The 56768-nt window shown below is 60.8% G+C and carries 55 protein-coding genes (2 of these 55 only partly in view); 30 read left to right on the forward strand and 25 right to left on the reverse strand.

The window, feature by feature from the left end:
• Window positions 1-509, reverse strand: the 5' portion of a protein-coding gene (locus CUJ84_RS15860) for a GNAT family N-acetyltransferase (protein ID WP_105008207.1). Its footprint begins 55 nt before the window's first position; the window shows 509 of its 564 coding nt (coding positions 1-509); it begins with the start codon at window positions 507-509; its stop codon lies beyond the left edge, outside the window.
• Between the two features lie 194 nt (window positions 510-703).
• Here CUJ84_RS15860 and CUJ84_RS15865 point away from each other — a divergent pair, with 194 nt between their 5' ends.
• A complete protein-coding gene (locus tag CUJ84_RS15865; protein ID WP_105006911.1) occupies window positions 704-1690 on the forward strand; it encodes a glutathione S-transferase family protein in 987 nt (328 codons plus the stop codon).
• 6 nt (window positions 1691-1696) lie between these two features.
• On the opposite strand, the gene CUJ84_RS15870 is transcribed toward CUJ84_RS15865, so the two are convergent.
• Window positions 1697-2173 carry an NUDIX domain-containing protein gene (locus CUJ84_RS15870; RefSeq protein WP_105006912.1) on the reverse strand — a complete coding sequence of 159 codons (477 nt, stop codon included), beginning with the start codon at window positions 2171-2173 and terminating at the stop codon, window positions 1697-1699.
• A gap of 73 nt (window positions 2174-2246) precedes the next feature.
• On the opposite strand from CUJ84_RS15870, the gene CUJ84_RS15875 reads away from it, so the two are divergent.
• The 4 genes from CUJ84_RS15875 (at window position 2247) to CUJ84_RS15890 (ending at window position 5419) form a co-directional block, all read left to right on the forward strand.
• On the forward strand, window positions 2247-3155 hold the full coding sequence (locus tag CUJ84_RS15875; RefSeq protein ID WP_105006913.1) for a metallophosphoesterase family protein: 909 nt from the start codon (window positions 2247-2249) through the stop codon (window positions 3153-3155).
• 159 nt (window positions 3156-3314) lie between these two features.
• Window positions 3315-3875 (forward strand): tetratricopeptide repeat protein, encoded by a 561-nt coding sequence (locus CUJ84_RS15880; RefSeq protein WP_105006914.1) that lies wholly within the window; start codon window positions 3315-3317, stop codon window positions 3873-3875.
• 186 nt (window positions 3876-4061) lie between these two features.
• A complete protein-coding gene (locus CUJ84_RS15885) occupies window positions 4062-4571 on the forward strand; it encodes an RNA polymerase sigma factor (protein WP_003561380.1) in 510 nt (169 codons plus the stop codon).
• 2 nt (window positions 4572-4573) lie between these two features.
• On the forward strand, window positions 4574-5419 hold the full coding sequence (locus tag CUJ84_RS15890; RefSeq protein WP_105006915.1) for an anti-sigma factor family protein: 846 nt from the start codon (window positions 4574-4576) through the stop codon (window positions 5417-5419).
• Between the two features lie 56 nt (window positions 5420-5475).
• Here the strand turns inward: CUJ84_RS15890 and CUJ84_RS15895 are convergent, their stop codons facing one another.
• Window positions 5476-6456: a quinone oxidoreductase family protein gene (locus CUJ84_RS15895; protein WP_105006916.1), complete on the reverse strand. Its 981-nt coding sequence runs from the start codon at window positions 6454-6456 to the stop codon at window positions 5476-5478.
• Window positions 6457-6461: 5 nt separating this feature from the next.
• Between CUJ84_RS15895 and CUJ84_RS15900 the strand changes: the two genes are divergently transcribed.
• Complete coding sequence (locus CUJ84_RS15900) at window positions 6462-6971, forward strand: winged helix-turn-helix transcriptional regulator (protein ID WP_199788716.1); 510 nt, start codon at window positions 6462-6464, stop codon at window positions 6969-6971.
• 91 nt (window positions 6972-7062) lie between these two features.
• On the opposite strand, the gene leuA is transcribed toward CUJ84_RS15900, so the two are convergent.
• The 3 genes from leuA to CUJ84_RS15920 form a co-directional block, all read right to left on the reverse strand.
• Entirely contained in the window at window positions 7063-8832 is a 1770-nt protein-coding gene (gene leuA / locus CUJ84_RS15905; protein ID WP_105006918.1) for a 2-isopropylmalate synthase, read from the reverse strand.
• Window positions 8833-9261: 429 nt separating this feature from the next.
• On the reverse strand, window positions 9262-10491 hold the full coding sequence (locus tag CUJ84_RS15915; RefSeq protein ID WP_105006920.1) for a benzoate/H(+) symporter BenE family transporter: 1230 nt from the start codon (window positions 10489-10491) through the stop codon (window positions 9262-9264).
• 161 nt (window positions 10492-10652) lie between these two features.
• Window positions 10653-11237: an ATP-dependent Clp protease proteolytic subunit gene (locus CUJ84_RS15920; RefSeq protein ID WP_003561390.1), complete on the reverse strand. Its 585-nt coding sequence runs from the start codon at window positions 11235-11237 to the stop codon at window positions 10653-10655.
• A 328-nt stretch (window positions 11238-11565) separates the two neighbouring features.
• Here CUJ84_RS15920 and CUJ84_RS15925 point away from each other — a divergent pair, with 328 nt between their 5' ends.
• A complete protein-coding gene (locus CUJ84_RS15925; protein ID WP_105006921.1) occupies window positions 11566-12327 on the forward strand; it encodes a DUF2076 domain-containing protein in 762 nt (253 codons plus the stop codon).
• Between the two features lie 124 nt (window positions 12328-12451).
• Here the strand turns inward: CUJ84_RS15925 and queF are convergent, their stop codons facing one another.
• The 6 genes from queF to CUJ84_RS15960 form a co-directional block, all read right to left on the reverse strand.
• Window positions 12452-12916 carry a preQ(1) synthase gene (gene queF, locus CUJ84_RS15930; RefSeq protein ID WP_105006922.1) on the reverse strand — a complete coding sequence of 155 codons (465 nt, stop codon included), beginning with the start codon at window positions 12914-12916 and terminating at the stop codon, window positions 12452-12454.
• Window positions 12916-13830 carry a CDF family cation efflux transporter EmfA gene (gene emfA / locus CUJ84_RS15935; protein WP_105006923.1) on the reverse strand — a complete coding sequence of 305 codons (915 nt, stop codon included), beginning with the start codon at window positions 13828-13830 and terminating at the stop codon, window positions 12916-12918. Before emfA ends, queF begins: the two co-directional genes overlap by 1 nt.
• A gap of 216 nt (window positions 13831-14046) precedes the next feature.
• The gene (locus CUJ84_RS15945) at window positions 14047-14718 is read right to left on the reverse strand and encodes a DUF2161 domain-containing phosphodiesterase (RefSeq protein ID WP_105006925.1); all 672 of its coding nucleotides are present in this window, start codon (window positions 14716-14718) and stop codon (window positions 14047-14049) included.
• 15 nt (window positions 14719-14733) lie between these two features.
• Entirely contained in the window at window positions 14734-14973 is a 240-nt protein-coding gene (locus CUJ84_RS15950; RefSeq protein ID WP_003561395.1) for a hypothetical protein, read from the reverse strand.
• A 120-nt stretch (window positions 14974-15093) separates the two neighbouring features.
• A complete protein-coding gene (locus tag CUJ84_RS15955) occupies window positions 15094-17283 on the reverse strand; it encodes an anthranilate synthase (RefSeq protein WP_105006926.1) in 2190 nt (729 codons plus the stop codon).
• 266 nt (window positions 17284-17549) lie between these two features.
• Entirely contained in the window at window positions 17550-19805 is a 2256-nt protein-coding gene (locus tag CUJ84_RS15960) for a TonB-dependent hemoglobin/transferrin/lactoferrin family receptor (RefSeq protein ID WP_105006927.1), read from the reverse strand.
• Between the two features lie 270 nt (window positions 19806-20075).
• Between CUJ84_RS15960 and CUJ84_RS15965 the strand changes: the two genes are divergently transcribed.
• A complete protein-coding gene (locus CUJ84_RS15965) occupies window positions 20076-21029 on the forward strand; it encodes an extensin family protein (RefSeq protein WP_105006928.1) in 954 nt (317 codons plus the stop codon).
• 24 nt (window positions 21030-21053) lie between these two features.
• Here the strand turns inward: CUJ84_RS15965 and CUJ84_RS15970 are convergent, their stop codons facing one another.
• Window positions 21054-22733: a formate--tetrahydrofolate ligase gene (locus CUJ84_RS15970; protein ID WP_027683543.1), complete on the reverse strand. Its 1680-nt coding sequence runs from the start codon at window positions 22731-22733 to the stop codon at window positions 21054-21056.
• A 258-nt stretch (window positions 22734-22991) separates the two neighbouring features.
• Between CUJ84_RS15970 and CUJ84_RS15975 the strand changes: the two genes are divergently transcribed.
• On the forward strand, window positions 22992-23522 hold the full coding sequence (locus CUJ84_RS15975; RefSeq protein ID WP_080686023.1) for a TIGR00645 family protein: 531 nt from the start codon (window positions 22992-22994) through the stop codon (window positions 23520-23522).
• Window positions 23523-23617: 95 nt separating this feature from the next.
• Here CUJ84_RS15975 and CUJ84_RS15980 read toward each other — a convergent pair whose 3' ends face one another.
• Entirely contained in the window at window positions 23618-25165 is a 1548-nt protein-coding gene (locus CUJ84_RS15980; RefSeq protein WP_245457483.1) for a hypothetical protein, read from the reverse strand.
• Here CUJ84_RS15980 and CUJ84_RS38800 point away from each other — a divergent pair.
• The 3 genes from CUJ84_RS38800 to CUJ84_RS15990 all read left to right on the forward strand — a co-directional run bounded on the left by CUJ84_RS38800 (window position 25155) and on the right by CUJ84_RS15990 (window position 26996).
• The gene (locus CUJ84_RS38800; protein ID WP_245457484.1) at window positions 25155-25322 is read left to right on the forward strand and encodes a hypothetical protein; all 168 of its coding nucleotides are present in this window, start codon (window positions 25155-25157) and stop codon (window positions 25320-25322) included. The genes CUJ84_RS15980 and CUJ84_RS38800 overlap by 11 nt on opposite strands.
• A gap of 440 nt (window positions 25323-25762) precedes the next feature.
• Entirely contained in the window at window positions 25763-26488 is a 726-nt protein-coding gene (locus CUJ84_RS15985; protein WP_105006930.1) for a helix-turn-helix transcriptional regulator, read from the forward strand.
• Between the two features lie 46 nt (window positions 26489-26534).
• Window positions 26535-26996, forward strand: coding sequence for a PAS domain-containing protein (locus tag CUJ84_RS15990; RefSeq protein WP_027683539.1), 462 nt, complete (start codon window positions 26535-26537; stop codon window positions 26994-26996).
• Window positions 26997-27188: 192 nt separating this feature from the next.
• On the opposite strand, the gene CUJ84_RS15995 is transcribed toward CUJ84_RS15990, so the two are convergent.
• The 3 genes from CUJ84_RS15995 to CUJ84_RS16010 all read right to left on the reverse strand — a co-directional run bounded on the left by CUJ84_RS15995 (window position 27189) and on the right by CUJ84_RS16010 (window position 30290).
• On the reverse strand, window positions 27189-28319 hold the full coding sequence (locus CUJ84_RS15995) for a DUF2333 family protein (protein WP_105006931.1): 1131 nt from the start codon (window positions 28317-28319) through the stop codon (window positions 27189-27191).
• Between the two features lie 149 nt (window positions 28320-28468).
• The gene (locus CUJ84_RS16000) at window positions 28469-29542 is read right to left on the reverse strand and encodes a hypothetical protein (protein WP_105008208.1); all 1074 of its coding nucleotides are present in this window, start codon (window positions 29540-29542) and stop codon (window positions 28469-28471) included.
• Between the two features lie 145 nt (window positions 29543-29687).
• Window positions 29688-30290, reverse strand: coding sequence for a thymidine kinase (locus CUJ84_RS16010; protein WP_018243095.1), 603 nt, complete (start codon window positions 30288-30290; stop codon window positions 29688-29690).
• 236 nt (window positions 30291-30526) lie between these two features.
• Between CUJ84_RS16010 and CUJ84_RS16015 the strand changes: the two genes are divergently transcribed.
• The 6 genes from CUJ84_RS16015 to CUJ84_RS16040 all read left to right on the forward strand — a co-directional run bounded on the left by CUJ84_RS16015 (window position 30527) and on the right by CUJ84_RS16040 (window position 36347).
• On the forward strand, window positions 30527-31483 hold the full coding sequence (locus CUJ84_RS16015; protein ID WP_027683535.1) for a choline ABC transporter substrate-binding protein: 957 nt from the start codon (window positions 30527-30529) through the stop codon (window positions 31481-31483).
• Between the two features lie 72 nt (window positions 31484-31555).
• A complete protein-coding gene (choW, locus tag CUJ84_RS16020) occupies window positions 31556-32401 on the forward strand; it encodes a choline ABC transporter permease subunit (protein ID WP_026237187.1) in 846 nt (281 codons plus the stop codon).
• Window positions 32398-33450, forward strand: coding sequence for a choline ABC transporter ATP-binding protein (choV, locus tag CUJ84_RS16025; protein ID WP_105006932.1), 1053 nt, complete (start codon window positions 32398-32400; stop codon window positions 33448-33450). The genes choW and choV overlap by 4 nt, the downstream gene beginning before the upstream one ends.
• Before the next feature lie 31 nt (window positions 33451-33481).
• Window positions 33482-34231, forward strand: coding sequence for a HugZ family protein (locus CUJ84_RS16030; RefSeq protein ID WP_105008209.1), 750 nt, complete (start codon window positions 33482-33484; stop codon window positions 34229-34231).
• A gap of 115 nt (window positions 34232-34346) precedes the next feature.
• A complete protein-coding gene (locus tag CUJ84_RS16035) occupies window positions 34347-34664 on the forward strand; it encodes an ArsR/SmtB family transcription factor (protein WP_003561417.1) in 318 nt (105 codons plus the stop codon).
• A 357-nt stretch (window positions 34665-35021) separates the two neighbouring features.
• A complete protein-coding gene (locus CUJ84_RS16040) occupies window positions 35022-36347 on the forward strand; it encodes an aspartate aminotransferase family protein (RefSeq protein ID WP_018243099.1) in 1326 nt (441 codons plus the stop codon).
• A 126-nt stretch (window positions 36348-36473) separates the two neighbouring features.
• On the opposite strand, the gene CUJ84_RS16045 is transcribed toward CUJ84_RS16040, so the two are convergent.
• Complete coding sequence (locus CUJ84_RS16045; protein WP_105006933.1) at window positions 36474-37385, reverse strand: HD-GYP domain-containing protein; 912 nt, start codon at window positions 37383-37385, stop codon at window positions 36474-36476.
• A 101-nt stretch (window positions 37386-37486) separates the two neighbouring features.
• The gene (locus tag CUJ84_RS38345) at window positions 37487-37837 is read right to left on the reverse strand and encodes a hypothetical protein (RefSeq protein ID WP_199788830.1); all 351 of its coding nucleotides are present in this window, start codon (window positions 37835-37837) and stop codon (window positions 37487-37489) included.
• 35 nt (window positions 37838-37872) lie between these two features.
• On the opposite strand from CUJ84_RS38345, the gene CUJ84_RS16050 reads away from it, so the two are divergent.
• Window positions 37873-38976 (forward strand): branched-chain amino acid ABC transporter substrate-binding protein, encoded by a 1104-nt coding sequence (locus CUJ84_RS16050; RefSeq protein WP_105006934.1) that lies wholly within the window; start codon window positions 37873-37875, stop codon window positions 38974-38976.
• 73 nt (window positions 38977-39049) lie between these two features.
• On the opposite strand, the gene CUJ84_RS37980 is transcribed toward CUJ84_RS16050, so the two are convergent.
• Window positions 39050-39445, reverse strand: coding sequence for a hypothetical protein (locus CUJ84_RS37980; RefSeq protein WP_158686938.1), 396 nt, complete (start codon window positions 39443-39445; stop codon window positions 39050-39052).
• Between the two features lie 44 nt (window positions 39446-39489).
• On the opposite strand from CUJ84_RS37980, the gene ade reads away from it, so the two are divergent.
• The gene (gene ade, locus CUJ84_RS16055; RefSeq protein ID WP_105006935.1) at window positions 39490-41187 is read left to right on the forward strand and encodes an adenine deaminase; all 1698 of its coding nucleotides are present in this window, start codon (window positions 39490-39492) and stop codon (window positions 41185-41187) included.
• 72 nt (window positions 41188-41259) lie between these two features.
• Here ade and CUJ84_RS16060 read toward each other — a convergent pair whose 3' ends face one another.
• Complete coding sequence (locus tag CUJ84_RS16060; protein ID WP_105006936.1) at window positions 41260-42906, reverse strand: alpha-glucosidase family protein; 1647 nt, start codon at window positions 42904-42906, stop codon at window positions 41260-41262.
• Between the two features lie 285 nt (window positions 42907-43191).
• On the opposite strand from CUJ84_RS16060, the gene CUJ84_RS16065 reads away from it, so the two are divergent.
• The 7 genes from CUJ84_RS16065 (at window position 43192) to CUJ84_RS16095 (ending at window position 50244) form a co-directional block, all read left to right on the forward strand.
• A complete protein-coding gene (locus CUJ84_RS16065) occupies window positions 43192-44772 on the forward strand; it encodes a peptide ABC transporter substrate-binding protein (RefSeq protein ID WP_011653015.1) in 1581 nt (526 codons plus the stop codon).
• A gap of 48 nt (window positions 44773-44820) precedes the next feature.
• On the forward strand, window positions 44821-45744 hold the full coding sequence (locus tag CUJ84_RS16070) for an ABC transporter permease subunit (RefSeq protein ID WP_003561444.1): 924 nt from the start codon (window positions 44821-44823) through the stop codon (window positions 45742-45744).
• A complete protein-coding gene (locus tag CUJ84_RS16075) occupies window positions 45741-46658 on the forward strand; it encodes an ABC transporter permease (protein ID WP_105006937.1) in 918 nt (305 codons plus the stop codon). Before CUJ84_RS16070 ends, CUJ84_RS16075 begins: the two co-directional genes overlap by 4 nt.
• Window positions 46659-47651 carry an ABC transporter ATP-binding protein gene (locus CUJ84_RS16080; RefSeq protein WP_003561451.1) on the forward strand — a complete coding sequence of 331 codons (993 nt, stop codon included), beginning with the start codon at window positions 46659-46661 and terminating at the stop codon, window positions 47649-47651.
• Complete coding sequence (locus CUJ84_RS16085; protein ID WP_027683526.1) at window positions 47644-48630, forward strand: ABC transporter ATP-binding protein; 987 nt, start codon at window positions 47644-47646, stop codon at window positions 48628-48630. Before CUJ84_RS16080 ends, CUJ84_RS16085 begins: the two co-directional genes overlap by 8 nt.
• Window positions 48631-48797: 167 nt before the next feature.
• Window positions 48798-49139, forward strand: coding sequence for a hypothetical protein (locus CUJ84_RS16090; RefSeq protein WP_027683525.1), 342 nt, complete (start codon window positions 48798-48800; stop codon window positions 49137-49139).
• Window positions 49140-49323: 184 nt separating this feature from the next.
• A complete protein-coding gene (locus CUJ84_RS16095) occupies window positions 49324-50244 on the forward strand; it encodes a sugar kinase (protein ID WP_105006938.1) in 921 nt (306 codons plus the stop codon).
• A gap of 159 nt (window positions 50245-50403) precedes the next feature.
• Here CUJ84_RS16095 and gstI read toward each other — a convergent pair whose 3' ends face one another.
• Entirely contained in the window at window positions 50404-50595 is a 192-nt protein-coding gene (gene gstI, locus CUJ84_RS16100) for a glutamine synthetase translation inhibitor GstI (RefSeq protein WP_018243111.1), read from the reverse strand.
• Between the two features lie 432 nt (window positions 50596-51027).
• On the opposite strand from gstI, the gene CUJ84_RS16105 reads away from it, so the two are divergent.
• Both CUJ84_RS16105 and CUJ84_RS16110 read left to right on the forward strand, forming a co-directional pair.
• The gene (locus tag CUJ84_RS16105; protein WP_027683523.1) at window positions 51028-52068 is read left to right on the forward strand and encodes a glutamine synthetase beta-grasp domain-containing protein; all 1041 of its coding nucleotides are present in this window, start codon (window positions 51028-51030) and stop codon (window positions 52066-52068) included.
• A 239-nt stretch (window positions 52069-52307) separates the two neighbouring features.
• Window positions 52308-53489, forward strand: coding sequence for a glycosyltransferase family 4 protein (locus CUJ84_RS16110; protein ID WP_105006939.1), 1182 nt, complete (start codon window positions 52308-52310; stop codon window positions 53487-53489).
• A gap of 6 nt (window positions 53490-53495) precedes the next feature.
• On the opposite strand, the gene CUJ84_RS16115 is transcribed toward CUJ84_RS16110, so the two are convergent.
• Complete coding sequence (locus tag CUJ84_RS16115) at window positions 53496-54509, reverse strand: alpha/beta hydrolase (RefSeq protein WP_105006940.1); 1014 nt, start codon at window positions 54507-54509, stop codon at window positions 53496-53498.
• 162 nt (window positions 54510-54671) lie between these two features.
• Between CUJ84_RS16115 and CUJ84_RS16120 the strand changes: the two genes are divergently transcribed.
• Entirely contained in the window at window positions 54672-55109 is a 438-nt protein-coding gene (locus CUJ84_RS16120; RefSeq protein ID WP_105008210.1) for a MarR family winged helix-turn-helix transcriptional regulator, read from the forward strand.
• A gap of 112 nt (window positions 55110-55221) precedes the next feature.
• Here CUJ84_RS16120 and der read toward each other — a convergent pair whose 3' ends face one another.
• Window positions 55222-56646, reverse strand: coding sequence for a ribosome biogenesis GTPase Der (der, locus tag CUJ84_RS16125; RefSeq protein ID WP_105006941.1), 1425 nt, complete (start codon window positions 56644-56646; stop codon window positions 55222-55224).
• An 18-nt stretch (window positions 56647-56664) separates the two neighbouring features.
• On the reverse strand, window positions 56665-56768 hold the end of the coding sequence (locus tag CUJ84_RS16130; RefSeq protein ID WP_028732950.1) for a tetratricopeptide repeat protein. 580 nt of this gene lie beyond the right edge of the window; only the last 104 of its 684 coding nucleotides appear in the window; its start codon lies off the right edge, out of view; the stop codon is at window positions 56665-56667.

Below are 56768 nucleotides of genomic sequence, written 5' to 3' on the forward strand. Positions count from 1 at the left end.
GGAACGACGAGCACACGGCGGGGATCCACCGGGCCTGGAAAAGAAAGCGCGTTGTGGGCGACCTTCTCGAAGCCGAGCGGTCCGTAATAGGGCGGGTCGCCGACGAGGATGACAGCTTCCGAGCCCTTGCGTCTTGCAGCCTCCACCGCGATCCGCACCAGTTCCCGGCCGATGCCCTTGTTCTTGTGAGAGGGGCGGACGGCGAGCGGGCCGAGCAGATGGCCCTTCACTGTACCGGCCAGTACCGGCGTCATGCGCACGGAGGCGATCGTCTCGCCGTTATCGGTGCAGATGAAGGAAAGCGACAGGTCATGCGGTCCCTGCTCACGGATGCGCGCGGCAGCGCGCGTGAAGCGACCCGGACCGAAGGCTTCTTCGTTGATGTGTTCGATGGCGGCGTCGTGGGACGCGTCTTCAGTGAGGTAGACGAGATCGTGCTTGTACATGATGACAGAAACCGGATGGACAGATTGATGGGTCTCGAACACGCCTTGGGCGTTCGGGAGCATCAGCGTCGTCGCGGGTTTCTGGAAATGAACATCAGGTAGGGGTCCGAAAATCGTGAAAAGGCCGATAGCAGGAAAAATTTCCGCCGTCCAACGCAAAATGCGCGACGTGACGCACTGTTCAATCTTTGCTGCCTGTAAAGCCCTGCCATCTGCGATATCTTCCGTTCCAACACGCAATCAAGGAAATGAAGACCATGGGAATGCTGGTGGACGGCGTCTGGCATGACGTCTGGTACGACACGAAGGAGAGCAAGGGCCATTTCAAGCGGCAACCCTCGCAATTCCGCAATTGGGTGACATCAGACGGTGAGGCCGGCCCTTCCGGCAACGGCGGCTTCAAGGCCGAGGCCGGGCGTTATCATCTGTATGTCTCGCTCGCCTGCCCCTGGGCGCACCGCACGTTGATTTTCCGCAAGCTGAAGAAGCTGGAAGAGCTGATTTCCGTCTCGGTCGTTGATCCGCTGATGGTCGAGAACGGCTGGGAGTTTAAGCTCGGCGACGGCGCCACCGGCGATCACCTCTTCGGCGCAGCCACGCTCTGGCAGATCTACGTCAGGGCCGATCCGCACTATTCCGGCCGCGTCACCGTTCCCGTCCTCTGGGACAAGAAAACCGGCACGATCGTCAGCAACGAATCCGCCGAGATCATCCGCATGTTCAACAGCGCCTTCGACGGGCTGACCGGCTCGACGACCGATTACTATCCCGAGAACCTTCGCTCCGAAATCGATGCACTGAACGCCACCATCTACGACACCGTCAACAACGGCGTCTACAAGGCCGGCTTTGCCACCACCCAGCAAGCCTATGAAGAAAATGTCGGCAAGCTGTTCGAAACGCTCGACATGCTCGATGAACGCCTCGGCAAGGGCCGCTACCTCTTCGGCAGCAGGCAGACCGAGGCTGACTGGCGCCTGTTCACCACGCTGGTACGCTTCGACGCCGTCTATGTCGGCCATTTCAAGTGCAACATCCGCCGCACCGCCGACTATCCTAACCTGCACAACTATCTCAGTGATCTCTACCAGACGGCGGGCGTTTCGGAGACGGTGAACCTGAAGCACATCAAGGAACACTATTACCGCAGCCACAAGACGATCAATCCGACCGGCGTCGTTCCCGTCGGCCCGGCGCTCGATCTCGATAGTCCGCATGGCCGCGCCAGGCTAAATGCCGCCTGATGCTTCTTACCAGCGGTGATCGGGCTCCTGCTCGCCGCGAAGCTCGGCGAGGCGGCGATGCGTCGCCTTGGTCGTGCCCTCGGGCAAGCTGTCGAGGGAAAAGAAGCCGCAGTCGGAGATCTCCCAGTCCGGCGGCCGCGGCGCCGTCTGCTCGACGATCGCCCGGTAGAAGACGACATGGTCGCGCCTTGTGGTCGTGGTATTGAAATAGACCTGGATCAGCTGCGGCTTGCCGATGATCCTGAGGTTGCCCTCCTCGCGCAGTTCCTTGACAAGCGCTTCCTCGACCGTCTCGTTGCGCTCCAGCCCGCCGCCCGGCATATGCCAGCCGCCGATATAGCTGTGGCGCACGAGAAAGATGCGTCCGTCTGCATCGAAACAGGCAGCCCGCACGCCCACGGTCATGCTGCGGACGAAACTGAAATAGACATGCAGCAGGCGCAACGCCAGTCTCGTGTAGAGGGGCCTGTTCTCTTTATCCACTATCGCTCCGTTTCAGCTCTTCATCGCGCCCGATGTGTTTGATTTGTCAATAAGCTGGTCTATGTCTCGTAACATGTTCAAGCTCGCGCATATCTCCGACGTCCACCTTGGGCCGTTGCCCAGTCTTTCCATTCAGGAGCTGTTTTCAAAACGCATAACCGGCTTTGTGAACTGGCATCGAAATCGACGCAAGCACCTTTTCGGCAGCACCTTGGATCTGCTGCTCGACGACATCCGCGCCCAGCAGGCCGATCACGTGGCCGTCACCGGCGACCTCGTCAATCTGGCGAGCGGTATTGAGATTCGCGCCGCCGCTGCATGGCTGCGCGCGCTCGGCGATCCTGCGGACACGTCAGTCGTTCCCGGCAATCATGACGCCTATGTGCCAGGCGCCTATGAGAAGTCGATGCGCGCCTGGTACGATTATGTCCGCGGCGATCTGGGCCCGCCGCAATGGCAGGACGACCGCCATATCTTCCCCTATCTGCGCGTCCGCGGCAAAGTCGCGATTGTCGGCTGTTCGACGGCGGTCGCCACCCCTCCCTTCGCCGCCTCTGGCTTTTTCGGCGCGCGACAGGCCCGCGATACTGTCAACATACTGCGTGCGGCTGGCGAAGCCGGTCTCTTCCGCGTCGTCATGATCCATCACCCGCCGATCCGCGGTGCCACGGCCTTCTACAAACGGATGATCGGCATCCGCCGCTTCGCTGCCGTGATTTCGACGGGCGGCGCCGAACTCGTCTTGCACGGCCATACGCACCTGAACACGCTGCATTGGCTGCGCGGCCAGGTGCAGCCAGTGCCGGTCGTCGGCATCGCGTCAGCCTCGCAGGGACCGGGCAGCATCAAGCCGCCCGCCGCCTACAACCTCTTCTCCATCGACGGCTCTCCCGGCGCCTGGGAGCTCAGCGGCGAGCGCTTCAGCCTTAACAGGGCCGGCGATGCGGTGATGCCGGAAAGCGCCGATATTTTCGCGCCTTAGCGCCGGCTCCTGACTCTTTTTGTATAGCACTTGAATCGATCTGCGAGGAGATTGGCCCACCGTCGCAACATTTGCCATGGAGGTTGCTTACCCTCTTGGTATTTTTAGTGGTAAGCGTACAATTCGAGCAACTGCATTGCCTGAGAACGGAGCGCGCCGATGACTTCTTCTTTCTGTCACCTGTCCAGACTTTCGCTCGCCGCCGGCTTTGCCTTCGGCATCGCCACGGCCGCTTTCGCGGTCGGCGACAACAACGATGACACCAATCCGCCGCCGAAGACCCAGACGACCAAGACCTGCACCGGCGGCAAGGTCTGGGACAAGGCCAAGAAGGAATGTGTCAACCCGAAGAAGAGCAGCTTCAACGACGACGATCTCTACAAATTCGCCCGCGAGTTTGCCTATGCCGGCCAGTATGACAATGCCATCACCGTGCTCAATCTTGCCCGCAACCAGAACGACCCGCGCATCCTGAACTATCTCGGCTACGCCAACCGCAAGGCCGGCCGCATGGAACTCGGCATGTCCTATTACCGCAAGGCGCTGCAGGCGGATGAGAATTACATCCTCGCCCGCTCCTACATGGGCATGGCGCTGGTGGAGCAGGGAGACATCCAGGGCGCCCGCGTCCAGCTTGTCGAAATCCGTGATCGCGGCGGCGAAGGCACCTGGGCCTATCGCGCTCTGCTGCAAAGCTTGAACGGCTACAAGACATATTGACGCAAGCTTTGCGGGCCACAATACGAAAATCCCTTGGGAAAGAGGGATGAAGACGACCGGATGCTTGCGAAGTGCAGGAGACTTGTTTCATAAAGCACATGTATCGCCGGCGCCAACCATGTCGGCTTCGCGCCGAGGGCGAACCCTTCGTCCGCGAAACCATTGTGAATGCTTCTTGGATAGACAATGCGTCAGCCCGCAACGACCATCGATCTCCGGCGTGATCTCGTCGGCCTCCTGCCCCGCCTTCGCCGCTTCGCGATCACGCTCGCGGGTGAGGTTGCTGTGGCCGATGAACTCGTTCAGGCCGTCTGTCAGCGCGCCATCGCCAAGGGTCATCAATGGAGCGGCGAGGGCCGGCTGGAAAGCTGGATCTACACGCTTGCCCGCCAGCAATGGACCGACGACAACCGCAAGCGCAAGCCGAAGGCTTCCGTCCGCGGCAACGTCACCGATATTCGCGAGGCCGCGCGCGAACGTTCGGCAGCGGTCGATCCCGACACCATCCATCACATGATTTCCGATATGCCGGATGGCGTTTCCAGCATGTTCCTGCTTGTCGACGTCGAAGGCCACAGCTATCAGCAGGCGGCCGATATCATGGGCATTCCGGTGGCAAACGTCGTCTCGCAGCTCGCCACCGCAAGACTGCAATTCGCCGGGCTTGCCGGCACCCACCCGATCCACAGGTTCTGAATTTGCTCGATCTTAGGAAATTGCCGCTCGAAGCCCAGCTTACCGCCCTTCTCGACGGCGAAGTCTCGCCCGAACAGAGGCACGAACTGGAGCAGCGTCTGGCAAGCGACGAGAATGCGCGCCGGCTGCATGAGCAGCTGCGCCACGGGGCTGATTTCGGCCGCCGCCGCCTGGACGATATCCTGAAGGAGCCGGTGCCGCTCGCCCTCGTCCGTTCCATCAAGAGCACGCAACTGCCGAAAACGTCGATCGCCCAGCGGGCCACGCGCCCGCAGGTGAAACTGGCGCCGAGCGGCCCGCAGGCATTGGCCGCCGCCCTCATTCTCTTTGCCGTCGGTTGCGGTATCGGCTATTTCGTCGGCACCGCCCCGGATGCCGACGAGATTGCCACCACGGCTACCACCAATGCGGCACCGGCCAATACCAGCGACTGGCTGGGCGACGTCACCGCCTATCAGCGCCTGCTGATCCGCCAACCCCGTCATCTCGTCGAAGTGCCCGCCTCGCAGGCCGAGGAAATCTCCAGCTGGCTGACGACGGCGATCGGCGTGCCCTTCCGCGTGCCGGATCTGAGCGCCGAAGCCTGGACCTTCCAGGGCGCGCGCGTCATCCTTGGCGACAGCCGCCCTGTCGGACAGCTCGTCTATTCTAATTCCGACGGCGACATCATCTCCATTTGCTTCCGCAAGGACGCGCAGCCGCCGGAGACCGACGACTTCAAGGAAACGATCAAGGACGAGATCGGCCTCGTGACCTGGCACAATGCCGGCACCTCCTATGTGCTTGCCGGCCCCTCCGCCGAAGCAACGCTCGGCCAGCTCGCCATGGAGATCGCCACCGCGATCTGATTGCCGGAGCATGATGACGAGCGGTTTCGCACGGCGTCGTGCTCGCCTTCTTTGATTTAAGGCACCAGCACCACCTTGCCGACCGCCCTCCGCTCCTCGATGGCGCGATGCGCTTCCGCCACTTGATGCAGTGGGAAACGACCGCCGTCGATAACCGTCAGGGCACCCGCCGCGGCAAGCTCGAAGAGCCCAGCAAGATCCTCCCGCACACACTGAGGCGTCAGCAGCGGCAATAACGAAAATCCCTTGATTGACTGATTGTCATCAAGCATGTGCTCGACATCGGCCGCCTCAAGCCCGAACCGCCCCATCGCCGCCAGCACCAGCTCGCCGCAAGGCGCCAGCGCATCGAGCGCCGCCCTTGAAAACGCGCCGCCGACGGTTTCATAGATGATATCCGCGCCGCGCCCTCCGGTCAGCCTCTTGACGTCCTCCTGCCAGCCGGGCGCCGTATAATCGGCCGCATGATCGGCGCCGAGAGATAGGCAAAGCGCCCTCTTTTCGTCACTGCTCGCCGCTGCGATCACCACCTTCGCCCCGTCGCGTCTTGCAAGCTGCAGGAGGAGCGAACCGACACCGCCGGCTGAGGCGTTGACGAGAACGATTTTGCCTTTCACAGGACTGCGGCGTAGAAGCTGCAGCGCCGTCAACCCCTGCACCATCAGCCCGGCAGCCGCCTCGAAGGAGACCGCATCCGGCAGGGGCACCACCGCCCCGCCATCGACTACGACGAACTCGGCATAACCGCCCGAACCGCGCCCGATCGCGAAGAGAGGAACAGCAACCCGCTTGCCAATGAGCGAGCGGTCGGCACCAGGCCCTGCTCGCTCGATTATACCCGTGACCTCGACACCGGGAAACATCGGCAGGTCGGGCGTTACGGCATAGCGGTCGGCCCGCATCAACACCTCGAAGAAATTGACACCCGCCGCATGGACGCGGACGAGAACCTCGCTCGGCCCCGGCTCGGGAACCGGCAGTTCCACGAGCTCGAGGACATCGGGCGGACCGAAGCGAGTGAATTGAACGGCTTTCATGGCAAATGAACCTCACGTCTGATTGGCGTGGGGCAGGTTTAGCAATAGGATATCCGGCAAAAATACACACTCTTTCGTGCCCTACCCACCAGGAGGTGACCATGGCTGAGCCGATGAAAAGACTCCCCGAGCTGCCGGTCGAGCGCGCGCTGAAGGTGATCTCCGGACGCTGGAAGCCCGTCATCCTCTATTACGTCTTCTCCGGCCCGAAGCGTCTTTCGGAGCTGAAGCGGATGATGCCCGCCATCACCCAGAAGGTGCTGATCCAGCAGCTGCGCGAGATGGAGGAGCACGGGCTGGTCGCCCGCCAGATCTTCGCCGAAGTCCCCGCCCGCGTCGAATACAGCGCGACCGAACTCGGTCTCGGTCTCGAACCGGTGTTGCTGGCGCTCTGCCAATGGGGCCAGCGCCACGCAGAGGCGCGAAATGAAGCCGGCGAGATCGCCGACTGCATCGTCAGGCCGCGCCGCGCTACAGCGCCGCACGTCCTTTCAGACGCGCATAGGGCGCTGTAACACTTTGAATTGCTGCATAATTTTATCCTTAAATCGATTCCGATTTAAAGAATTATGCAGTAGTGCGATCACGGCCTGAGAACTTCCGAGATCAGGCCTTGCCAGCCTTCACCTCGAGCACGCGGTTGGCGGCCGAGACGATCGCTTCCAGCGACGCCGCGACGATGTTGGTATTGATGCCGGCGCCGAAGAGTTTGCCGCCGGGATAGGAGGTCTCGACATAGGAGATCGCCGCTGCGTTCGAACCATGCTGGAGCGAATGCTCGGAATAGTCCTCGACCGACATCTCGACGCCGAGATAATGCGACAGCGCATTGATGAAGCCGTCGATCGGGCCGTTGCCGCGCCCTTCGATGCGCTTGATCTCCCCATTGTCGGTGATCTCGGCTGCGACGATCCGCTGGCCCTTGTGCTCCGTGTCAGGATAGGTGTGATGGTCGACGAAGCGCAGGCGCCCTTGCGGCTGCGTCACGTAGCGCTCGATAAAGCGGTCGTAAATGCGCCGGGACGGAAGCTCCTTGCCCTCTACGTCGGTGATGCGCTGGATATCCTCGCGGAATTCCACCTGCAGGTTGCGCGGCAGGTTCAGCCCGTAATCCTGTTGCAGGATATAGGCGATACCGCCCTTGCCGGACTGGGAGTTGATGCGGATGATCGCCTCGTAGGAACGACCGACATCGCGCGGGTCGATCGGCAGGTACGGGACTTCCCACACGGGATGATTGGCGACCTGTGCTGCCTTCATACCCTTGTTGATCGCATCCTGGTGCGAGCCGGAGAAGGCCGTATAGACCAGCTCGCCGACGTAAGGATGACGCTCGCCGATCGCCATCTGGTTCGAATATTCGAACACTTCCTTGATGCGTTCGATATTCGAGCAGTCGATCTCGGGATCGACGCCTTGCGTGAACATGTTCAGCGCCATCGTCACCATGTCGACGTTGCCGGTACGCTCGCCATTGCCGAACAGCGTGCCTTCGACGCGGTCGGCGCCTGCCAGCAATGCCAGTTCGGCAGCAGCGATCCCTGTGCCGCGGTCGTTATGCGGATGCAGGGAAACGATCAGGTTCTCGCGATTGTCGAGGTTGCGGCACATCCATTCGATCTGGTCGGCATAGACGTTCGGCGTCGCCATCTCGACCGTCGACGGCAGGTTGATGATCAACTTGTTATCGGGCGTCGGCTTGACGACCTCGATGACGGCGTTGCAGATTTCCAGCGCCACATCGAGTTCGGTGCCGGTGAAGCTCTCCGGCGAATATTCGAAACGGTAACCGCCGCCGGCCTTCTCGGCCATATCGCTGATCATCTTGGCGGCATCGACGGCGATCTGCTTGATCCCCTGCACATCCTTGGCGAAGACGACGCGGCGCTGCAACTCGCTGGTGGAGTTGTAGAAGTGCACGATCGGCCGGTTTGCGCCTTCCAGTGCTTCGAAGGTGCGGGTGATGAGTTCCGGGCGGCACTGTACCAACACCTGCAGGGAAACGTCGTCGGGCACATTGCCCTCCTCCACGCACCAGCGGGCAAAGTCGAAATCGGTCTGTGAAGCCGAGGGGAAACCGATCTCGATTTCCTTGAAGCCCATCTCGATCAGCAGCTGGAACATGCGCGCCTTGCGATCGTGGCCCATCGGGTCGACCAGCGCCTGGTTGCCGTCGCGCAGGTCGACCGAGCACCAGACCGGTGCCTTGGTAATGGTCTTGGTCGGCCATGTGCGGTCGGGAATGTTCACCTGCGGATAGGCCCGGTATTTCAGCCCGGCGTCGGGCATGCCTTTTGCGGGGGCCGTCTTGTTTGTGGGGGCCATCTTATTTGGGGAGGCCACCTTATTTTGGGAGGATTGCGTCTTCGCGTCCATCGTATCGTCTCCTCGTCCCGGCATTTGCCCGCTCTTAGCCGATCACGTCGGGCTTGGCGATAAACAAATGCGGACCTTGTCGGTCATTAGGTCAATTTTGAAAGTGAGTCGCGAGGAGCGATGGCCGGGCGGGCTTACGGCCGCCGGGCGCTCCTCAAAGGACCCGGCAACCGCGCGTAAGGCCGAGGAGAAGAAGCGAGGTCAGGGCGCGCGTATTGTCACGCAGGGCGATGCGGCCGCGTGCAATCGTGTCAGAAATTCTGGCGCCAGTGGTCTTCATGACCGCGCTTATAGCCTCGGACGGTAAAGCTGGCAAGTCCTTGTCCGGCTTTTGGCCGCCGCCAACATTCGACCAACGGCGCAGCTGCTGCCGGCGGAGCTGCTGGAAAGCGCCAGGATCTGGCATTTGAAGAGCACAACGACCTTCCGTTACCTCGACTGAGCTCGGTCTTTCCAAATATTCACCAGCCGCGACAGCGCCAGCATTAGCCCACCCGCGATCAGGCCCCAGAAGGCACCGGAAATGCCGCCGAAGGAAACGCCGGAGGCGGTGACGAGGAAGGTGATTGCCGCCGCCTCGCGCGAGTCCGGCGCCTGGAAGGCCGACATCGCCGAGGACGAGAAGGCTCCAACCAGCGCCAGCCCCGCTACCGCCTCGATCAGGATCGAAGGCGCGAGCGCGACGAAGGCCGTCACCGCGCCGGCGAGCAGCCCGAGAATGATATAACCGACGCCGGCGATCAGTGACGCCCAATAGCGCCGCTTGGGATCGGCGTGGGCGTCCTGTCCGGCGCACATCGCCGCGGTGATGGCCGCCAGATTGACCGCGTGGCCACCGAACGGCGCCGACAGCAGCGAAAAGAAGCCGGTGACGGCAAAGAGCGGACCGGGCTTCGGATCGTAGTGGTTGACCTTCAGCACCGCGATACCCGGAATGTTCTGCGAGGCCATGGTGACGATGAAGAGCGGCAGCGCAATCGAGACGAGGCCGGCAAGATTGAACACCGGCCGGACGATCTCCACCGTCGGCACCAGTGATTGTTCCAGCGAGCCGAGCGCACCGTCTGGGATATCGACGCCGAAGGCGAGCACCAGCACGAAGGCCGCGAGTGCTGCCGGCACCGCCCAAAGCCGCTTGAAGGCGCCGACGACGATCCAGGCAACGACGATCGGCAGACCGAACAGCGGATTGAAGCCGATCGCCTTCACCGGCGCGAAGCAGAGACCGATCAGCACGCCGGCGAGCATCGCATTGGCGAGTGGTGCCGGAATGGCGGCAACCGCTCGCCCGAGCGGCTTGAACAGTCCCGCAACGATAATCAGCGCAGCACAGATTAGGAATGCCCCGACCGCCGCATTGAAGCCGCCCTCGATCGCCCCGGTGCTTGCCAGCAGTGCGGCACCCGGTGTCGACCAGGCGATGCTGACCGGCAATCGGGTCACGGCACTCAGCACGATCGCGCAGACGCCCATGGAAATCGACAATGCCATCAGCCCGGAAGCCGCCTGTACATCCGTGGCGCCGACCGCCTGCAGCCCGTGCAGCACAACGGCGAAGGAGCTGGCGGAACCGACGAAGGCGGTCAGCAGCCCCATGAACAGGGCTTGGACGGAAAAATCTTTGAGCATGGCGGGACTCGAGCTGCGCGAATGGCGCATGGAGCATGATGGTTGCCGCAGGCGCAAGTCTGGATTCAGTGCTTTCCGTTCAGACCTTGCCGCTAGGAGATCATCTCCGTTCAAGCACTATCCGAAAACAGAACGCCCTCACCTGCGATCGGCAGGCAAGGGCGGGTTCTTGGCAGCTTGGCTGAGAAAACTCAGATATCGGCCTGCGACGTCACGATCCGTGAAACGAGGCCATACTCCTTCGCCTCTTCGGCCGAAAGCCAGTAGTCGCGATCCGTATCCTTGTCGATCTTGTCGAGCGGCTGGCCGGTGGCCGCTGCCATGATCCTGTTCAGGCGCTCGTTCATCTTGATGATCTCGCGCGCCTGGATTTCGATGTCGGATGCCATGCCGCGCGTGCCGCCGGAGGGCTGATGCAGCAGGAAGCGCGTGTTCGGCAGGCACAGGCGCCGCTCCTTCGGAGTGGCGACATAGATCAGTGCGCCGGCGGAGGCGACCCAACCGGTGCCGATCATCCAGACCTTCGGCTTGATGAACTTGATCATGTCATGAATGGAATCGCCGGATTCGACGTGGCCGCCGGGCGAATTGACATAGATGCGGATGTCCTCGTCGCTGGCCGCGGCAAGCGCCACAAGCTGCGAGCAGACCTTCTGCGCCAATTCCTGATTGATCGGTCCGTAGATGAAGATCGAACGCGACTTGAAAAGATTCGCCTCCGTTTCCTTGCCGAGCGGCAGTTCCTTCGTCTTGTCGTCCTGGTCTTCGTCGTTCATTCGAACCTCTTGGAGATGAATTCGGGTTCCTCGCACATAGTGCGACTCAATGCCTAAAACAATGCGGGAAAAACACAAGGCACCGAAGCGATGGAGATATCCTTAAGAAGCCGCGCGCCGTTCTGCAAGCCTTACTGAATTGTAACGGCGAAAGGCTTTGAAAAGCCTAAATCGGTTCCTACCTCAGCCCTCACGCGGCAAACGCCGCCAGTGCATAATCCCGACAATCGAATCGATTGTCGGGATTATGCGCAGTTTTAAATTGATAGAGCGTCCTTAGCGCGTCCTGTCGGACGCGCGGCGCTCTAGATCATTAGGAGGCAGGACAATGTCACCCGAAGAACGCCAATTGCTGACCGCCCTCTTCGACCGCGTGCGCACCGCCGCGGCCACACCGCGCGACCGCGACGCCGAGGCCCTGATCGACCAGGCGACGCGCGAACAGCCCTCCGCTACCTACTATCTGGCCCAGGCCGTCATCGTTCAGGAAAAGGGGCTGGAGGCGGCCGCCAACCACATCAAGGAACTCGAAGAGCGTGTCCGCCAGCTGGAAACCGGCGAGAGCGAACACCGTCAGGCCGAACAGGGCGGCGGCTTCCTAAGCTCAATCTTCGGCACCAGCCAGACGCAGCAGTCGGCACCCGTCCCCGGTCCCTGGGGCAGCGCGCCGCGCCAAGCCTCTCAGTCGCAATATGACGATACCCGCGGCGGCGATGTCCGTCAGATGCCGCAGCAGCCGACCGGCCCGTGGACCCAGCAGGCTTATGCGCCGGCGGCCGGCGGCAGCTTCTTGCGTGGCGCGCTCGGCACGGCGGCGGGCGTTGCCGGCGGCATGCTGCTTGCAAATTCGCTGAGCGGCATCTTCGGCAACCACATGTCCTCGCTCGGCTGGGGCTCGCCCTTTGGCGCCAACCCCTTCGGCAATGCCAGCGCACCGACCGAAGAAACCGTCATCAACAATTATTACGGCAATGACGACACCCGCCAGGCCTCCGACAACACAGCCGATGACAAGGACAACGACAATATCCAGCAGGCCGATTACGACGACAACGACGACTCGTCCGGCGACGACACGACGGATGTGTGAGATTTAGCGGGTAGAGATGGCAGCGATTGCCGCACCGTTGCCCGGCCCTTCGCTCTAGGCTCAGGGCGTTCGCCGCTGCAATCGATTCACTGGATCGATTGCTCGGGCTTTGCCCGACCGCGGCTCACCCACGACCGCGATAGGTGGCAACGCCTTGCTCCGGCAGCCACACGCCTTCCGGCGGCTTGCCCGTCTGCCAGAAGACGTCGATCGGAATGCCGCCGCGCGGATACCAGTAGGCGCCGATCCTGAGCCACCGGGGATCGAGCAGCTCGACGATACGCTTGGCGATATAGACCGAGCAATCCTCGTGGAAAGCGCCGTGATTGCGGAAGGAATGCAGGAAGAGCTTCAGCGACTTCGATTCCACCAGCCATTCGTCCGGAATGTAGTCGATGACGATATGGGCGAAATCCGGCTGCCCGGTCATCGGGCAGAGCGAGGTGAATTCCGGCGCGGTAAAGCGCACGACGTAATCGGTGCCGGTATGGTTGGACGGCACTTTTTCAAGCACCGCCTCCTCCGGCGATTGTGCGGTTTCGGTCTGCTGACCCAGCATCGACAGGCTGGAAACATCGGTACTCGGCATCATGCCTCCTTGACGACTTTGACGCGGATGCCGTGAGCCTTTTCGCCCTCCGGCTCCACATGAATTGCGATAGTGGCGCCCTCGTGCACCGCCCTGATGGCATCCTCAAGGCGGTCGCATATATCATGCGCTTGCCGCACCGACATCCCGCCGGGCACCACCATGTGGAAATCGATGAAGGTGACGGTGCCCGCCCGCCTCGTTTTCAGGTCATGCACGCCGATCGAGCCCGCCGCATGGGTGGCGATCGCCTGCTTGATCGCCTCCTCCTCCTGCGGCTCGACCGCCTGGTCCATCAGCCCGCCAATCGATTGCGAGATCACCCTCCAGCCCTGATAGAGGATGTTGACGGCAACGAGAATGGCAAGCACCGGGTCGAAGATCGCATAACCCGTTGCCAGCGCCAGCAGCAGGCCGACGAGAACACCGACGGAGGTCACGACGTCGGACATGATGTGCTGCCCATCCGCCATCAGCGCTGCCGAGCGATGTCTGCGTCCCGCTCTGATCAACAACCGCGCCCAGATCGCATTGATGACACCGGCCGCGAAATTGATTGCAAGGCCGAGCACGGGTGCATCCAGCATGCGCGGCTCGGCGAGATAACCAACCGCCTCGTTGACGATCAACAGGGCGGCGACGACGATCAGCACGCCCTCGGTGACGGCAGACAGATATTCCGCCTTATGATGGCCGAAGGGATGGTCGTGATCGGCCGGCTTCTGCGCATAGCGAATGACGAAGAAGGCAATGAAGGCGGCAACGACATTGACCGATGATTCGAGCCCGTCCGACAGCAGCGCCACCGATCCGGTGACCCACCACGCCACCATCTTCAGACCCATGACTCCGAGCGACAGCGGAATCCCCCACATCGCCAGCTTCCGAACCGTAAGATCGCCGTTGTCACTCATATCGTTCCCCTGCGGTTGCGAATGAATTGCAGCTTTCAAGCCGTTGAAACGCAAAACCGCCCACGCGAATGTCGCGCAGGCGGTTCAGTTCAGGGTGATATGGGCGATGATGGAGGATTTGTCAAAGGGGAATGACACGCCGTTCACAGGCGTTGCCGACCTTGGCCGGAAAGCGGCCCTCGCCGAGCGATCCCCGATGCCCGCTACTACGCCGGCTCAGGGAGCCAGATCAGCAAGGACAGGCTGCGGCCAGCGCAGCAGAGCAGCCTGCCCTGCAGCCGTCAGGGCGTAAACACCCTTTTCTATCCGCTCGAACCATCCGTAGACATTGTCGCGCAGAATCGGGCCGGCGTTGGGCACAAGCGCCTTCATCTCCCGCGGTCGCTTGAGCCCTCCATCGAGTGCTGAGGCGCAGAGCAACGCCTGCTGGCGATAGGCGGTCATGATCGGCGCCCGCGAACCGCCACCGATGGCGGGATCGCCACGGCGGCGCTGATGCTCCTTGACGAGGCGCGAGCGCCGCTTCGGATTGGTGCGCGGCATCGGCGAGACGGAACTGACGATAACGCTGACCTCGCCGCCGTCGGAGACGCCGAGCATGCCGATACCGAGCCGCCGGCAGAGGTCGCGGTAGCGTCTATCGGCCTCTCGGCCGCGGCCTTTGGCGGAAACCCGGGCCGCAATCCAGACTTCATCGCTCATCGCCGCGCGATCGACCGCCTGGAGAAGCAGTTCGAGGTTGAAGGAGAGTTTCAATTCGCAGACCACCACGACCGGCGGCTCGGCATCGCTCAAGCCGACGAGATCGCATCCGCCGACCTCGCCCTTCACGACATAACCGGCCGCCTCCAGGAAAGCTTTGACCGGCAGGTAGAGCGACGTCTCCATGGTGAAAACGGCGCCTCAGGCGGCGTTGAGATCGGCAATCTCGCCATATCGTGCAAGCAATCGCGGCGACGACATGTCGCCGGTTTCCTCGTCGACGATCACGGCATAGGCCGCCACGCCGACGAAACGCTCAGCCATCGCCGAAGCGATCTTTTCCGCGCTGACGGAGTTCGATGCCTGGCGCATTTCTCCGGGCACGAGATTGCCACGGTTCTTGCGGTAAGGGAGAACGATGAACTTTTCAGCATTGGCCACGGCGATAGGTTCCAATTGATCGTTCCTGAAATGTTCTGATTTGCCGGAAGAAGTCAAGTCGCGGCCCGACGACCCAATGGCCGGCCCTTCCCCAGCAGGAAGGGCCAGGCGAAATTGCGGTCAGGCAGCCTTCGTCTTCACCTTGCGTGCCAGATGCGCCACGACATTTTCGATCATCCGCATCCCGGCATCGCCGCCGAGCGTCATGATCGATTCCGGATGGAACTGCACCGCGGCGATCGGTTCCTTGGCGTGTTCGATACCCATGATCGTGCCGTCGTCGCTTTCCGCCGTGATGATGAACTCGCGCGGCAGCGTCGAGGGATCGGCGAAGATCGAGTGGTAGCGGCCGACCGTCACCTCCTTGGCAAGGCCGGAGAAGACGATGCCTGGCTCCAGCACGCGGATGCGCGAGGGCTTGCCGTGCATCGGCAGCGCCAGATGACGCAGTTCCCCGCCATAGGCTTCGGCGAGCGCCTGCAAGCCGAGGCAGACGCCGAAGATCGGCAGGTTGCGCGCCCGCGCCTTCTTGATCGTCGCCTTGCAGTCGAAATCCTTGGGCGTCCCGGGTCCGGGCGACAGCACGACGAGGTCCGGGTTCAGTCTGTCGAAGATTTCCTCCGGCACCGGCGTGCGCACGGTCGAAACCGTCGCCCCCGTCTGGCGGAAGTAATTGGCGAGCGTGTGGACGAAGCTGTCTTCGTGATCGACGAGCAGGATGCTGACGCCCTTGCCGACGCTCGCGACGTCGCGCTGGATCCTGCCGGAATTGCCGGTCTTGGCGTCTCGGATGGCGGAAAGCATGGCGGAGGCCTTCAGTTCTGTTTCGGCTTCTTCTTCCTCAGGAATGGAATCGTTGAGCAGCGTCGCGCCGGCGCGCACCTCGGCGATACCATCCTTGATGCGCACGGTGCGCAGCGTCAGGCCGGTGTTCATGTCGCCATTGAAGCCGACCATGCCGATCGCCCCGCCATACCAGGCGCGCGGGCTTTTTTCATGGCTCTCGATGAAACGCATTGCCCAGAGCTTCGGAGCGCCGGTAACGGTGACGGCCCAGGCGTGGCTGAGGAAACCGTCGAAAGCGTCCATGTCGTCCCTCAGCCGCCCTTCGATATGGTCGACCGTGTGGATGAGGCGCGAATACATCTCGATCTGACGGCGGCCGATGACCTTGACCGAACCCGGCTCGCAGACACGGCTTTTGTCGTTGCGGTCGACATCCGAGCACATGGTGAGCTCGGACTCGTCCTTCTTGGAATTCAGGAGCTTCAGGATCTGCTCGCTGTCGGCGATCGGATCGTCACCGCGCTTGATCGTGCCCGAAATCGGGCATGTTTCGATGCGACGGCCGGAAACGCGCACGAACATTTCGGGCGAGGCGCCGACCAGATATTCCTGATGGCCGAGATTGATGAAGAAGGAATAGGGCGACGGATTGATCGCCTTCAGCCGCTTGGAAATGTCGGACGGCTTGCTGTCGCAACGCTCCATGAATTTCTGCCCGGGAACGACTTCGAAGAGGTCGCCCTTGCGGAAGCTTTCCTTCGCCTTGGTGACGAGCTCGGCATATTCGCCCGGCCGGTGATCGCTCTTCGGCGGAATGGCATCCGTGTGCTTGAAGGGCTCCACCGCGATATCCTGGGCCTTGCCCTCGGTCGACACGCCGCCTTTTTCGAAGTCGTAACGGTCGACCCAGGCCTTGGCGGCATAATTGTCGACGACGAGGATCTCGTCCGGCAGGTAGAGCACCATGTCGCGCTGGTCGGAGGGCCGCGTCAGCTTCAGATCGATTGCATCGAACTGGAAGGCAATGTCGTATCCGAAGGCGCCATAGAGCCCGAGGCTCGCATCCGCCTGCGAATAAAACAGGTCGGTGACGGCGCGCAGCACGGTGAAGACCGTCGGCATCTTCGAGCGCTCTTCCTCGGTAAACACCCGGTCCGGCGTCTTGACGGTGAGGTCGAGGCGACGGGCGGAGGAAGCGCCGAGCACGATGTCGGACACCGTCTTCAGCCGTTCGGTCACGAAGCCGAGGATTACCTCACCGCGTTCATTATAGGCCTCGATCCAGACGTCACGCCCGAAGGAAGAGATGCCGAGCGGCGGATCGACGACGGCGGTATCCCAGCGCGTATAGCGGCCCGGATATTCGTAGTTCGACGAAAACACCGCACCGCGGCGCTCGTCGAGCTTGTCGACATAGGAAGAGACCGCATCGCCGTAGGGGATCGCCCGCCGCTGCCGCGTGACTGATATGCCGCCCTTGGTCTCGTAGATTTCCGCACCATCATCCCGCAGGATCGTTACCATTGTTCCACTCCGTTATCGGGGCCCGGACGACAGGCGGCCATAAAACAAAAAAAGCCGCCTCGAAGTTTCGGGCGGCTCACTCGTCGTCTTTGAACACGATTGGTCGAGGCCGCCTTAGCGAACCCACCACCAAACTGCAATGTTCAAGGACTTGATCATGGAAAAATTGTTAGCCTGAGATCAGCCATTGCGCAAGAGGCGAATGCGGGAATGAAAAAGGGCGGCCCGAAAGCCGCCCTTCCCCAGCCTTGAAGGCGTGATCGCGATCAGAAGGTCTTGGTCAGCGAGATCTTGAATGTGCGGCCAGGCTCAGAATACCAATCGCGCGGCTGCGACGCCGTCGAGATCGGGTTGACATCGCGCACGGCGAGCGCGTTGAAATATTCCTGATCGAAGATGTTGTAGACGCCTGCCTGCACGCGCAGGCCCGGCACCTGGTCCGGCGTCCACCAGCCGGTCAGGTCGACGATCGCGTAGCCGGGCGCATCGAAGGTCGTGTCGGTGGTGTTGGTGACGGGCGTATCAAGATGGTCGGTGAGCATGCCCGCCGAAAGCGTCGAAGAAAGATCGAAGCCGAAATTCTCGTTGCTCCAGCCGCCGCCGACGATCGCCTTGAACGGTGCCACCGAGCGCAGGCGCTGAGTGGTTTCTTCATTTCTGCCATATGCATAGGCAAGTGACGCATGCAGATTGATGCCGTTATTGAATGTCTTGGCGGCGCTGGCTTCAATACCGGAGATCGTGGCCGCAGACACGTTCGTGTAGTTGAATTCCGTAAAGCCGGTCGCGTCGACGCTCGTCACCGTCTCGATAAAGTTCTGGTAGCGGGTGTGGAAGGCCGCGACCCGACCGGTAAAATCGCCCGTGTCAAAATTAGCGCCGATTTCGACGCCGCGGCCGATTTCGGGTTCCAGATCGGGATTGCCGAGCTGGGCGTAGCGGCCCGTCGGGTTGTAGAAGCGGCTGTAGAGTTCGTCCACGGTGGGTGCGCGGAAGCCGACTGCCAGCTGCATGTAGAGCTGCACGTCAGGCATCAGGTCGTATGTCGCAAGAATCTTCGGTGACAGGCCGGCTTCCGTTCGGTCGCGCAGATCCCCGAAACGGGTAAGCCCGGTATTGCTTGCGAAACTCCCGCCGGTCGAGGGATTGTAGTTGAACCAGTCGAAGCGGAAGCCGGGTGTCAGCGCGAAGCCGGTATTGCCGATTTCGATCTTGTCTTCGACAACAAGCCCAAGATTCTGGCTGTCGACGTCGGGCACTTCCGCCTGGTTGTTCAGCGACGGGCAGGTCGTCGATGTCGGGCAAAGGGCCCAGCTATACTGGCTCCAGCTCGAAACGCCGACGTCGAGGCCCACCCGAACGGAGTGGCTGAGACCGGAATATTCGAAATCCTTCGTTGCCGTGCCACTGAAGCCCCAGGTTTCGTTTTCAATCTCGTTGTTACGTCCATAGGCCACATTGGCGGTCGTACGGCCCCTGCTGCCGGCTTCCTTCTTCAAATCCAGCCAATAGAGCGTGGCACGCGCACTGCTGAAGAACGCGTCGGAGGACTGCGCTTCATAATCATAATCGAGCGATACGCGATCGCGGTCACGCAGTTCGCGACCGTCATAATTGTCGATCATGAAGTTGCGAGGACTGGTGCCTCCCTGGAGTTGGCGCAGGTCGGTCTTAAGATCGCGGCGGAATCGTTCCGCTGTCAAGCCGATGCGATGGCCGCCTTCCAGCTCCTGGCGTAGTTTGAAGAGCAGGTTGTTCTGATCGAAATCAGCCGGATTCGCCTCGGTGCGAAGAGCACCGTAGCTGTCGTTGTCGCCCATATTGTCGCGTTCATGGCCCTTGCGGTAGCCGCCCTGAAAGAGGATCGACGTGTTGCCGATCTTCTTGGCAGCGGCGGCCGAGCCGGAAATGCTGCGGTCTTCGCTGTCATAGGTCGACTTGACCATCGCACCCCAGTCGCGGCCTTCTGGAATAAGATCCTCCGGCTCCAGCGTATTGAGAACGATGGCGCCGCCGAGCATGCCGGAACCGCCCTTGCTCGAATCCGCGCCGCGCACGATATCGAGCGAGGACAGTGAATCGAAATCGAAGGTGTCTCCGCCGCCGTTGGCGTTGGCCGGCGCAAAGGCACCCTGGCGCGCGCTGTTCGAAATATAAGGTATCGGAATGCCGTCGATGGTGGTCAGGATGCGAGCGCCGGAAAGGCCGCGCAGGTTGAAGCCTGCGTCGCCGCGCGAATAGTTCACACCTGCATCGACGCTGCGGCCGATATCGTCAAAATTGGTGACCTGCTTTTCTTCGAGTTGCTTGGCGGTGATCTCGGTCGCCAGCGGCGTGTCGGCGACGCTGCCCGGTGCCGCGCGTTTGCCCTTGACGACGATCTTCTGCAGGACAGTGCTGTCCTCCGCCGTGGCTTGCGGCTCGGTTGCCGTAGCGCTTTGCGCGAAAGACTGCGAAACAGGAAGAACAACTGTGGCTGCCGTGCAGACCAATAGAACCGAGCGCCAATGCCGGACGATCATAACCTACCCCTTAATGATGATTACCGGGCTGGCTGGTCGTGGCGCGTCGAACGCTCGAGGGGCTGGCTGGGCTTTTGCGGATGAAGACGATGCAGAGTTCCGCCTTCTTTTTGCCGCATAAAAAACATGAGAAGTATTGTCAACATAAAGCGGCGATTTATGTTGAATAAAATCATCAAGTTTTAATGATCTCCCCGGACGTTGCGAAATTGCAACGAAATCCGCCCGTTTGCGTTATCCCTAGCTATCGACACCAGGGAATCGGATGCGTTGAGAAAACTTGCGATACTGGCGATCCTTCTCGCCGCAACCGCCGTTCTTGCCGGTGCCCGCCTGCCCGTTCACGGTCCTCTGCCACAGCAAAGGCCGGATATAGATGGCACGTCCGCACCCACCCCCGATTCAAATGCCGAAGGCACACAACCGCCGCCGGCCGCAGAAATGCCCACTCCTGAACCGAAGCCCGACATTCAAAAACCAGAGACCCAAAGACCAGAGACATCGACACCGAACGAACCGGCGACACCGAAAACCGAACCCGTCAAACCGATGCAGGGACCGCCACTTCCCCCTGGCAATGAAAACCCGCAGGCCCCGACTGAGGAGAACAAGCCCCCCGCAGCACAAACACTTGAGGAACAGCATCTGACGATCGAGCCCGAAAGCGATGCCGAGCACGCCGAGTGCACGGCCGCGCTTCAGGCGCTCGGCGTCGTCTTCAAGGACACGCCGCGCATCGACGACGGCAATGGCTGTGGCATCGACAAGCCGATCATCGTCTCCGAAGCTCTGCCCGGCATCAAGCTGAAGCCGGAGGCGACGATCCGTTGCCCGGCAGCGCTTGCCCTTGCCCGCTGGATGAAGGAGAGCGTCATCCCTGCCGCTTCCACCGCTCTGCCGGAGCAGGGCCGCATCACCACCGTCAACCAGGCGTCTGCCTATATCTGCCGGCTGCGCAACAGCGCCGAAACGGGCAAGATCTCCGAACACGCCCGCGGCAACGCCATCGACATTGCGAGTTTCCATTTCGAAAAGGGCGAGGATGTCGCCGTCCGCTCCCGCCGCGAGGATCCGACGCTCACCGGCGCCTTCCAGCGCACTGTCAGCGCCGCCGGCTGCCTCTACTTCACCACCGTCCTCGACCCGGAAAGCGACGCCGCCCATGAGACGCATTTCCATCTCGACGTGATTGAGAGGAAGGGTAGCTATCGCTATTGCCACTAATCATCACGGCAAGCAGTGAGTGGATTAGAACAAGCCCTCGATATAGCCCTGGTCGTTCAGGAAAATCCGTTCCGCCGAGGGTGATTTCGGCAGGCCGGGCATCGTCATGATCTCGCCGGTGATGGCGACGACGAAGCCGGCTCCCGCCGAAAGCCGCACCTCTCGCACCGTGACGATGTGGCCTTCCGGCGCGCCGCGCAGGTTCGGATCGGTGGAGAAGGAATATTGCGTCTTCGCCATGCAGATCGGCAGATTGCCGTAACCCTGCTCCTCCCATGTCTGCAGCTGGTCGCGCACCGCCTTGTCGGCCGTTACCTCGCCGGCGTGGTAGATCTTCGAGGCGACGATCTCGATCTTCTCGAACAGCGAAAGGTCGTCGCCGTAAAGCGGCTGGAATTTCGCCTGCCCGGATTCGGCCAGTTCCACCACCTTGTGCGCCAGGTCCTCGATGCCGGCCGAACCCAGCGCCCAGTGGCGGCAGAGGATCGCTTCCGCGCCGAGTCTCGAGACAAACTCCTTGACTGCCGCGATCTCGGCGTCGGTATCCGAAACGAAATGGTTGATCGCCACGACGACGGGCACGCCGAAACGGCGCACATTGGCGACGTGCCGGCCCAGATTGGCGCAGCCCTTCTTCAACGCTATGACATCCTCCGTGCCGAGATCTTCCTTCTTCACCCCGCCATTCATCTTCAGCGCCCTGACGGTTGCGACGATGACGGCCGCGTCCGGCTTTAGCCCGGCCTTGCGGCATTTGATGTCAAAGAATTTCTCGGCTCCGAGATCGGCACCGAAGCCTGCTTCCGTCACCACATAATCGCCGAGCTTCAGCGCCGTCTTCGTCGCCGTCACAGAATTGCAGCCATGGGCGATATTGGCGAAGGGCCCGCCATGCACGAAGGCTGGGTTGTTCTCCAGCGTCTGCACCAGGTTCGGCTGCATCGCATCTTTCAAGAGCACCGCCATGGCGCCGTCGGCTTTCAGGTCGCGCGCATGCACCGGCGTCCTGTCGAAACGATAGCCGATGATGATGTCGCCGAGCCGCCGCTCCAGATCTTTGAGATCGGTGGCGAGGCAGAGGATCGCCATCACCTCGGAGGCGACGGTGATGTCGAACCCGCCCTGGCGCGGGAAACCGTTGGCGACGCCGCCGAGCGAGGAGACCATGCTTCTGAGCGCCCGGTCGTTCATGTCCATCACCCGCCGCCAGGTGATGCGGCGGATGTCGATATTCTCTTCGTTGCCCCAGTAGATGTGGTTGTCGACCATCGCCGCCAGCAGATTGTGCGCGGAGGTGATCGCATGGAAATCGCCGGTGAAATGCAGGTTGATGTCTTCCATCGGCACGACCTGCGCATAACCGCCGCCGGCCGCGCCGCCCTTGACGCCGAAGCAGGGCCCGAGCGAGGCCTCGCGGATGCAGACAACGGCTTTCTTGCCGATCCGGTTCAGCCCATCGCCGAGCCCGACGGTGGTCGTCGTCTTGCCCTCGCCCGCCGGTGTCGGATTGATCGCGGTGACGAGGATCAGCTTGCCGTCCTTCTTGCCCGCTTGCGCGGCGATGAACTCGGCGCTGACCTTCGCCTTGTCGTGACCATAGGGAACGAGCTGCTCGACCGGAATGCCGAGTTTCGCCCCGATCTCGAAGATCGGCTTTTTAGCCGCGGCGCGCGCGATTTCGATATCGGATTTGATGGCTGGCATGAATTTCCCCCGTCCCGACCTCCGCAGGCGCGGAGTGGTTGTTTTCCCTTTATCGGGATAGCGAAATATCGGCGAGGTGTGAATAGCACCATGCCTCGCGGCCGCCGCGCTTACAGCGCAGCGCGTCTTTTCAGACGCGCAAAGGACGCTGTAACACTTTCAATCCTCGCATCGTCCCGAAAATCGGTTTCGATTTTCAGGTCGATGCGCTAGGCGTTTATGTGGCGGTCAGCGATCGCGGCTTCACAGGGTGAAAACATGAAATCACTGGAACTCATCATCGAGCGCATCATCCTGTCGAGCCGCTGGATCCTCGTCGTCTTCTATATCGGCCTGGTAGCGGCGCTCGCCGTCTATGCCGTTTCTTTCGCCTACAAGTTCCTGAAGATCGCCTCCGGCGTTTTCGAACTCGACGAGGCGGAGATGATCCTTGCCATGCTCGGCCTGATCGACGCAGCCCTCGTCGCCAGCCTAATCGTCATGGTGATGATCTCGGGTTACGAGAATTTCGTCAGCCGCTTCGACGAGGCCAGCGAGGCCGACAACGAGGTCTCCTTCCTCGGCAAGCTCGATTCAGGCAGCCTGAAGATCAAGGTCGCCTCCTCGATCGTCGCCATCTCCTCCATCCACCTGCTGCAGGTCTTTCTCAACGCCGACCAATACGAGGACGGCAAGATCATGTGGCTCACGCTGATGCACCTCGCCTTCGTCGCCTCCGCCGTCATGCTCGGCTTCCTGGAGAAGCTGATGAGCGTGACCTCGAAGAATGATCTTAAAGACAAGGGCTAACGGCCGGCACGAAGACACCTTCAGACCGCTGACCGAGCAAGCGCCCAAGACAACAGCGCCGGGCACCGTCATGAAGTGCCTTCCGCAGTCCGATATCAATTTGCCAAGGCCGCGGCAGGAACGATCTCGGCCTTCTGATTTCTCGGGCAACGGAGACTTTCCTTCGCCTCCGGTCCACAGACATGCAAGCCGGGCTCTTCACCATAAGGGATGATACCATTGATGATGCCAAGATCGAGCGCCTGAGAACGAAGTATATTTCCTTGCTCAATTGATGTCGCAAGCATCATCATCTCGTATGTCTCAGCCCTGACGCCCATCTCGTCGAAATAGGCGAAGAATTTCGTATATTGAGCCGCCGTGGGTCTGACGAGGCCGATAGCGGAATATCCGGCAATCCGCGGCGTTCCGCTCGTCAAGACAACAGTACAGGTCGAAAGGCAGTACGCACGGCCGGCAAAGACTTCGCCCTCGGTCGGTCCGTTTTTGGCAATGCTGGCGTTGCAACGCGGATCCAGCTTTGGACAATTGGGCAACTGCGTTCTGCCAATGGAGGTCTCCAGACCTGCAGCACGGATCATACGCCCCATCGCGAAAGCCGCATCCATGTCCCCGCCATTAGACTGAAGGACGACCGGCAGCTTTCTTCCGCCGAGCGTCTTCAAGGTCGCCTCCAGGCGGGCCGGTGTATCCGGCGTGATGTCTCCATCCGCGGAAATCCACTGCGTGCACTCTTCCTGGCAATTGCCATGGTACATCAGGAGAAAGTCCATCGGCCGGGTTCTCGGCAGAGTCTCGCTTGTGTCTGCGGCCGCATCCTGCACCGGTGCCTGAGATACAGGCGCCTTAGCCGCCACAGGCGCTTCGGCTACCGGATGGCCGTGACAGATAGCCTCGGCAGCGGCATCCGGCGCGCAGAGCGGCATGCCGGGCCGCTCATTGTAAGCTAGGACGTCCGTCGCAAGCCCCATTCGAACTGCGTCTGCGGGCGCTACGATGTTGATGCTGTCAGGCGTGGCGCCCATCATCAGACCGATCACATCCTGGCTGACGCCCATTTCTTTCAAATAGGCTGTCAAGGCAGCGGTGGCCTTCTTTCCAAGTTTGGTGGAACTGCTCTGCCCCGCCACCTTGCGTCCAACCTCCTTGCGGGAGATTTCCTTCTTCTTGCCATTCACGATCTTGTATTCGATGCGATAGGAAACACGCACCTTGTTGTAGACGGTCGTGATCTGGTGGACGCCGATAAAGGCCCATTGCGATGCGACACGCGACGTACCGCCGGCAAAGGCCAGCGGACAGGCAGAAAAGCAGTAAGCGCCGGCCGAATAGGTGTCACCGACCGCGGTGCCGTCCTTTGCAATAGCGGCTTGGCAGCGCGTATCCTCAACAGGACAATCCTTCAGCTGCGTCCCGCCGACGGCTGTTTCCAGACCGGCTTTGCGGATCATCCGGCCCATCGCATAGGCGGCATCGACATCGCCACCCTCCGAACGGAAAACGACAGGCAATTTCCGGTCGCCGATCTTCTTGAGAATTTTTCTGAGCCGCGCGGGCGTATCGGACGTTATGCGCCCCTCTGCCGATATCCATTCCGGACAGTTTTCCTGGCAGAGAAAACTACGCACGAGGATGAAGCTCATCGGCGGCTGTGCTGCCTTCTTCTCCTCGGCAGCCTGCGCGATTACCGCTCCGATCGGCAAGGTCAAAAGGAGAAAAACAAGTAATGATCTGGAAAATAGACACTTCACCAAAAAAGAAATTGCAAAGCGCACGATTAAATTGCCTCAGTTGTACTGAGCATAGGCTTAGCAATTGGATTGACTGCCAGCAAGCCGGATTTCGATGCCCGCTGCAGTCCTCTTATCCTTGTTCTCTCATTGCAATCAGGCTTAGATGGCGAACCATCGCGGCCGTGTTCAAGCAGATCAGCTGCTCCAGCGAAATGTGCTGGAGCCCACCGCCTGTAAGTCGGTGCGAGAGGACCGGACTTCTCCCCGAGTTCTCCCAAGTGATTCTCTGCCTGCCCGGCTGCGCGAGGCCATAGCTATGCCGTCACGAAGGGTTTCACGATACCGCAACGTTATCTTTGCAAGTCGAAACTCAATCAGAGCGCGATCTCCTGTGGCTAATTTTTCACAATTTGAATGAATCGCCTTGTCTTAAGTTAATTGGGGCTAGCATCCCGCAGATTTTCTGTATTTGATAGCGGTAACATTGAGGCTGCCGGGGGCGTACAAATGTCTTACATGACTACCTCTGAAAGACAGTCATTGCTTTCGGCAGAGCTTGCGACCGCTCGAACGCGCAGCCTGTTTGCGCAGGCGCTCGGCAGGGTCTCCACAGCCTTCGGATTGTCGCATGCGACGCTGATGCACGCTCCTTCCCCCGAAGATCTTCTCTTGAAACCCCTGCTGATCGAGAGCTCGCTTCCGACCGCCTATATCAGGGATTTCGACCGCGCCCATATGATACGCGGCTGCCCTTTCGGCCTAAGGCTGAGGCAGTCCGCTGTGCCGCCGGTCTGGCACCTCAACGACGCCGTCAATGGTCAGGCCTTTCCCGCGGAACTGCGCGCCCTGATGCTGCGCCATGCCATACCGGCAGGCGTTGCCATGCCGACCCTTGCAGCCGACGGCCAGCGCCTGGTCTTTTGGTTCTGCGGCGAACGCGCCGCACTCGGCCAAAGCGAGATCAACGAGCTGGCAATGATCATTCTCCATGCACTCGATGCATACAATGCAGTCAAACGCAACGAGGAATGCGCGCATAACGCGCTATCGAACAGAGAACTAGAAGTTGTGCGCTGGACGGCCCAGGGCAAGACCTCGATCGAAATCGGCCAGATCCTGACGCTCTCGGACCATACGGTGAACGCCTATATGACGAATGCGATCAAAAAACTCGATTGCGTCAACCGCACCCAGTTGGTAGCTAAGGCAATTCGATTGAAGCTGATCAACTGAGGAATCAGAAGAGAGTCGGCACCTCGTCCCGTGATCTGGGGGAAACGTGCCTCTTCACTTCGAACAGCCCGTCATTGACAAGACAGAACAATCCCGCGCCCACATCGGCATTACCGATGCGGAAGTTGTCCAGATGCTCGCTGCCTATCGTCTTTTCGGCTTCTGGCGCATCGACATCGAGACAGGACACTTCTTTGCAAGCGAGGATGTCCACGCGATCTTCGGCCTCCCCTACAGCGACGGCCCTGTCAACCTGACAGAGCTGATGTCGCGCATCCATGAGGAGGACCGCAGCCTGATCGCCCAAACCTTCGAGGAGGCGAGCCTTCATGGCGTCGGCTTCCATTTCGTCTATCGCGTCGACAATCGCCTTGGCGGCTACAAGCTGGTGCGCAGCGTTGGCCGCTTCCGTGACGATGAAAGTGGCGGCGGCATCGTCGGCGTCACCTATGAATTCGTCGAAAGACTGCGCGTCGTCGGCTTCGAGGACAACACGATACCCCGCTAGAACAGGATGTCGTCCGAAAACCGCTCACACTTTTCGGCATCATGCTCTAGTTCAACAATGATAGCGCGTCCTGCTGGACGCGCGGGATTCAAAGCATCTCGCGCAAAACTGTGCAGCGGTTTTGCGACAACGACATGCTTAGCAACAAAGACCTAAAGCGCGAGGGGCGAATCTGAAATATCGCGACGCGCTTTATCGGTCGAGCACCGAACGGATCTCGACGAGGTTCGAGCGGACCCTCAGAATATAGAAGCCCATCGTGGCGAGATGGCTCGGCATGATCCAGCCATCCTCGCGCCCGTTCGAGATGATCGCCGGCTGGATGCGCAGCGCAGACTGGAACTGCCGCATGGTCCCGCCCCAGATCGCACCGAGATTGCGTTCCGCCACCACCTGCGAGAAATCCGCCTGAGCGGCCGCCATGATCGCGTAATAGCCGTAGAGCTGGCCGTAGGCGAACCAGAACCGGTCGTCGGCGCGCGTATCGAACCAGCCGCGATTGTGGTTTTCAGAGCGTTCGGCAAGCATGTCGGAGGTGCTGCCGAGATCGTTGGCGATACGATCGACGAACTGCACGAGATTGTCGGCGCGGCCGTCGAAAATGGCGTTGCAGAGGGCAAGATCGGTGTTGAACTTGCGCAGGCTGCCGATCGCCGAGCGGTAATAGGAAGGCGTCGGCGTTTTCGGCCCGAACGGGTTGAGCCCGAAATACCAGCTGTATTCGTCGAACTGCAGGTTACCGCGCGCGTTCTGCAGGTCGCTGTTGATACCCGACGTGCCGCGCACGCGCCCGAGCGTGTCGACAAGCTCCACCGAGGTGCGCCGGACCGCCTGGTTGACACCGCGCTGGAACGACGCCTTGTTGTCGAAGAAGGGCGTGTGGTCCCAGTCGATGCCGAAGAAGCCCGCCTTGTAGAGCACCATGGAGGAAATCCATGCGTTCTGGTTGACGTTAAAATCGGTCAGGTCGGCCGCGACGTCGACGATCGCCGAGCGCTGGCAGGTCTTCGGCACCGTGGCAGCAGCCCCCTCGGCGACCGGCACATCCTGCCCGGCTGCAACCTTGCGCTCCGAAAGCCGATATTGGTCGACGAATGCGGGATTGAAATTCGTCCAGGCCTGCGTCTGCCAGAAGAAATAGCCGTAGAGGGCGACCAGCAGCGCCACGAACGCGATGACCGGCAGCCGGATCATCCAGCTCCGCCGCTGATACCAGCCGTGTGCGGCAAGAACGGGCCAGAAGGCCCAGGCGGAAAACAGGCGGGCCCAGCGGCCGATCGTCTGGCCGATCAGCCTGAAAAAACCGGCTATCCGGTCAAGCATCGTCGTCTCCTGTCAGGCGAGGCGAACATCAGGACATTGCCGTCCCGCTGCATCCCACATATGCGCTCGATGGGCCGAGCACAACACAAGCCCTTCGATTTTCCGGAATGAAAGCATTGGGAAGAGGGGTATTGTCTGCGCCCTGCGGGTCAGGAGCGCAGGAAAGGCAGGTTGAAACGGAAGGACCTGCGCGCCGTGTCAATCAGTGGCGCCCCCGATGTTTCCGGCGGCGGTTCGGCATAGGTCGGGAACCTTCTGGCGAATTCGAGATCGGCACGGCTCTTGCGCCGCTCCAGATCCTGGGCGACCAGCATACCCTTCTCGAACAGCCTGATCGGCGCAGCGATATCAGGAAAGAGTTCCGGCTTGATCCTCACCTTCATGCCTGGCCGGTCGGTATCGACCTGCGCCTGGTAGATGATCAGGCGCTCCTCGACGTCGATCAACAGCTTGCGCAGCAGCACATTGCAGGCGGCGATCCGGCCGTTCAGCGAATCGACAAAAGCCTGGAACAGGCCGATGAAGCGCTCACGCCGCTGGCTGTCGTCGCGCATCTCGTGCTCCCCGGCGGAAATCCGCTCGGCTTCCGCCTTCAGCGCCCGCCGCTCCGCCTCCATCTGCTCCCAGTGCGCCCTGTTGCCGTAGACGCCGATACGGCCCTGCGTCGTCAGCGCCTTGGCATTGAGCTCCTTCATCTTGAGACGGGCGATATCGATGGAAACGACCAGCCGGCGCCGTTGCTCGACGATGTCGACGAGGTTGAGTTCGGCTGCCCTGTGCCGTTCGGTAAGCGCGGCGCGCTGGCCGGCGATCAGCCTGGCGAGCGCGTCCGATTTCGTCAAAAGGTCGAGCAGCCGCTCGATGACCGGCGCCTCGCGCACGCGTTCGGTATACATGCGCCACATCCGCTGGCGCGACACCCAGCCGGCCATCTTCTCACGCAGCGTCAGCCCCCGGAAACTATCGAGATCGGCAGAAACTTCCGCCGTCAGCCGGTCGAGGGAAAAGACCAGCTCGGCCAGTTGGGCGTCGAGCGCCGCAGCATCGGCGATATGGGCTTGGAAGCGCGCATTCTGCTCGACGAAGACCTCGTCGGCCGACCGTGTTTCGTCGCCGCTGAAGGAGCCGATCGCGGCCACGCAATAGGTGCCCTCGGCCGCAGTCCTCTCGGCAAGGCTGTCTGCAGCTTCGTACTGACCGTCGAATGGCGGGGGTTTGCGCACCTGATCTCTCCAGGGAATCTCCTGACCCAAGCTAGAGCCTTTCCTGGTCAGATTGAAGCATTCTGTTGGCTCAAACGGAGTCGGATGCTCAACCGGCCGGCGCGGTCGCTTGCGGCGCCCAAGAAAACAGTTGGCGTCGCCGGCTTCAGACCGGCTCGGCGATCCAGGCACCGTTCATCGCGTCGTCCCAATGCCTGCGGCAGAGCGAGACATATTTCTCGTTGCCGCCGACATCGATCTGGGCGCCTTCGTGCAACACTTTTCCTTCCCCGTCGAGCCGCACAACCATCGTCGCCTTGCGCCCGCAATGGCAGATCGTGCGCACCTCGCGCATTTCATCGGCGATTGCCAGCAGTTCCTGCGAGGCCGGAAACAGCTTGCCCTGGAAATCGGTTCTCAGCCCGTAGACCATCACGGGGATTCCGAGCCTGTCGACGACGCGGGCAAGCTGCCAGACATGGACAGGCGTCATGAAATGCGCCTCGTCGACGAAGATGCAGGAAATCGGTGCTCCTTCGCCGCTCAGCGTCGCAACCAACCGGAACAGATCCTCATGCGGCTCGAAGGGAATGGCGCTCGCCTCCAAGCCGATCCGCGAGCCGATGACGCCTCGACCCGCGCGCTCGTCGAAGGCGGCGATCAGTTGCACCGTGCGCATGCCGCGCTCCTGGTAATTATAGGAGGCCTGCAGCAGCATCGTCGACTTGCCGGCGTTCATCGTCGAGTAGTTGAAATAGAGTTTTGCCATCCGATTTCTCCTTAATCGGCTTATTGAAAGCTCGGAATGGCAAAGAAAAGCCCTGAGGGAGCGATAATCACAGGAATCCGGCTCGAAAACCACCGAAAGCCCCGGAAACAAGGCATTGCGAAAAAATCCGCGGACGTCGCAATCGCATGGGTCGATACGGCGCAAACGCACTGAGGTCGCTTGTCAAACTCGGTTATTGATGGTTGGCTTGGGAACTTAAAGACTGGGAGTCTAAAATGAAAACAACAAGCACGTTCAAACTCGTTACCGCAACTGCCGTCGCCGCCCTCTCCGTTGCGACCGCCGCCTTCGCCGCCGATCCCGACAGCTGCTCCACCGTTCATTTCTCCGACGTCGGCTGGACGGATATCACCGCCACCACCGCCACCGCATCCGTCGTCCTGAAGAGCATCGGCTATCAGACCGACATCAAGGTTCTCTCGGTGCCGGTCACCTACACCTCGCTGAAGAACAAGGACATCGACATCTTCCTCGGCAACTGGATGCCGACACAGGAAAAGGACGTCCGGCCCTATCTCGACGACAAGTCGGTCGAATCCTTCGGCCCCAACCTCGTCGGCGCCAAGTATACACTTGCCACCAACGCCAAGGGCGCCGAGCTCGGCATCAAGGACTTCAAGGACATCGCCGCTCATAAGGACGAGCTGGACGGCAAGATCTATGGCATCGAGCCTGGCAATGACGGCAACCGCCTCGTCATGGACATGATCGAAAAGAACACCTTTGGCCTGAAGGATTTGGAAGTCGTCGAGTCCTCCGAGCAGGGTATGCTCGCTCAGGTCGCGCGCGCCGACAAATCAGGCAAGCCCGTTGTCTTCCTCGGCTGGGAACCCCATCCGATGAACACCAACTTCAAGCTGACCTACCTCACAGGCGGTGACGATATCTTCGGTCCGGATTTCGGCGGCGCCAAGGTCTTCACCAATGTCCGCGCCGGTTATCTCGACGAATGCCCGAATGTCGGCACGATGCTGAAGAACCTGACGTTCTCCCTCGACATGGAGAACCACATCATGGGCAAAATCCTGAACGACGGCAAAGAGCCGGAGGCTGCAGCTTCCGAATGGCTGAAGGCGAACCCCGCCGCACTCGAGCCCTGGCTCGCGGGCGTCAAGACCCGCGACGGCAAGGGCGACGCTCTCGCGGCCGCCAAGACCGGCCTCGGCCTCTGATGATACGAACGGGGCGGCTCGCCGCCCCGTTTCATTTTTGTCCGATTGTTGTTTTTCTGGATGGGCGCGCCCTTGAATTGGATCACCGAATTTAAGATTCCCGTTGGCCCCTGGGCCAAATCCTTTGTGGACTGGCTGACCTCGAACGGCGAATGGTTCTTCAACCAGGTCGCCTTCCTGCTGTCGAGCGCCATAGACGGCCTGCTCTTCGTGCTGCAGAAGCCTCATCCGCTGATCGTCATCGCGGCCATCACCGCCATCGCCTTTTGGCTGCGCCGCTCGATCGCGGTCGCCGTCTTCACCTGTCTCGGGCTGCTGCTGATCGTGAACCAGGACTATTGGAAGGAAACGACGGAGACGCTCGCCCTCGTGCTCGCCGCCACCTTTGTCTGTATGGTGATCGGCATTCCGCTCGGCATTGCCGCCGCCCGCCGCCCTTGGGTCTATGCTGCCATGCGCCCGGTACTCGATCTCATGCAGACCATACCCACGTTCGTTTACCTGATCCCTGCGCTCATCCTGTTCGGCCTCGGCATGGTGCCGGGCCTGATCGCGACCGTCATCTTCGCAATCCCCGCCCCGATCCGGCTGACACGCCTTGGCATCATCTCGACGCCGCCGTCCCTCGTTGAAGCCGCCGTCGCTTTCGGCGCGACGCCGATACAGGTGCTGCGCAAGATCGAGCTTCCCTTCGCCACGCCGCAGATCATGGCGGGTCTCACCCAGACCATCATGCTGTCGCTGTCGATGGTCGTCATCGCCGCCCTTGTCGGCGCTCCCGGGCTTGGTGTGCCCGTCGTCCGCGCGCTGAACACCGTCAATATCGCCAAGGGCTTCGAGGCGGGCTTCTGCATCGTGATCCTGGCAATCATTCTCGACCGGATGTTCCGCACGGCGGGTGAAGGAGGCGGTGCATGACCGCAGTAAGCTTTAACAATGTCAGCATCATCTTCGGCGATCGGCCGGAAACCGCGCTTGCCATGGTCGATCAGGGCAAATCGCGCGACGAAATCGGCGCCGCGACCGGCTTGGTGCTCGGCGTTGCCGATGCCTCACTGACGATCGAGGAAGGCGAGATCCTGGTGCTGATGGGCCTTTCCGGCTCCGGCAAGTCGACGCTGCTGCGCGCCGTCAACGGGCTCGCTCCCGTGGTGCGTGGTGATGTCGCCGTCTCCACGACCACCGGCCCCGTCAACCCGTACAGTTGCAATGCCAAGGCGCTGCGGGATCTGCGCACCCACACCGTCTCCATGGTGTTCCAGCAGTTCGCTCTCCTGCCCTGGCGCACGGTCGCCGAGAATGTCGGCTTCGGCCTCGAGCTCGCCGGCATGCCGGAGGCCGAGCGCAAGCTCCGCGTCGGCGAGCAGCTTGAACTCGTCAACCTGACGAAATGGGCAGGCCGCAAGGTCAACGAGCTTTCCGGCGGCATGCAACAGCGCGTCGGCCTTGCCCGCGCCTTTGCCACCGGCGCCCCGATCCTGCTCATGGACGAGCCTTTCTCGGCGCTCGACCCATTGATCCGCACCCGCCTGCAAGACGAACTCCTGGAGTTCCAGCGGCGGCTGAAGAAGACCATCCTTTTCGTCAGCCACGATCTCGACGAGGCCTTCCGCATCGGCAATCGCATCGCCATCATGGAGAGCGGCCGCATCATCCAGTGCGGAACGCCGCACGACATCGTCAAGAACCCCGCAGACCAGTATGTCGCCGATTTCGTGCAGAACCTCAATCCGATCAACATGCTGACGGCGGCCGACGTCATGCAGCCGGGCCTCGGCCAGACTGCCGCCGGCATGAGCGTCAGCGCCACGGCCCGCGCCGCGACCCCGCTCATCGATATCCTCGATGCCCTTGCCCGCCAGCCGGGCAGTATCGGCATCGTCGAGAATGGCGCGATCGTTGGAACCATCTCGGCTCAGGATATCGTTGCCGGCCTTACCCGCCATCGCCGCAAGCAGGAAGCTTGATGTTTTCCATCCGCTTTGTCACAAAGCGGATATGAAAGATCAGCCCTCGCCTTTACGCGAAACCGACGACGATGCCCGCAAGCTCGCCCGCGTGCTTCTGCGCTCCGCCAGGCACGCGGCGATTGCCGTTCTCGCGCCCGAGACCGGCTTCCCCTTTGTCAGCCGCGTGCTCGTCGCCACCGATATCGACGGCATCCCCGTCATCCTGGTTTCGCAGCTGTCGGCTCATACCCGGGCGCTCGCCAGAGACCCGCGCGCCTCGCTCCTGACCGGCGAGCCCGGCAAGGGCGATCCCCTTGCCTATCCCCGTCTGACGACCCAATGCCTGGCAGAACCCGTCGAGCACAGCAGTCCATTCTACGCGCGGATTCGCGCGCGTTTTCTCGCTCGCCACCCCAAGGCGAAGCTTTATATCGATTTTCCTGATTTCCTGTTCTTCCGTCTCAAGCCTGAGCAGGCCAGCCTCAATGGCGGCTTCGGCCGCGCCTACCACCTCGAAGGGAACGATCTCGTAATCCAGTCGGCCGCGAATGAGGAGATTGCCGCCGGGGCGGCAGCGACAGTGCGAGATTTAGTAGAACGCCATCCCGATGTCGAGGAAAGCCTTGCTACCAGGCTAAAGGCGCCGAAATCGGGTTCTTGGCGTATTTGTGGTATCGATCTCTCAGGTTTTGATATGATTTCCGGCGATTTTCTGCTGCGATACGAGTTCGAAACCCTGTCTGTGGATGCCGATCACATTTGTTCAAACATATCTAAAATAGCATACTCGATACCTTAAATTTAGGTATATACAATCTTCGAGCCCAGTTGCTAGTTTTTGGTGTCAGTCAAAATCCCGGCTGGCGGCCTGCGCCAACACACTTGATGTACGTTTCGCATTAGGAAGATAACATATGGAAACCTCTGATTTGGCCGATCACACGAACGTGGCGGCAGCTTTATTGTCGGCCATGGCAAACCCGAAAAGATTGCTGATCCTGTGTAGCCTCGTAAAGGGCGAAGTAGCCGTCGGCGTGCTTGCGACGCAGGTCGGGCTCAGCCAGTCCGCTCTCTCTCAGCACCTGTCGAAACTGCGCGCTCAAAAGCTGGTCAAGACCCGCCGGGACGCACAAACCATCTATTATTCGAGTACCTCCGAGCCGGTCATGAAGATCCTGGCAACGCTCGAAGACATTTACCTCGTGCAGAACCGGAATAGATCCGCCGCTTAATGATAGCGCTGACATGAATGTCGGCCGATGCCGTGCTGCAAGGGAATGTTCCCGGAGGCTTGGTAACGATATTTCAGCACGTGAACCTTATGGCACGACCGGCAAATTTGCGATTTGCCGGTCGTGCCTTTGAATGCCCTGGTCTTTCTGCTCCTTTCGCCGGCGGCGAAGGAATTGCAGCCTCATCCCGCTGAAGCGCTCGCCCCATGATCGACCGAAGCAAGTTGAGCTTCCTGTCAGGAACCGTTCTCTGGACTTTTCCCGTTGACGCCTTGGGAAGCCCTGATAATTTGACCGGGCAGTAAAAATATGGGCGTGAAGCCCCGGGAAAGGGCCGTCAGCGGCCAGGAGAACAGCATGTCCAATCGCCTCAACGCACCGAACGATCTTCGCGCCTTCTGGATGCCGTTTACGGCAAATCGCCAGTTCAAGAAGGAGCCGCGTTTGTTCGTCGGCGCCAAGGACATGTACTATACGACCCATGACGGCCGTCAGGTGCTGGACGGCACGGCTGGCCTCTGGTGCGTCAATGCCGGCCACTGCCGCCCAAAGATCACCGAAGCGATCCGCGAGCAGGCCGGCGAGCTCGATTACGCGCCGGCCTTCCAGCTCGGCCATCCCAAGGCCTTCGAACTGGCAAACCGCCTGGTCGACATTGCCCCGGAAGGCCTGAACCACGTTCTCTACACCAACTCCGGTTCCGAATCCGTCGAGACGGCGCTCAAGGTGGCGCTCGCCTATCACCGGGTGAAGGGCAATGGATCACGGTTCCGCCTGATCGGCCGCGAGCGTGGCTATCACGGCGTCAATTTCGGCGGCATCTCCGTCGGCGGCATCGTCACCAATCGCAAGATGTTCGGCACGCTGCTGACCGGCGTCGATCACATGCCGCACACCCACCAGCCCGGCAAGAACAACTTCACCCGCGGCGAGCCCGAGCATGGCGGCGACATCGCCACCGAGCTCGAGCGTATCGTCACCCTGCATGACGCCTCCACCGTCGCCGCCGTCATCGTCGAGCCGGTGGCGGGCTCCACCGGCGTCTTGATCCCGCCGAAGGGCTACCTGCAGAAGCTGCGCGAGATCTGCACCAAGCACGGCATCCTTCTGATCTTCGACGAGGTCATCACCGGCTTCGGCCGCCTCGGCGCCCCCTTCGCTGCGCAATATTACGACGTCAAGCCCGACATGATCACTGCCGCCAAGGGATTGACAAATGGCGTCATCCCGATGGGCGCCGTCTTCGTCACCTCCGAGATTCATGATGCCTTCATGAACGGCCCGGAGCACATGATCGAGTTCTTCCACGGCTACACCTATTCCGGCAACCCGATCGCCTCCGCCGCCGCACTCGCCACGCTCGATACCTACAAGGAAGAGGGGCTGCTGACACGCGCCGCCGAGCTTTCCGACTACTGGGCCGATGCGCTGCATTCGCTGAAGGACTGCCCCAATGTCATCGACATCAGGAACACTGGCCTGATCGGCGCGATCGAACTCGACCCGATCGCCGGCGAGCCGACCAAGCGCGCCTTCACCGCTTTCCTGAAAGCCTATGAAAGCGGCCTGCTGATCCGCACCACCGGCGATATCATTGCACTCTCACCGCCGCTGATCATCGAAAAGCACCATATCGACGAGCTCTTCGGCAAGCTGCGGACGATCCTGCAGAACAATATCTGAGAAGCGCTGAAGTTTCCGGCAAAAGGGCATGCAGCACATCAAGGTATTACAGCCCCGCGCGTCTGAAAAAGACACGCGGGGCTGTAAGTCCACGCGGGCCCCTTTTGTTGCGAAGCTAGATAGACCTCAGGCCACCGCGACGACGGAAAGGCAGAGGGCGAATTTCTTCAACAGCCGGCGATCGAAATGCCCTTCGTTACCAAGCATCCATTTCAGTGCTTGGCTCGCGCTCCATGGCGCCCTGTACGGCCGCACCGAGGTGATGGCGTCATAGACGTCGCAAATCGCAGCAATACGCGCATGGAGGCTGACCTGCGCCTCGGAAAGTTTGCGGGGATAGCCCTTGCCGTCGATACGCTCATGATGGTTGAGGCAGACGTCGAGAACGATCTCCGACATGCCTTCCTGACGCGACAGGATTGCGTGTCCCTTTTCCGGATGGTCGCGGATCATCTTGATCTCGTCCTCGTCCAGGGGGCCTTCCTTGTTGAGTATCTCGAGCGGAATTTCGAGCTTGCCGACGTCGTGCAGCAATCCTGCTGTGCCGAGCATCTGAACAGTCGTTTCGTCAAGTCCGAGATGACGGCTGAAAAGGATCATCAGCGCGCTCACTGAAATCGAATGCAGGAACGTTGCCTCGTCCTTGGATTTCAGACGCGTAACGCTCAGAAAGACCGTGGGATTCTGATCGATGGACTTGGAGACCGAGGAAATCACCGGCGCCACTTGATCGACGCTGATCCCATCGCCGTGCTGGAGTCGACCGAAAACGCTTTCCAGCACCTGCATGGATTTCTGGATGGTCTCGCGTGCCGCCTTGGTGTCGATCTCGATATTGCCACCTGGCAGGCCGTCAATATCCAGGCCTCTGCTGGTGTTGATAATCACGCCTGTCATGCTCTTGCGAAGCTTCTGGGCATCGATTTCACGGCGCAGAAGAAATCTTCGCTTGGACAGAAAAGGATCCTGCCACGCACCCTCGATCGCCTCGACAAACATTCCGGTGCGCACCTGTCTGGCTTCGACCCGCTTGAGCATCCAGATCTCTATTCCTGAAATATCTCTCTGTTTATTGTCGACCGTTCTTTTGCATCGCAGCAATATATGCGCGAATAATGGTTCTACCCCAATTGGTAGAATCAAGTGTTAATCTCGAAACAGAATTCGAATATTCGGAAGGACGAAGAGAGCTTCTGCGACATTCGGCAGGTTTTGTCGGCGCACTGCTGACGCGGGGTACCGGCACCCTCTAGAAATCGGCAGACGGTGTCAAAATCGACGATTTCGGATGATTTCGCCCCGGATCGGCTCAATTCTCGTTTCATTTTGTTATCAACTTGCGGAATCTCACCAAAATTCCTAGAAATCTTGCCGTTGCACCCATTCGAGCCAAATATGGCCGGGGACGCATTGATCGCGCCGATATCGATCGTCCTTGGCACGGCCTTGGGGCCGTTGAACGATCCGGAAAAGCCGGCGCGACGCTTCATCGCGGGTCGAATGACCCCATCCAAGGAGACAGACAATGACCCTCAAGACATTGACGGCGACCCTCGTCGCGTCACTCGCCTTTGCGCCGCTTGCCCATGCCGATATCACCATCGGCCTGATCGCGCCGCTGACCGGCCCCGTCGCTGCCTATGGCGACCAGGTGAAGAACGGCGCTCAGACAGCCGTCGACGAGATCAACAAGAAGGGCGGGATTCTCGGCGAGAAGGTCGTCCTCGAACTGACCGACGATGCCGGCGAGCCGAAGCAGGGCGTTTCCGCCGCCAACAAGGTCGTCGGCGACGGCATCCGCTTCGTCGTCGGCCCGGTGACATCGGGCGTCGCCATTCCCGTTTCGGACGTGCTTGCCGAAAACGGCGTGTTGATGGTCACCCCGACCGCGACGGCCCCCGACCTGACCAAGCGCGGTCTGACCAACGTGCTGCGCACCTGCGGCCGCGACGACCAGCAGGCCGAAGTCTCCGCCAAATATGTGCTGAAGAATTTCAAGGACAAGCGCGTCGCCATCGTCAACGACAAGGGCGCCTACGGCAAGGGCCTCGCCGACGCCTTCAAGGCGACGTTGAACGCCGGCGGCATCACCGAAGTCGTTAATGACGCGATCACGCCTGGTGACAAGGATTTCAGCGCGCTCACCACCCGCATCAAGTCCGAGAAGGTCGACGTGGTCTATTTCGGCGGCTACCACCCGGAAGGCGGCCTGCTCGCCCGCCAGTTGCATGACCTCGCCGCCAACGCGACGATCATCGGCGGCGACGGACTCTCCAACACCGAATTCTGGGCAATCGGCACGGATGCGGCAGGAGGCACGATCTTCACCAACGCTTCGGACGCCACCAAGAGCCCGGATTCCAAAGCCGCAGCCGATGCGCTCGCCGCCAGGAACATCCCGGCCGAGGCCTTCACGCTGAACGCCTATGCCGCCGTCGAAGTGCTGAAAGCCGGCATCGAGAAGGCCGGCAGCGCCGAGGATGCGGAAGCCGTCGCGACCGCGTTGAAGGACGGCAAGGAGATCCCGACCGCCATCGGCAAGGTCACCTACGGCGAGACCGGCGACCTGACCTCGCAGAGCTTCTCGCTCTACAAGTGGGAAGCCGGCAAGATCGTCACCGCCGAGTAATCGACGAGCCCACTGAAAACAGGATCGGGCGCATCACGGCGCCCGATTACTTTTGCAGACGCTGGACTGCAGATCAGTCCGCCTTCTTCGCATCCTGACGCAGGTAGCTCTCCACTGTTGGATGTTTGATAAGCACCATCGGTTGACGATAATTCCAACTGGGTTTTGGGTTTGAAATCCGCGCGTAGAAACTGGCGACCACGACACGCTTAAGGTCTTCATCGGAAGCAACACTTCCAGTCGACTTTCCGAGAATGATCTGGCTGACCTTTCCATGTTTGTCAGTCGTGAGTACAGCTGAGTTGTTCACACAGCCGCTCAACAGAAAAACAGCCACGCAGGCCGCCGAAATAATTGCTTTCATATCATGACCTTGAGTTGGAAAACGACATCTGTATTCTCGCCTCACTAGCACTGCTGCCACCGAGGCAAAAGCAGCCGGAAATACAATCCAAGTGATTTCCAGCATCCGTCGGCATCAGCGACAGAAACCAGTCGAAGAGGTAGCAATTCATGACCACCAAGCTCGAACGTCTCATCGACCAGGGCGTCGGCCGCGTGCAGGCCGATATTGTGTTAAAGGGCGGCCGTTTCTTCGACCTCGTTACCGGCGAACTCGTCCTGTCGGACATTGCCATCGGCGCCGATCGCATCGTCGGCACCTCAGGCAATTATGATGGCGAGACTGAGATCGATATATCCGGCAGGATCGTCGTTCCCGGCTTCATCGACACGCATCTGCATATCGAATCTTCACTCGTCACACCGCATGAATTCGATCGCTGCGTTCTGCCCTACGGCGTGACGACCGCCATCTGCGATCCGCACGAAATCGCCAATGTGCTCGGAACCGCCGGCATCGAATTCTTTCTCGAATCCGCGCTGGAGACGATCATGGACATCCGCGTCCAGCTCTCCTCCTGCGTTCCGGCGACGCATCTCGAAACCTCCGGCGCCGATCTGCCAATCGAGCGCCTCCTGCCCTACCGCCACCATCCGAAGGTCATCGGCCTTGCCGAATTCATGAATTTCCCTGGCGTAATCCACAAGGATCCCGTCTGCATGGCCAAGCTTGAGGCCTTCCAGGGCGGCCATATCGACGGTCACGCGCCGCTGCTGTCCGGCAACGATCTCAACGGTTACCTCGCAGCCGGCATCCGCACCGAGCACGAATGCACGACCGCCGCCGAAGCGCTGGAAAAGATCCGCAAGGGCATGCATATCCTCGTGCGCGAGGGTTCGGTATCCAAGGATCTCGCGGCGCTGATACCCATTATCACCGAGCGGCTTTCACCCTTCCTCGCGCTCTGCACCGACGACCGCAATCCGCTCGATATCGCCGAACAGGGCCATCTCGATCACATGATCCGCACGGCCATTGCAAGTGGCGTCGAGCCCCTGGCGATCTATCGCGCCGCCTCGATTTCGGCCGCCCGCGCCTTCGGCCTCAGGGACCGCGGCCTGGTCGCGCCGGGCTGGCGCGCCGATCTGGTGGTTCTCGACAGCCTGGAAAACTGCCGCGCCGACATGATCTTCTCCGCCGGCCGCCGCGTCACCGATGCGCTCTTTTCCTCGCGCAGACCGGTTGCCCCGATCGGCCTCGACAGCGTCAAGGCAAGGCCCGTCAACGCCGCCCATTTCGGCGTCCCGGTCGCCGAGGGCGAAACACCTGTCATCGGCGTCATGCCGGGCAAGATCATCACCGAGCATCGCCGCTACCGCCTGCCCGTCAGGGGCAACGAGACGACCGTCGATCTTGCCAACGATATCATCAAGGTCGCCGTCATCGAGCGCCACGGCAAGAACGGCAACCATGCCAACGGCTTCGTCCAGGGCTTCGGCCTGAAGAAGGGTGCGATCGCCTCGACCGTCGGCCATGACAGCCACAATATCTGCGTGGTCGGCGTCAGCGAGGACGACATGGCCTGCGCCGCAAACCGCCTCGGCGAGATCAAGGGCGGCTTCGTCGTCGTCGAAGACGGTAAGGTCACCGGCGAAATCGCCCTGCCCATCGCCGGTCTTATGAGCCTCGAGCCCTACGAGACGGTTCGCGACATCCTCCACCATCTGCGCAAGGCCGCCTTCGCGCTCGGCGCCACGCTGGAAGAACCCTTCCTTCAGCTCGCTTTCCTGCCGCTGCCGGTCATCCCGCACCTGAAGATATCCGACCGCGGCATGGTGGATGTGGACAAGTTCGCGCTCATCGGGTGATGCAATTTCACGGCCGACTCCCCAGTGGGGCAGCCTTTGACCGTCGCCTTCATGGATATAGCAGCACGAACATCAAACCCGCGCACAAAACCCGTCGAGCGCGGCAAGCTTCACCGATCCCGCGCCCGGTACCGCCCCGAAGCCCGGCATCGCAAGCGGTTCCTCGATCACCATGTCATCGGGCAGGCGGAATTCCGCCGGTTTGCGCGTCAGATTGAAAACGAAAAGCAGTTTTTCTCCGCCCTTTTCGCGGGTGAAGGCGAGCACGTCCTGGTTGGTGCCGATGAAGCTCATCTCGCCGTCGATCAGTGCCGGATGGCTCTTCCGGAATGCGAGCGTCTTGCGGTAGTGATGCAGCACCGAGCTGTCGCTCGCCTCCTGCGTGTCGACGGAAAGCGCTGCCTGCTCGTAAGGCACCGGCAGCCAGCTCTTTTCCGCGGAGGTGAAGCCCGCATGCGCCTTGCCCGCTTCCCAGGGCATCGGCGTGCGGCAGCCGTCGCGGCCCTTGAAGGCCGGCCAGAAGCGGATGCCGTAGGGGTCGCGCAGATCCTCGAAGGCGAGCTCTGCCTCGGGCAGGCCGAGTTCCTCGCCCTGATAGAGGCAGATCGAGCCCCGTAGCGCCGCAAGCACCGAGATTGCCAGCTTGGCGATGACTGGCCGCTCTTCCTCCGTCCGCGCGAAACGGCTGACATGACGCATGACGTCGTGGTTGGAAAAAGCCCAGCAGACCCAGCCGTCCGTGACTGCCTTCTGGAAGGCCTCGACGCAGCCGCGAATATGCTCGGCGGTGAAATCCGGCCCGAGCAGATCGAATGTGTAGCACATGTGCAGCTTGTCGCCGCCACTCGTATAGGCGCCAACCGTCTTCAGCGAACGCGCGCCATCTCCGACTTCGCCGACGGTCGTACGATCCTCGTACTGATCGAGCAGCGCCCGGAAGCGCTTGAGGAAATCGACATTTTCCGGCTGCGTCTTGTCGTAGAGGTGGTTCTGCATGCCGTAGGGATTGCTGTCGGGCGCATCGAGGCCCGCGTCATTCTCATCAGGCTCGTGCGGCGGATTGCTTCTGAGCAGCTTGTCGCAGAAATAATAGTTGACCGTATCCAGGCGGAAACCGTCCACGCCGCGGTCGAGCCAGAACTTCACCGTCTCGAGGACCGCATCCTGCACGGCTTTGCTGTGGAAGTTGAGATCCGGCTGCGAGGTCAGGAAATTGTGCTGGTAATATTGCCGGCGCACGCCATCCCACTCCCAGCCCGGCCCGCCGAAGATCGACAGCCAATTGTTCGGCGCCGTACCGTCCGGCTTCGGATCGGCCCAGACATACCAATCCGCCTTGGGATTGGTCCGGCTGGACCGGCTCTCGACGAACCAGGGATGCCGGTCGGAGGTGTGCGAGATCACCTGGTCGATGACGACCTTGATGCCCAGCCTGTGTGCTTCGGCCATCATCTCGTCGAAATCGGCGAGCGTCCCGAAGATCGGATCGACGTCGCAATAATCGGAAACGTCGTAGCCCATGTCGGCCATCGGCGACTTGAAGAAGGGCGAGAGCCAGATCGCGTCGACGCCGAGGCTGGCTATATGCGGCAGCCGGCGGGTTATTCCCCTGAGATCGCCGAGACCGTCGCTGTTGGTGTCCTGAAACGAGCGCGGATAGACCTGATAGATCACCGCGCCGCGCCACCAGTCCGCACTCCCGCCTGCCTGCAATGCCATCGGCTACATCTCCTGCCTCGTTTGCGCTCGCCACACTAAAGCGGACAAAACAAAAGACAACCAGGTGAAGCCGTGATGAGAGCGTGGCTGATGTCGCGGCACATCGTCGCGATCCGACAAGGGGGAGACGTATATAGACTTGTCCACAACCCGTTTCCACGCTCCGGATTTGGGGTTGCAACGCAAAGCCTTTGCGATAATGTGCGCGCTGACCTGCACGTAAGAGGTCAAACACCGGGAACAAATGTCTAATAAAGGCGAAAAGCCTAGAAAGGTGGACCCACCATGAACCATTTCGCGAAAAAATTTCTCGCCTCTGCGATGCTTGGCACATTGCTGGCGTTTTCGGCCCATGCGGCCACGCTCAACATTCACAATGGTGGCGACCCGCAGTCGCTCGATCCGCAGAAGCTTTCCGGGGACTGGGAAAATCGTATCGCCGGCGACATTTTCGAAGGCCTCGTCACCGAGGACGCCAAGGATAATCCGATCCCCGGCCAAGCCGAAAGCTGGACCATTTCGCCTGATGGCAAGGTCTACACCTTCAAGCTTCGCGACGGCATCAAGTGGTCCGATGGCCAGCCGGTAACGGCAGGAGACTTCGTCTTCGCCTTCCAGCGCCTCGTCGACCCGAAGAATGCAGCTGACTATGCCTATCTGCAGTTCACCATCAAGAACGCGGAAAAGATCAACAAGGGTGAGATCACCGATCTCAACCAGCTCGGCGTCAAGGCGATCGACGACAAGACGCTCGAAATCACCCTTGAAAACTCGACCCCTTATTTCCTCAATGCCTTGATGCATTACACCGCCTATCCGCTGCCGAAGCATGTCGTCGAGGCGAAGGGTCAGGATTGGGTCAAGATCGGCAACATCGTCACCAACGGCCCTTACAAGCCGGTCGAGTGGGTTCCGGGTTCCCATGTCACGACTGTCAAGAACGACCAGTGGTATGACACCAAGGACCTGAAGATCGACGGCGCGAAGTTCTTCGTGCTTGAGGATCAGGAAGCCGCGCTGAAGCGTTACCGCGCCGGCGAATTCGACATCCTCACCGACTTCCCGACCGACCAGTACGAGTGGATGAAGAAGAACCTGCCGGGCCAGGCACACGTCGCCCCCTTCTCCGGTCTCTATTATTACGTCGTCAATTCGCAGAAGCCGCCCTTCAGCGACAAGCGCGTCCGCCAGGCTCTCTCCATGGCGATCAACCGCGAAGTCATCGGCCCACAGATCCTCGGCACCGGCGAACTGCCGGCCTATTCCTGGGTGCCGCCGGGCACGGCGAACTACGGCGAGCCGGCCTATGTCAGCTGGAAGGACCTGCCCTATAGCGAGAAAGTCGCCGAAGCCAAGAAGCTTCTGACCGAAGCCGGTTTCGGCCCGGACAAGCCGCTGCACGCCGTGCTGAGCTACAACACCAACGACAACCACAAGCGCATCGCCGTCGCCATCGCTTCCATGTGGAAGCCGCTCGGCGTCGATGTCGAGCTCGTCAATGCCGAAACCAAGGTGCATTACGACCAGATGCAGCGTGGTCAGGTCGAAATCGGCCGCGCCGGCTGGCTCGCCGACTATAACGATCCGGACAACTTCCTGAACCTCCTGGTGACAGGCGTGCAGATGAATTACGGCCGCTGGTCGAATCCCGAGTACGACAAGATGATCAAGGAAGGCAACGCCGAGACGGATCTCACCAAGCGTGCCGCGATCTTCAAGAAGGCCGAACAGCTGGCGCTGGATGAATCCGCCGCCCTGCCGATCTACTACTATGTCTCGAAGAACGTCGTTTCGCCGAAGATCGAAGGCTTCGTCGACAACATCCAGGACATCCACCGCACCCGCTGGCTGTCGATGAAAGAGTAAGGGAAAACGGTCCTTCCCGCGCCTTGCGGGAAGGACCGGCCCACGACCATGATCAAATACGCCCTCCGTCGCTTGCTGTCGACGATCCCCGTCATGTGGATCGCCGTGACAGCCTCGTTTTTTGTTTTGCGCCTTGCCCCCGGCGGCCCTTTCGATGGCGAAAGGCCATTGCCGCCGGTGATCCTGAAGAACCTTGCGGCCCACTATAATCTCGACAAGCCGCTCATCCAGCAGTACCTGATCTATGTCGGTGACCTGCTCCGGGGCGATCTCGGCCCCTCCTTCGCCAGCGAAGATTTCACCGTGGCCCAGCAGATCATGATCGGTCTGCCCTATACCTTTACCATCGGTACGGCTGCCTTCCTGATTGCCATTATTGTCGGCGTGGCCGTCGGCTGTCTCGGGGCGCTCTATCAGAACAAGGCACCGGATTATATTCTGGGCGCGCTCATTCTGGTGGGCGTCGTGCTACCGAACTTCCTGATTGCGCCCATCCTGCAGCTCGTCTTCGGCATCCATCTCGCGTGGTTTCCGGTCGGCGGTTGGGGTGACGGCTCGATCAAATACCTCATCCTTCCGATCGTCGTTCTGGCGCTGCCGCATGCCGGCCGTATCTCGCGCATCACCCGCGGCTCGATGATCGAGGTGATGAATCAGAACTTCATTCGCACCGCCAAGGCCAAAGGCATCGGCCCCCGCCTGACGGTCATGCGCCATGCGCTGAAGCCTGCGCTGATGCCTGTCGTCTCCTATCTGGGTCCAGCGGCAAGTTACCTTCTCACCGGCTCGCTGGTTGTCGAGAGCATCTTCGGATTGCCCGGCATCGGCCGCTATTTCGTCAACGCAGCGCTGAACCGTGATTACGGCATGGTTCTCGGCACGGTCATCTTCTACATGGTGCTGATCGTGTTCCTGAACCTTCTCGTCGATATCGCCTATGCGTGGCTCGATCCGAAAGTGAGAAACAGATGATCCTCAACCCCGCAAAGCGCGAGCTGCTCGCGCAGGAACTGCTGGAGGCGGAAGGCCTTGCGCCCAAAAGCCGCTCGCTCACCAAGGATGCCTTGCGTCGCCTCGGGCGCAACAAGGCGGCCGTCCTGTCGATCGTCGTCCTGACGTTGCTGATCCTCGTGGCCTTCATCGGCCCCTGGTTCATTCCCTTCAACTATGAGGATCCTGATTGGGCGGCTTTCCGCATACCCCCCTCGATCGAAACCGGCCACTATTTCGGCACCGACCCGAACGGCCGCGACCTTCTCGCCCGCGTCCTTTACGGCACCCGCGTCTCGCTGGCGGTGGCGCTGACGGCGACCGTCGTCTCCGTCTTCATCGGCGTGCTCTACGGTGCGGTATCGGGTTATATCGGCGGCAGGCTGGATGCGATCATGATGCGCTTCGTCGATATCATGTATGCGCTTCCCTATATCCTCTTCGTCATTCTGCTGATGGTGATCTTCGGCCGCAACGTCTATCTGCTGTTTGCCGCCATCGGCGCGCTGGAATGGCTGACCATGGCCCGCATCGTGCGCGGCCAGACGCTGTCGATCAAGCATCGCGAATTCATCGAAGCGGCCCGCGCATCCGGGCAGCGGCCGTTCAAGATCATCATCAAGCACATCATCCCGAACCTCGTCGGACCCGTGGTCATCTTCGCAGCATTGACGGTGCCTGAAATCATCGCCACCGAAAGCTTCCTTTCCTATCTCGGCTTCGGCGTGCAGGAACCGCTGACCTCGCTCGGCACTCTGATCGCCGAGGGGACCGATGCCATGGAAAGCATGCCTTGGCTGCTGGTCTTCCCGGCAAGCTTCCTCGTGGCCCTGCTGCTCAGCCTGCTCTTCATCGGCGACGGCCTGCGCGACGCGTTCGACCCGAAGGATCGTTAAATGACGGATACCCTCCTCGAACTCAAAGACTACTCGATCACCTTCAAGACGCCTGATGGAGAGGTGAAGGCGGTCTCGAACATGAACCTGACGGTCAAGCGCGGCGAGCGCATCGCCATCGTCGGCGAATCCGGCTCCGGCAAGAGTCAGACCTTCCTCGGCATCATGGGCCTGCTCGCCAAGAACGGCAAAACGACGGGACAGGCGCTGCTCGAAGGCAAGGACGTGCTGGCGCTGAAACCGCGCGAGCTCGACCAGATCCGCGGCAAAGACATGGCGATGGTCTTCCAGGACCCGATGACGGCTCTCAATCCAACGCTGAAGATCTCCCGGCAGCTGACGGAGCAGCTCGAGGTTCACGGCGGGCTGACGGCGCGCGCCGCATCCGCCGCCGCACTCGACATGCTGAAACGTGTCGGCATCCCCGACCCGACACGACGCTTCCACCTCTACCCGCATGAGCTCTCCGGCGGCATGCGACAGCGCATCGTCATCGCCATGGCGCTGCTCACCCGGCCGAAGCTTCTGATCGCCGACGAACCGACGACGGCACTCGACGTCACTATCCAGGCGCAGATTCTCGATCTCTTCAACGACCTGACGGCGGAGATGAACACGGCGCTCGTCATGATCACCCACGATCTCGGCGTCGTTGCCGGCCTCGCCGACCGCGTCGCAGTCATGTATGCCGGCCGCATCGTCGAGGAGGCGCCCGTCGACGAGCTCTTCGACAACCCGGCACATCCCTATACCGCAGCACTGCATGCCTCGATCCCGCGGCCGGACCAGGATGTCGATGACCTCGTCGTCATCCCCGGGCGTCCGCCGAACCTGCAGCACCTACCGAAGGGCTGCAATTTCTCGCCGCGCTGTTCGCAGGCCCAGGACGATTGCATCGACCGTCCGCCATTGCTCGAAACGCTGGCGCCGCACCACTGCGCCGCCTGCTACCACCCTTTCCCACGTCGTGAGGAGTTGCTGAACCATGGCTGATCGATCGCTTCTGAGGGTCGAGAACCTGACGACCCAGTTCGAACTGCCGGCGAAGGGCCTCTTCAAGCCGCCGGTCTTCCTCACCGCCGTCAACAATGTAAGCTTCGACCTCAGCGAAGGCCGCACGCTCGGCATCGTCGGCGAATCCGGCTGCGGCAAGTCGACGCTCGGCCGCTCCATCCTGCGGCTCTTGAAATCGCAGAAGGGCCGCATCCTCTGGCAGGGTCGCAACCTGCTCGACCTCACGGACGAGGAAATGCGCGCCGCCCGCCGCGACATGCAGATCATCTTCCAGGATCCGATCGCCTCGCTCGACCCGCGCATGACGGTCGGCGACATCATCGCCGAGCCGCTCACCGTCTTCGAGCCGAAGCTCTCGAGGGCCGAGCGCACCGAACGCGTCCGTGAGATCATGACCGCCGTCGGCCTGGTGCCGGAGATGATCAACCGCTATCCGCACGAATTCTCCGGCGGCCAGGCGCAGCGCATCGGCATCGCGCGGGCAGTGGTCACTAAACCCAAGCTCATCATCTGCGACGAGCCGGTTTCGGCCCTCGACGTCTCGATCCAGGGTCAGGTGATCACGCTTCTGCGCAAGCTGCGCAAGGAATTCGGCCTGACGCTGATCTTCATCAGCCACGACCTCTCCGTCGTGCGCCTGATCTCAGACGATGTGCTGGTGCTCTATCTCGGCAGGGTGGTGGAAGCCGGCGACTGCGCCACCGTCTTCGATCATCCCGCCCACCCCTATACGCAGGCGCTCTTTTCGGCCGCGCCAATCCCGGATCCAAAGCTTGCGCGCCTGCGCACCCGCATCCGCCTGCAGGGCGACCCGCCCTCGCCGCTCAATCCGCCGAAAGGCTGCGTCTTCTCGCCGCGCTGCTGGAAGGCGACCGACATCTGTCGTACCGAGATGCCGCCGACCGAGCAGGTCCGCCCCGGCCAGACGGCAGCCTGTTATCACATGGACAGGCCATGAACGGAATGACGGTCGCGCAAGCGGCCGTCACCTTATCAGGATGCCCGGTGCGCCATCCGCTTCGGGGCTAAGCGGACTATTTTTGGGTCCAAAACCCCTGATAAGAAAGCTTTTATAAGCATGTGCTACCCCATTTCGGCCTAATCGCAAGCCAGGGGAACGCATATATGAAATCGAAAATATCAGGTTTGATTGCAATTGCCGCCGCGATGATCACCGCCTCCGCTGTTTCAGCGCATGCCGAAGATCTGACGTTCAAGCTCATCAACGGAACGAACTCCGTGCTGACGCGCTTCTACAGCTCGCCGACCGGCGTCGACGACTGGGAAGAAGATGTGTTCGGCGAGAACGTTCTCGATCCGGGCGAAACCATGGACATTACCATCGCCGATGGCCGCACCGTCTGCAAATACGACATGCGCTTCGAATTCGAGGAAGGTTCAAACCTAGCAACCACCGAAGATACCCAGGATCTTTGCGCGATGGGCAGCTACACCATTCACGAATAGGCATCCTTCTTAAGGCCCGCCTTCGCCTCGTCCGCGAAGGCGGGCTTTAATCTCCCGTGATATCGACGCTTGTCACTCCGCCCGGCTCCGCGTATCAGCGACTGAAGACCTGCGGATAATCCGCCAATTCAAAGTGATAGAGCGTCCTGTTGGATCCACAGCGCTCTAATGCCGGGAGGACAAGGTGAGCAGACGGTTTCTATCGATCGGTGAATGCATGGTGGAACTCTCGCAGGCAGGCGACGGCCTGCTGCGCAAAGGCTTCGCCGGCGATACCTTCAACACCGCCTGGTATGCCCGAGCCTGCCTTGCCGCCGACTGGTCGGTCGATTATTTCACCGCCCTCGGTGACGACGCCATGTCGGACGAGATGCTGGCCTTCATCGACACATCAGGCATTGGCACCAGCCTCATCCGCCGCATCAAGGGCAGGACGCCCGGCCTCTATATGATCAATCTGAAGAACGGCGAACGTTCCTTCAGCTACTGGCGCGACAGCTCGGCTGCCCGCAGCCTGGCGGCTGATCCGGACCGCCTGCGCGAGGCGGTGGAGAGCGCTGCCGTCATCTATTTCTCCGGCATCACCCTTGCCATCCTGCCGCATGAGGATGCCGAGACTTTGCTTGCCGAAGTCCGCCGCGCCAAGGCCGCCGGCAAGCTCGTCGTCTTCGATCCGAATATCCGTCCGCGCCTCTGGTCGAGCTACGACGTGATGCACACGACGATCAGCGAAGGCGCCCGCTCCTCCGTGCTGGTCATGCCGAGCTTCGACGACGAGGCGGCCCATTTCGGCGATGATTCCATTGAGGCGACGATCCACCGCTATAGCGCACTGGGCGCCGTCGATATCGTCGTCAAGAACGGCGCTGACGGTGTCACGCTGAATTTTGCCGGCGAGCAAACCTTCGTTCCGGCTGAAAAGGTGGAGAAGGTGGTCGACACGACTAGCGCCGGCGACAGCTTCAACGGCGCTTTTCTCTCACGATATCTCGAAGCTGGCGATGCGCCTGCCGCCGCCCGCTTCGCAGCAAAGGTCGCTGCCCGCGTCGTCAGCGAACATGGTGCATTGGTCGTAAAGGAAAAGCTCGGATTGGATGGCGGCTAATGCGTCGCGATCTTTCAGATTCGCGTACCGCGCTTTAGGTCTTTGTTTTCCGTACGTCGTTGTCGCATGCTTTTAGACCACACATGGTGATGCAGTATGAACGCCATGTGCGAGCGCGCCCCGCCTTGTCGGCATCGTTTGCCCCGCTGCCAGGGGAAATCAGGACTTCGTCGGCCGATCGGACTCGCGAACTGCCTCGTCATGGTACCAGCAGCTGTCGAGCGCAGCATCGCAGACGTCTGCTGCCTCGCGCTCCATCAGCCTGGCGCGTTCGAACCGGTTGGCGTTTCGTATCGCCTTGACGGGGAACTGGTAGATCGTTGCGGATTCACGATGGAAACCGGTGGGCATGAGATCGCCTCCATTCAGTTCGGCGCATCAACATTTCAGGACCATCTACATAGCACAATGCACATAGTTTATGCAAATTGCATAAAATAAGGGCAATGTTGCAATTGTAATCGGTCGGCATGCTGTCTCGGCTAAAAGCTTCCGATAATTTGTTTAACACTTCATCATTTCAGCCTAACGCCACAATTTTCATCCGGTTCCAGATGGGAAAAGTGCGTTTTGATGGGCGATACCGCCTGTAAGCGTTAAAAACAGCCCGATTTTCCAAAAGAGAAAAAATCGGCCGGCACGCTGATTCGCGAATTTTCTTTCGCGTGGCGCCAAAACTGGCACGCTACGTGCTTTTAAAGCGTCATCCCTGGCGGTCGGATGCGCTTGCGCGCCGAGATCGCCTCCGGATTTGCTCACCTTCGTAGCATTGAGAGAGTCACGATGACAAAATATAAGCTCGAGTATATTTGGCTCGATGGGTACACTCCGGTACCGAACCTGCGTGGCAAGACGCAGATCAAGGAATTCGACGCATTCCCGACGCTGGAACAGCTTCCGCTCTGGGGCTTTGACGGCTCCTCGACGCAGCAGGCCGAAGGCCGCAGCTCCGATTGCGTGCTGAAGCCGGTCGCCATCTATCCCGACCCGGCCCGTACCAACGGCGCTCTCGTCATGTGCGAAGTCATGATGCCGGATGGCGTCACGCCGCACGCATCGAATGCCCGCGCCACCATCCTTGACGACGAAGACGCCTGGTTCGGCTTCGAGCAGGAATATTTCTTCTACCAGAACGGCCGTCCGCTCGGCTTCCCTGAGCAGGGCTACCCCGCTCCGCAGGGCCCGTACTACACCGGCGTCGGCTATTCGAACGTCGGCGACGTTGCCCGCGAAATCGTCGAAGAGCATCTCGACCTCTGCCTCGCTGCCGGCATCAATCACGAAGGCATCAATGCCGAAGTGGCCAAGGGCCAGTGGGAATTCCAGATTTTCGGCAAGGGCTCCAAGAAGGCCGCCGACCAGATCTGGATGGCACGCTACCTCTTGCAGCGCCTGACCGAAAAGTACGGCATCGACATCGAGTATCACTGCAAGCCGCTCGGCGACACCGACTGGAACGGCTCGGGCATGCATTGCAACTTCTCGACCAAGTACCTGCGCGAAGTCGGCGGCAAGGAATATTTCGAAGCGCTCATGGCGCAGTTCGACAAGAACCTGATGGACCACATCGCGGTCTACGGCCCCGATAACGACAAGCGCCTGACTGGCAAGCACGAGACTGCTCCGTGGAACAAGTTCTCCTACGGCGTTGCCGACCGTGGTGCTTCGATCCGCGTGCCGCACTCCTTCATCAAGAACGACTACAAGGGCTATCTGGAAGATCGCCGCCCGAACTCGCAAGGCGACCCCTACCAGATCGCTTCGCAGGTTCTGAAGACGATCTCGGAAGTTCCGACAGCAAGCTCGGCTTCCGCTGCCGCTTAACCTCCCAAACGGCGCCGGTCCACGACCGGCGCCGTCATTCTTTATGCATGAAAACCGCGATCGACCGCTGACATATTCGCGGGTATCGAGCCGCTAAAGCCCTGCAATCCTTGCAATATGGGCTGTAATATTTCCATCATGGTCATGCCTCAAAATAGAGAAGCGGGAATCGCCGTTCCGGAACCCCGCTTTGGGGTTGAGCGTTGCCATATCACTGCGACGCGGATGGAAATCGTGACATGCTGCAACGTCCGGCAAACACTTATAGCGGCGAGAGCTGGGCCAATGCCGCAGCCGCCGGAAACCTGCCCGAAAGGCTGGTGATCGTCACCGATGCCTGGCACCCGCAGGTCAACGGCGTCGTTCGCTCGATCGAGAACACCAATCGCGAACTGGCGAAGATGGGCGTCGAAGTTTCGATGGTGACGCCGGAGCGCTTCAACAGCATCCCCTGCCCGACTTATCCCGAGATCCGCCTATCGATTGCCAATTACCGCCGCATCGCCCGCGAGATCGAAAAGCACAATCCCTCCTACGTGCATATTGCCACCGAAGGTCCGCTGGGGCTGACCGCCCGCCGCTGGTGCCTGAGGAACCGCATGCCGTTTTCGACGAGCTACCACACCCGCTTCCCGGAATACGTCTCCGCGCGCCTGCCGATACCGAAGAGCTGGCTCTATTCCTTCGTCCGCTGGTTCCACAATGGCGGCGCCGGCTGCATGGTGGCGACACCGAGCCTTGCCCGTGAACTGTCGGAAAAGGGCATCCGCAACCTCATGCCCTGGAGCCGCGGCATCGACGCCACGCAGTTCCGTCCGATGGCGCTCGAGGAAAATCCGTTCGGCCTGCCGCGTCCGATCTTCATGACCGTCGGCCGCGTGGCGCTGGAAAAGAACCTGCCGGCCTTCCTCGATCTCGACCTGCCGGGTTCCAAGGTCGTCGTCGGTGACGGTCCGGCCCGCGCCGAGCTCGAAAAGCAATATCCCGACGTCTTCTTCGCCGGCGTACAGTTCGGCGAGGATCTGGCGAAAACCTATGCCCAGGCCGACGTCTTCGTCTTTCCCTCGCTCACCGACACCTTCGGCAACACCATCCTCGAGGCGCTGGCATCCGGCGTGCCGGTTGCAGCCTATCCGGTCACCGGCCCGCTCGACATCATCGGCGAAGACAGCGAAGTCGGGGCGCTCGACCAGAACCTGCAGGCCGCCTGCCTTGCCGCCCTCTCCGCCTCGCGCAGCAAGGCGCGTGACCTCGCCATGCAATATTCCTGGGAAGCGGCGACACTACAGTTCATCAACAATATCCGCGCCGCCAACGGCGTCATCACGCCGAAATGGAAGAAGGCCTGGCAGTTTGCCAAATCGCTTCCAAGAAGCAGAAAGCCCGGCGAAACCGCCGGGCCTCTCCCGTCCGCAGACTGATTGGTTTTACTTGTGAAGCGCGCTGCGAAGCGTGTCGTTCGCGACCGCAATCGCGCTGCGCGCGGCAGGCGTTTCGGCAATGGCGTTCAGCAGCACGAAATCGTGGATCGTGCCGTTGTATCGCATCGACGTGACCTTGACGCCGGCCTGGCTGAGCTTGCGGGCATAAGCCTCACCCTCGTCGCGCAGCACGTCGTTTTCGTCAACGATGACGAGCGCCGGCGGCAGGCCGTTCAACTGCTCCAGCGACGCCTGCAGCGGTGAGGCCGTCGGCTCCTTGCGCTTGGCTTCATCAGGCAGATAGGCGTTCCAGAACCACTTCATCGCTTCCTTCGTCAGCCACGGGCCATCGGCGAACTGGTTGTAGGAACCATTGTCGAAATTGGCGTCGGTGACGGGGTAGAACAGCACCTGCTGATCGATGGCAGGACCGCCGCGTTCCTTGGCAAGCAGCGTCACCACCGCCGCCATGTTGCCGCCAACGCTATCGCCTGCGACCGCGAGCCTGGAGGCATCGACCTTGAACTCCTTGGCATGCTCGGCGACGTATTTGGTCGCAGCATAAGCCTGCTCGATGGCAACGGGATAGCGGGCTTCCGGCGAGCGCTCGTAGTCGACGAAGACGACGGCGGCATCGGCGCCGTTGGCAATCTCGCGCACCAGCCGGTCATGCGTATCCGCATCGCCCAGCACCCAGCCGCCGCCATGGAAATAGAGAATGACCGGCAGCGTGCCCTTGGCATGTTCCGGGCGGACAATGCGCAGCTTGATGCTGCCTGTCGGACCAGCCTTGATGACCCTGTCCTCTTCCTTGGCGGCAAGCTTCTTCACATCGCCCTTCTGCGCGCCGGCCAGGACATTGCGGGCATCGGCCGGCGACAGCGTGTAGATCGGCTTGCCGCCGGCAAGCCCGTCCATGAATTTCTGCGTTGTCGGTTCGAGTACCGGATCGGCAAGCGCGCCAACGGCGGAGGCTGCGAGCAGTGCTGCTGCGGAAACTACGGTCTTGATGGTCGACATTGTCTTGTCCTCTCGGTTTCGATGTTCGTCGTGAACACGGCATTTATATCGCGCACGATTATTTATTGCACAAATTAAATTTCCGCATAGCTACCATGCAAAAAAAGCGCATACGATTATTTATCGCACGATATATATTGGATTGGTTTTGGAGATATGCGCATGCAGGATCAACTGAAGCTCGACAATTTCATCTGCTTCGCCGTCTATACGGCAAGCCACGCAATGAATCGCGTCTACAAACCGCTGCTCGACACGCTCGGCCTCACCTATCCGCAATATCTGGCGATGGTTTCGCTCTGGGAGCAGGACGGCCAGACCGTCGGCGGCTTGGGTGAAAAGCTCTTCCTGGAATCGAGCACGCTGACCCCACTGCTCAAACGCCTTGAAACCGCAGGCTATGTCAGACGCGAACGCAGCCGGGAGGACGAACGCGTCGTCGTCATCCGCTTGAGCGAAGAAGGCATTCGCCTGAAGGAAAAGGCGATCGGCATCCCGGGTTGCATCGCCGCTGCCAGCGGTCGCGATGCAGTCGACCTCACCCGCCTCCAGGCCGAGATCGTGGCGCTGCGTGAAGCGCTGAACAAAAGCGTGGCTTAGATTGCCGGATAGCTACACAGTGCCTGTGATACCTCCTTCTGCCCTGCCGGGCAGAAGGGGTGGCGTCCACGACGCGCGCGCAATGCCCCACCAATCAGTGCAAGCTCCCCGCCTACGTCCGCCTCTTCTTGCCCTCGAACGGATTTTCAGGCGAGCGGAAATGGATACGGATCGGCACGCTCGGCATGTCGAAATCGGCGCGCAACCCGTTGATCAGATAGCGTGTATAGGATTCCGGTAGCGCATCCGAGCGGGTGCAGGAGATCATGAAGGCCGGCGGGCGGGCCTTTACCTGCGTCATGTATTTCAGCTTGATGCGGCGGCCGGAAACGGCCGGAGGCGGATGCTGAATCTGCTGTGTCTCCAGCCAGCGGTTGAGCCGCGCCGTCGAGATGCGTTTGTTCCAGACCCTGTCCGTGTCGATGATCGCCTGCATCAGCTTGTCCAGTCCCCAGCCGGTCTGGCCGGAGATCGGCACGGCGCGGATGCCGCGCGCCTGCGGCAGCAGCCGGTCGGTCTTTTCGCGCAGATCCGCAAGCACCGCCTGCCGGTCCTCGATCATGTCCCACTTGTTGAAGGCGAGCACAGCGGCACGGCCCTCGCGCAGCACGAGGTCGACGATCTGCAGGTCCTGCTTTTCGAAAGGGATCGTCGCATCGAAGACGATGACGACGGTTTCCGCGAAGCGGATGGCGCGCAGCGCATCGGCAACCGAAAGCTTCTCCAGCTTCTCGATCACCCGCGCCTTGCGGCGCATGCCTGCCGTATCGAACATCTTGATGGTGCGGCCGCGCCAGTCCCATTCGACCGAGATGGAGTCGCGGGTAATGCCTGCCTCCGGCCCGGTCAAAAGCCGGTCCTCGCCGAGGAAGCGGTTGATCAGCGTCGATTTTCCGGCATTCGGCCGGCCGACGATCGCCACCCTGAGCGGCTTCGTCTCGTCATAGGCCGGCTCTTCGTCCGCGTCGCTGTCCTCGCCTTCCGTCTGCGGAATGTCGACATCCGTAACGGCGACATCCTCCTTGGCGGGATAGGCCCGGTCCTCGCCGATTGCCGCAACGATCGCATCGCGCAAATCGAGCATGCCCTGCCCATGTTCGGCCGAAATCGGCGTCGGCTCGCCGAGCCCGAGCGTGTAGGCGTCATAGAAGCCGCTGTCGGAGCCCCGCGCTTCGGATTTGTTGGCGACAAGCACCACCGGCTTGCCGCGACGGCGCAGCATTTCGGCAAGGTCGGTATCGACGGGCGTCAATCCGCTCTTGGCGTCGACGACGAAAAGCGAAAGATCCGCCTCGTCGATCGCCGCTTCCGTCTGCGCCCGCATCCGGCCCTGCAGACTTTCTGCGTCGGCCTCTTCCAGACCAGCCGTGTCGATGATCGTGAAGGTCAGGCCCATCAGCCGCGCATCGCCCGGCCGGCGGTCGCGGGTAACACCCGGCGTGTCGTCGACAAGCGCAAGCTTCTTGCCTACCAGCCGGTTGAAAAGTGTCGACTTGCCGACATTCGGACGACCGACGATCGCGACCGTGAAACTCATATCTTGTCCTTAACGCGATCAGCCCTGAGCGGCGGGCGCCTTGCCGGATGCGGTAATCAGATCAAGCATCATATGGGCGCGATTGGCAACATTGCGTGGGCTGTCGGTATCGTCGACGATCG

It is taken from the genome of Rhizobium leguminosarum (assembly GCF_002953715.1).
In the GTDB taxonomy this organism is placed as follows: Bacteria; Pseudomonadota; Alphaproteobacteria; order Rhizobiales; family Rhizobiaceae; genus Rhizobium; species Rhizobium leguminosarum_V.

What these genes read in the sequence shown, in the direction of transcription:
- CUJ84_RS15960 (WP_105006927.1), bottom strand. Translation starts at nt 19,805, where the DNA reads ATGATCGTCCGGCATTGGCGCTCGGTTCTATTGGTCTGCACGGCAGCC.
- CUJ84_RS15880 (WP_105006914.1), top strand. Translation starts at nt 3,315, where the DNA reads ATGACTTCTTCTTTCTGTCACCTGTCCAGACTTTCGCTCGCCGCCGGC.
- CUJ84_RS16050 (WP_105006934.1), top strand. Translation starts at nt 37,873, where the DNA reads ATGACCCTCAAGACATTGACGGCGACCCTCGTCGCGTCACTCGCCTTT.
- gstI (WP_018243111.1), bottom strand. Translation starts at nt 50,595, where the DNA reads ATGCCCACCGGTTTCCATCGTGAATCCGCAACGATCTACCAGTTCCCC.
- CUJ84_RS15995 (WP_105006931.1), bottom strand. Translation starts at nt 28,319, where the DNA reads ATGCTTGACCGGATAGCCGGTTTTTTCAGGCTGATCGGCCAGACGATC.
- CUJ84_RS16115 (WP_105006940.1), bottom strand. Translation starts at nt 54,509, where the DNA reads ATGTCGACCATCAAGACCGTAGTTTCCGCAGCAGCACTGCTCGCAGCC.
- CUJ84_RS16030 (WP_105008209.1), top strand. Translation starts at nt 33,482, where the DNA reads ATGAAAGATCAGCCCTCGCCTTTACGCGAAACCGACGACGATGCCCGC.
- CUJ84_RS16040 (WP_018243099.1), top strand. Translation starts at nt 35,022, where the DNA reads ATGTCCAATCGCCTCAACGCACCGAACGATCTTCGCGCCTTCTGGATG.
- CUJ84_RS16060 (WP_105006936.1), bottom strand. Translation starts at nt 42,906, where the DNA reads ATGGCATTGCAGGCAGGCGGGAGTGCGGACTGGTGGCGCGGCGCGGTG.
- CUJ84_RS15970 (WP_027683543.1), bottom strand. Translation starts at nt 22,733, where the DNA reads ATGCCAGCCATCAAATCCGATATCGAAATCGCGCGCGCCGCGGCTAAA.
- CUJ84_RS15895 (WP_105006916.1), bottom strand. Translation starts at nt 6,456, where the DNA reads ATGAAAGCCGTTCAATTCACTCGCTTCGGTCCGCCCGATGTCCTCGAG.
- CUJ84_RS15925 (WP_105006921.1), top strand. Translation starts at nt 11,566, where the DNA reads ATGTCACCCGAAGAACGCCAATTGCTGACCGCCCTCTTCGACCGCGTG.
- CUJ84_RS16105 (WP_027683523.1), top strand. Translation starts at nt 51,028, where the DNA reads ATGACAAAATATAAGCTCGAGTATATTTGGCTCGATGGGTACACTCCG.
- leuA (WP_105006918.1), bottom strand. Translation starts at nt 8,832, where the DNA reads ATGGACGCGAAGACGCAATCCTCCCAAAATAAGGTGGCCTCCCCAAAT.
- CUJ84_RS37980 (WP_158686938.1), bottom strand. Translation starts at nt 39,445, where the DNA reads ATGCTGGAAATCACTTGGATTGTATTTCCGGCTGCTTTTGCCTCGGTG.
- queF (WP_105006922.1), bottom strand. Translation starts at nt 12,916, where the DNA reads ATGCCGAGTACCGATGTTTCCAGCCTGTCGATGCTGGGTCAGCAGACC.
- CUJ84_RS15915 (WP_105006920.1), bottom strand. Translation starts at nt 10,491, where the DNA reads ATGCGCCATTCGCGCAGCTCGAGTCCCGCCATGCTCAAAGATTTTTCC.
- CUJ84_RS16035 (WP_003561417.1), top strand. Translation starts at nt 34,347, where the DNA reads ATGGAAACCTCTGATTTGGCCGATCACACGAACGTGGCGGCAGCTTTA.
- CUJ84_RS16065 (WP_011653015.1), top strand. Translation starts at nt 43,192, where the DNA reads ATGAACCATTTCGCGAAAAAATTTCTCGCCTCTGCGATGCTTGGCACA.
- CUJ84_RS15885 (WP_003561380.1), top strand. Translation starts at nt 4,062, where the DNA reads ATGCGTCAGCCCGCAACGACCATCGATCTCCGGCGTGATCTCGTCGGC.
- CUJ84_RS15975 (WP_080686023.1), top strand. Translation starts at nt 22,992, where the DNA reads ATGAAATCACTGGAACTCATCATCGAGCGCATCATCCTGTCGAGCCGC.
- CUJ84_RS15985 (WP_105006930.1), top strand. Translation starts at nt 25,763, where the DNA reads ATGTCTTACATGACTACCTCTGAAAGACAGTCATTGCTTTCGGCAGAG.
- CUJ84_RS16010 (WP_018243095.1), bottom strand. Translation starts at nt 30,290, where the DNA reads ATGGCAAAACTCTATTTCAACTACTCGACGATGAACGCCGGCAAGTCG.
- CUJ84_RS16070 (WP_003561444.1), top strand. Translation starts at nt 44,821, where the DNA reads ATGATCAAATACGCCCTCCGTCGCTTGCTGTCGACGATCCCCGTCATG.
- ade (WP_105006935.1), top strand. Translation starts at nt 39,490, where the DNA reads ATGACCACCAAGCTCGAACGTCTCATCGACCAGGGCGTCGGCCGCGTG.
- CUJ84_RS15920 (WP_003561390.1), bottom strand. Translation starts at nt 11,237, where the DNA reads ATGAACGACGAAGACCAGGACGACAAGACGAAGGAACTGCCGCTCGGC.
- CUJ84_RS16015 (WP_027683535.1), top strand. Translation starts at nt 30,527, where the DNA reads ATGAAAACAACAAGCACGTTCAAACTCGTTACCGCAACTGCCGTCGCC.
- CUJ84_RS38345 (WP_199788830.1), bottom strand. Translation starts at nt 37,837, where the DNA reads ATGAAGCGTCGCGCCGGCTTTTCCGGATCGTTCAACGGCCCCAAGGCC.
- CUJ84_RS16080 (WP_003561451.1), top strand. Translation starts at nt 46,659, where the DNA reads ATGACGGATACCCTCCTCGAACTCAAAGACTACTCGATCACCTTCAAG.
- CUJ84_RS15865 (WP_105006911.1), top strand. Translation starts at nt 704, where the DNA reads ATGGGAATGCTGGTGGACGGCGTCTGGCATGACGTCTGGTACGACACG.
- choV (WP_105006932.1), top strand. Translation starts at nt 32,398, where the DNA reads ATGACCGCAGTAAGCTTTAACAATGTCAGCATCATCTTCGGCGATCGG.
- CUJ84_RS15875 (WP_105006913.1), top strand. Translation starts at nt 2,247, where the DNA reads ATGTTCAAGCTCGCGCATATCTCCGACGTCCACCTTGGGCCGTTGCCC.
- CUJ84_RS15900 (WP_199788716.1), top strand. Translation starts at nt 6,462, where the DNA reads ATGAACCTCACGTCTGATTGGCGTGGGGCAGGTTTAGCAATAGGATAT.
- CUJ84_RS16090 (WP_027683525.1), top strand. Translation starts at nt 48,798, where the DNA reads ATGAAATCGAAAATATCAGGTTTGATTGCAATTGCCGCCGCGATGATC.
- CUJ84_RS16085 (WP_027683526.1), top strand. Translation starts at nt 47,644, where the DNA reads ATGGCTGATCGATCGCTTCTGAGGGTCGAGAACCTGACGACCCAGTTC.
- CUJ84_RS15945 (WP_105006925.1), bottom strand. Translation starts at nt 14,718, where the DNA reads ATGGAGACGTCGCTCTACCTGCCGGTCAAAGCTTTCCTGGAGGCGGCC.
- der (WP_105006941.1), bottom strand. Translation starts at nt 56,646, where the DNA reads ATGAGTTTCACGGTCGCGATCGTCGGTCGTCCGAATGTCGGCAAGTCG.
- CUJ84_RS15955 (WP_105006926.1), bottom strand. Translation starts at nt 17,283, where the DNA reads ATGGTAACGATCCTGCGGGATGATGGTGCGGAAATCTACGAGACCAAG.
- CUJ84_RS16045 (WP_105006933.1), bottom strand. Translation starts at nt 37,385, where the DNA reads ATGCTCAAGCGGGTCGAAGCCAGACAGGTGCGCACCGGAATGTTTGTC.
- CUJ84_RS16075 (WP_105006937.1), top strand. Translation starts at nt 45,741, where the DNA reads ATGATCCTCAACCCCGCAAAGCGCGAGCTGCTCGCGCAGGAACTGCTG.
- CUJ84_RS16120 (WP_105008210.1), top strand. Translation starts at nt 54,672, where the DNA reads ATGCAGGATCAACTGAAGCTCGACAATTTCATCTGCTTCGCCGTCTAT.
- CUJ84_RS16110 (WP_105006939.1), top strand. Translation starts at nt 52,308, where the DNA reads ATGCTGCAACGTCCGGCAAACACTTATAGCGGCGAGAGCTGGGCCAAT.
- emfA (WP_105006923.1), bottom strand. Translation starts at nt 13,830, where the DNA reads ATGAGTGACAACGGCGATCTTACGGTTCGGAAGCTGGCGATGTGGGGG.
- CUJ84_RS15980 (WP_245457483.1), bottom strand. Translation starts at nt 25,165, where the DNA reads ATGAGCTTCATCCTCGTGCGTAGTTTTCTCTGCCAGGAAAACTGTCCG.
- CUJ84_RS38800 (WP_245457484.1), top strand. Translation starts at nt 25,155, where the DNA reads ATGAAGCTCATCGGCGGCTGTGCTGCCTTCTTCTCCTCGGCAGCCTGC.